This window comes from Mesorhizobium sp. BR1-1-13, assembly GCF_020165515.1.
GTDB lineage: Bacteria > Pseudomonadota > Alphaproteobacteria > Rhizobiales > Rhizobiaceae > Mesorhizobium.
The window spans coordinates 108,185-164,354 of record NZ_JAIUIH010000013.1; the positions used below are offsets into that span (position 1 = coordinate 108,185).

General features: G+C 62.9%; 55 protein-coding genes and 1 riboswitch (2 of these 56 cut by a window edge). Of the genes, 41 read left to right on the forward strand and 14 right to left on the reverse strand.

Annotation, left to right across the window (positions count from 1 at the left end; all coding sequences use genetic code 11):
• The 4 genes from LB533_RS25270 to LB533_RS25285 form a co-directional block, all read left to right on the forward strand.
• Nucleotides 1-206 carry the 3' portion of a hypothetical protein gene (locus LB533_RS25270; protein WP_224678439.1) on the forward strand. It extends 97 nt beyond the left edge of the window, so 206 of the gene's 303 nt are visible here — the last part of the coding sequence; its start codon lies off the left edge, out of view; it ends in the stop codon at nucleotides 204-206.
• A 294-nt stretch (nucleotides 207-500) separates the two neighbouring features.
• Nucleotides 501-890 (forward strand): hypothetical protein, encoded by a 390-nt coding sequence (locus LB533_RS25275; protein ID WP_224678440.1) that lies wholly within the window; start codon nucleotides 501-503, stop codon nucleotides 888-890.
• 1,135 nt (nucleotides 891-2,025) lie between these two features.
• Nucleotides 2,026-2,643 (forward strand): T6SS immunity protein Tdi1 domain-containing protein, encoded by a 618-nt coding sequence (locus LB533_RS25280; RefSeq protein WP_224678441.1) that lies wholly within the window; start codon nucleotides 2,026-2,028, stop codon nucleotides 2,641-2,643.
• A gap of 330 nt (nucleotides 2,644-2,973) precedes the next feature.
• Entirely contained in the window at nucleotides 2,974-3,507 is a 534-nt protein-coding gene (locus LB533_RS25285) for a hypothetical protein (RefSeq protein WP_224678442.1), read from the forward strand.
• 817 nt (nucleotides 3,508-4,324) lie between these two features.
• On the opposite strand, the gene LB533_RS25290 is transcribed toward LB533_RS25285, so the two are convergent.
• A complete protein-coding gene (locus tag LB533_RS25290; RefSeq protein WP_224678443.1) occupies nucleotides 4,325-4,513 on the reverse strand; it encodes a hypothetical protein in 189 nt (62 codons plus the stop codon).
• 334 nt (nucleotides 4,514-4,847) lie between these two features.
• Between LB533_RS25290 and LB533_RS25295 the strand changes: the two genes are divergently transcribed.
• Complete coding sequence (locus LB533_RS25295) at nucleotides 4,848-7,421, forward strand: hypothetical protein (protein ID WP_224678444.1); 2,574 nt, start codon at nucleotides 4,848-4,850, stop codon at nucleotides 7,419-7,421.
• Here LB533_RS25295 and LB533_RS25300 read toward each other — a convergent pair.
• Both LB533_RS25300 and LB533_RS25305 read right to left on the reverse strand, forming a co-directional pair.
• The gene (locus LB533_RS25300) at nucleotides 7,418-8,020 is read right to left on the reverse strand and encodes a class I SAM-dependent methyltransferase (protein ID WP_224678445.1); all 603 of its coding nucleotides are present in this window, start codon (nucleotides 8,018-8,020) and stop codon (nucleotides 7,418-7,420) included. The genes LB533_RS25295 and LB533_RS25300 overlap by 4 nt on opposite strands.
• Nucleotides 8,021-8,121: 101 nt before the next feature.
• Nucleotides 8,122-8,949, reverse strand: a complete 828-nt coding sequence (locus LB533_RS25305; protein ID WP_224678446.1) for an O-methyltransferase — start codon at nucleotides 8,947-8,949, stop codon at nucleotides 8,122-8,124.
• 183 nt (nucleotides 8,950-9,132) lie between these two features.
• Between LB533_RS25305 and LB533_RS25310 the strand changes: the two genes are divergently transcribed.
• From LB533_RS25310 to msrA, 6 genes are all read left to right on the forward strand, one after another.
• The gene (locus LB533_RS25310) at nucleotides 9,133-9,870 is read left to right on the forward strand and encodes a glycoside hydrolase family 108 protein (protein WP_224678447.1); all 738 of its coding nucleotides are present in this window, start codon (nucleotides 9,133-9,135) and stop codon (nucleotides 9,868-9,870) included.
• Between the two features lie 2 nt (nucleotides 9,871-9,872).
• Entirely contained in the window at nucleotides 9,873-10,073 is a 201-nt protein-coding gene (locus tag LB533_RS25315) for a hypothetical protein (protein WP_224678448.1), read from the forward strand.
• Complete coding sequence (locus LB533_RS25320; RefSeq protein ID WP_224678449.1) at nucleotides 10,070-10,309, forward strand: ABC transporter permease; 240 nt, start codon at nucleotides 10,070-10,072, stop codon at nucleotides 10,307-10,309. The genes LB533_RS25315 and LB533_RS25320 overlap by 4 nt, the downstream gene beginning before the upstream one ends.
• A complete protein-coding gene (locus LB533_RS25325; protein WP_224678450.1) occupies nucleotides 10,294-10,494 on the forward strand; it encodes a hypothetical protein in 201 nt (66 codons plus the stop codon). The genes LB533_RS25320 and LB533_RS25325 overlap by 16 nt, the downstream gene beginning before the upstream one ends.
• Nucleotides 10,495-10,593: 99 nt before the next feature.
• Complete coding sequence (locus LB533_RS25330; protein ID WP_140516297.1) at nucleotides 10,594-10,905, forward strand: hypothetical protein; 312 nt, start codon at nucleotides 10,594-10,596, stop codon at nucleotides 10,903-10,905.
• Nucleotides 10,906-11,088: 183 nt separating this feature from the next.
• On the forward strand, nucleotides 11,089-11,607 hold the full coding sequence (msrA, locus tag LB533_RS25335; protein ID WP_140644372.1) for a peptide-methionine (S)-S-oxide reductase MsrA: 519 nt from the start codon (nucleotides 11,089-11,091) through the stop codon (nucleotides 11,605-11,607).
• 154 nt (nucleotides 11,608-11,761) lie between these two features.
• On the opposite strand, the gene LB533_RS25340 is transcribed toward msrA, so the two are convergent.
• The gene (locus LB533_RS25340; protein ID WP_140644370.1) at nucleotides 11,762-12,079 is read right to left on the reverse strand and encodes a hypothetical protein; all 318 of its coding nucleotides are present in this window, start codon (nucleotides 12,077-12,079) and stop codon (nucleotides 11,762-11,764) included.
• Between the two features lie 218 nt (nucleotides 12,080-12,297).
• Nucleotides 12,298-12,411, forward strand: a riboswitch (TPP riboswitch).
• Here LB533_RS25340 and LB533_RS25345 point away from each other — a divergent pair.
• From LB533_RS25345 to LB533_RS25360, 4 genes are all read left to right on the forward strand, one after another.
• Entirely contained in the window at nucleotides 12,402-13,010 is a 609-nt protein-coding gene (locus LB533_RS25345) for a YkoF family thiamine/hydroxymethylpyrimidine-binding protein (protein ID WP_140630751.1), read from the forward strand. It overlaps the preceding riboswitch by 10 nt.
• A 98-nt stretch (nucleotides 13,011-13,108) precedes the next feature.
• A complete protein-coding gene (locus LB533_RS25350; protein WP_140644391.1) occupies nucleotides 13,109-13,864 on the forward strand; it encodes an ABC transporter permease in 756 nt (251 codons plus the stop codon).
• Complete coding sequence (locus LB533_RS25355) at nucleotides 13,861-14,628, forward strand: ABC transporter ATP-binding protein (RefSeq protein ID WP_140644368.1); 768 nt, start codon at nucleotides 13,861-13,863, stop codon at nucleotides 14,626-14,628. The genes LB533_RS25350 and LB533_RS25355 overlap by 4 nt, the downstream gene beginning before the upstream one ends.
• Nucleotides 14,621-15,649, forward strand: coding sequence for an ABC transporter substrate-binding protein (locus LB533_RS25360; RefSeq protein WP_140644366.1), 1,029 nt, complete (start codon nucleotides 14,621-14,623; stop codon nucleotides 15,647-15,649). Before LB533_RS25355 ends, LB533_RS25360 begins: the two co-directional genes overlap by 8 nt.
• Nucleotides 15,650-15,794: 145 nt before the next feature.
• On the opposite strand, the gene LB533_RS25365 is transcribed toward LB533_RS25360, so the two are convergent.
• Nucleotides 15,795-19,241, reverse strand: coding sequence for a tetratricopeptide repeat protein (locus LB533_RS25365; RefSeq protein WP_224678451.1), 3,447 nt, complete (start codon nucleotides 19,239-19,241; stop codon nucleotides 15,795-15,797).
• Between the two features lie 421 nt (nucleotides 19,242-19,662).
• Between LB533_RS25365 and LB533_RS25370 the strand changes: the two genes are divergently transcribed.
• The 10 genes from LB533_RS25370 (at nucleotide 19,663) to LB533_RS25415 (ending at nucleotide 28,670) form a co-directional block, all read left to right on the forward strand.
• Complete coding sequence (locus tag LB533_RS25370) at nucleotides 19,663-19,827, forward strand: DUF3309 family protein (RefSeq protein ID WP_023757858.1); 165 nt, start codon at nucleotides 19,663-19,665, stop codon at nucleotides 19,825-19,827.
• 434 nt (nucleotides 19,828-20,261) lie between these two features.
• A complete protein-coding gene (locus LB533_RS25375) occupies nucleotides 20,262-20,987 on the forward strand; it encodes a GntR family transcriptional regulator (protein WP_140644362.1) in 726 nt (241 codons plus the stop codon).
• 3 nt (nucleotides 20,988-20,990) lie between these two features.
• Entirely contained in the window at nucleotides 20,991-22,043 is a 1,053-nt protein-coding gene (locus LB533_RS25380; RefSeq protein WP_140644360.1) for an ADP-ribosylglycohydrolase family protein, read from the forward strand.
• Nucleotides 22,040-23,023, forward strand: a complete 984-nt coding sequence (locus tag LB533_RS25385) for a PfkB family carbohydrate kinase (protein WP_140644358.1) — start codon at nucleotides 22,040-22,042, stop codon at nucleotides 23,021-23,023. Before LB533_RS25380 ends, LB533_RS25385 begins: the two co-directional genes overlap by 4 nt.
• Before the next feature lie 39 nt (nucleotides 23,024-23,062).
• The gene (locus LB533_RS25390; protein WP_318012506.1) at nucleotides 23,063-24,124 is read left to right on the forward strand and encodes an ABC transporter substrate-binding protein; all 1,062 of its coding nucleotides are present in this window, start codon (nucleotides 23,063-23,065) and stop codon (nucleotides 24,122-24,124) included.
• A 64-nt stretch (nucleotides 24,125-24,188) separates the two neighbouring features.
• Nucleotides 24,189-25,058 (forward strand): ABC transporter permease, encoded by an 870-nt coding sequence (locus tag LB533_RS25395; protein WP_140644354.1) that lies wholly within the window; start codon nucleotides 24,189-24,191, stop codon nucleotides 25,056-25,058.
• Nucleotides 25,058-25,846, forward strand: a complete 789-nt coding sequence (locus LB533_RS25400; RefSeq protein ID WP_140644352.1) for an ABC transporter permease — start codon at nucleotides 25,058-25,060, stop codon at nucleotides 25,844-25,846. Before LB533_RS25395 ends, LB533_RS25400 begins: the two co-directional genes overlap by 1 nt.
• Nucleotides 25,846-26,910 carry an ABC transporter ATP-binding protein gene (locus LB533_RS25405; protein WP_140644350.1) on the forward strand — a complete coding sequence of 355 codons (1,065 nt, stop codon included), beginning with the start codon at nucleotides 25,846-25,848 and terminating at the stop codon, nucleotides 26,908-26,910. The genes LB533_RS25400 and LB533_RS25405 overlap by 1 nt, the downstream gene beginning before the upstream one ends.
• Before the next feature lie 57 nt (nucleotides 26,911-26,967).
• Nucleotides 26,968-28,218, forward strand: a complete 1,251-nt coding sequence (locus LB533_RS25410; RefSeq protein ID WP_140644348.1) for an aconitase X — start codon at nucleotides 26,968-26,970, stop codon at nucleotides 28,216-28,218.
• A complete protein-coding gene (locus tag LB533_RS25415) occupies nucleotides 28,215-28,670 on the forward strand; it encodes an aconitase X swivel domain-containing protein (protein ID WP_140644346.1) in 456 nt (151 codons plus the stop codon). Before LB533_RS25410 ends, LB533_RS25415 begins: the two co-directional genes overlap by 4 nt.
• A gap of 113 nt (nucleotides 28,671-28,783) precedes the next feature.
• Here the strand turns inward: LB533_RS25415 and LB533_RS25420 are convergent, their stop codons facing one another.
• Nucleotides 28,784-29,806, reverse strand: a complete 1,023-nt coding sequence (locus LB533_RS25420) for a LacI family DNA-binding transcriptional regulator (RefSeq protein WP_140644344.1) — start codon at nucleotides 29,804-29,806, stop codon at nucleotides 28,784-28,786.
• Between the two features lie 457 nt (nucleotides 29,807-30,263).
• Here LB533_RS25420 and LB533_RS25425 point away from each other — a divergent pair, with 457 nt between their 5' ends.
• The 9 genes from LB533_RS25425 to LB533_RS25465 all read left to right on the forward strand — a co-directional run bounded on the left by LB533_RS25425 (nucleotide 30,264) and on the right by LB533_RS25465 (nucleotide 38,700).
• Nucleotides 30,264-31,361: a Gfo/Idh/MocA family protein gene (locus LB533_RS25425; protein WP_140644342.1), complete on the forward strand. Its 1,098-nt coding sequence runs from the start codon at nucleotides 30,264-30,266 to the stop codon at nucleotides 31,359-31,361.
• A gap of 42 nt (nucleotides 31,362-31,403) precedes the next feature.
• Entirely contained in the window at nucleotides 31,404-32,318 is a 915-nt protein-coding gene (locus tag LB533_RS25430) for a sugar phosphate isomerase/epimerase family protein (protein WP_140644340.1), read from the forward strand.
• Nucleotides 32,319-32,368: 50 nt separating this feature from the next.
• Nucleotides 32,369-33,313, forward strand: a complete 945-nt coding sequence (locus LB533_RS25435) for a substrate-binding domain-containing protein (protein WP_140644338.1) — start codon at nucleotides 32,369-32,371, stop codon at nucleotides 33,311-33,313.
• 44 nt (nucleotides 33,314-33,357) lie between these two features.
• A complete protein-coding gene (locus tag LB533_RS25440) occupies nucleotides 33,358-34,377 on the forward strand; it encodes an ABC transporter permease (protein ID WP_181169617.1) in 1,020 nt (339 codons plus the stop codon).
• 2 nt (nucleotides 34,378-34,379) lie between these two features.
• Nucleotides 34,380-35,156 carry an ATP-binding cassette domain-containing protein gene (locus tag LB533_RS25445; RefSeq protein WP_140644336.1) on the forward strand — a complete coding sequence of 259 codons (777 nt, stop codon included), beginning with the start codon at nucleotides 34,380-34,382 and terminating at the stop codon, nucleotides 35,154-35,156.
• 4 nt (nucleotides 35,157-35,160) lie between these two features.
• Nucleotides 35,161-36,342, forward strand: coding sequence for an aldose 1-epimerase family protein (locus tag LB533_RS25450; protein WP_140644334.1), 1,182 nt, complete (start codon nucleotides 35,161-35,163; stop codon nucleotides 36,340-36,342).
• 85 nt (nucleotides 36,343-36,427) lie between these two features.
• Nucleotides 36,428-37,510, forward strand: coding sequence for a fatty acid desaturase family protein (locus tag LB533_RS25455; protein ID WP_140644332.1), 1,083 nt, complete (start codon nucleotides 36,428-36,430; stop codon nucleotides 37,508-37,510).
• 28 nt (nucleotides 37,511-37,538) lie between these two features.
• A complete protein-coding gene (locus LB533_RS25460) occupies nucleotides 37,539-37,850 on the forward strand; it encodes a MocE family 2Fe-2S type ferredoxin (RefSeq protein WP_140557934.1) in 312 nt (103 codons plus the stop codon).
• Between the two features lie 49 nt (nucleotides 37,851-37,899).
• On the forward strand, nucleotides 37,900-38,700 hold the full coding sequence (locus tag LB533_RS25465) for a 3-methyl-2-oxobutanoate hydroxymethyltransferase (RefSeq protein ID WP_140644330.1): 801 nt from the start codon (nucleotides 37,900-37,902) through the stop codon (nucleotides 38,698-38,700).
• Here the strand turns inward: LB533_RS25465 and hutH are convergent.
• Together hutH and LB533_RS25475 are read right to left on the reverse strand one after the other, a co-directional pair.
• Nucleotides 38,665-40,182 carry a histidine ammonia-lyase gene (gene hutH / locus LB533_RS25470; RefSeq protein WP_140644328.1) on the reverse strand — a complete coding sequence of 506 codons (1,518 nt, stop codon included), beginning with the start codon at nucleotides 40,180-40,182 and terminating at the stop codon, nucleotides 38,665-38,667. The genes LB533_RS25465 and hutH overlap by 36 nt on opposite strands.
• Nucleotides 40,179-41,180, reverse strand: coding sequence for an ornithine cyclodeaminase family protein (locus LB533_RS25475; protein ID WP_140644326.1), 1,002 nt, complete (start codon nucleotides 41,178-41,180; stop codon nucleotides 40,179-40,181). The genes hutH and LB533_RS25475 overlap by 4 nt, the downstream gene beginning before the upstream one ends.
• A 114-nt stretch (nucleotides 41,181-41,294) precedes the next feature.
• On the opposite strand from LB533_RS25475, the gene LB533_RS25480 reads away from it, so the two are divergent.
• The 7 genes from LB533_RS25480 (at nucleotide 41,295) to LB533_RS25510 (ending at nucleotide 50,534) form a co-directional block, all read left to right on the forward strand.
• On the forward strand, nucleotides 41,295-42,728 hold the full coding sequence (locus LB533_RS25480) for a DHA2 family efflux MFS transporter permease subunit (protein ID WP_140644324.1): 1,434 nt from the start codon (nucleotides 41,295-41,297) through the stop codon (nucleotides 42,726-42,728).
• 273 nt (nucleotides 42,729-43,001) lie between these two features.
• A complete protein-coding gene (locus LB533_RS25485) occupies nucleotides 43,002-43,988 on the forward strand; it encodes an ABC transporter permease (RefSeq protein WP_140644322.1) in 987 nt (328 codons plus the stop codon).
• Nucleotides 43,989-44,110: 122 nt separating this feature from the next.
• Nucleotides 44,111-45,136 (forward strand): sugar ABC transporter substrate-binding protein, encoded by a 1,026-nt coding sequence (locus LB533_RS25490; RefSeq protein WP_140644320.1) that lies wholly within the window; start codon nucleotides 44,111-44,113, stop codon nucleotides 45,134-45,136.
• A gap of 97 nt (nucleotides 45,137-45,233) precedes the next feature.
• On the forward strand, nucleotides 45,234-47,354 hold the full coding sequence (locus LB533_RS25495) for an ABC transporter permease (RefSeq protein WP_224678453.1): 2,121 nt from the start codon (nucleotides 45,234-45,236) through the stop codon (nucleotides 47,352-47,354).
• Nucleotides 47,354-48,403 carry a hypothetical protein gene (locus LB533_RS25500; RefSeq protein WP_140644316.1) on the forward strand — a complete coding sequence of 350 codons (1,050 nt, stop codon included), beginning with the start codon at nucleotides 47,354-47,356 and terminating at the stop codon, nucleotides 48,401-48,403. The genes LB533_RS25495 and LB533_RS25500 overlap by 1 nt, the downstream gene beginning before the upstream one ends.
• Entirely contained in the window at nucleotides 48,403-49,899 is a 1,497-nt protein-coding gene (locus LB533_RS25505; protein ID WP_140644314.1) for a sugar ABC transporter ATP-binding protein, read from the forward strand. Before LB533_RS25500 ends, LB533_RS25505 begins: the two co-directional genes overlap by 1 nt.
• Before the next feature lie 227 nt (nucleotides 49,900-50,126).
• Nucleotides 50,127-50,534: a carboxymuconolactone decarboxylase family protein gene (locus LB533_RS25510; RefSeq protein ID WP_095770195.1), complete on the forward strand. Its 408-nt coding sequence runs from the start codon at nucleotides 50,127-50,129 to the stop codon at nucleotides 50,532-50,534.
• 16 nt (nucleotides 50,535-50,550) lie between these two features.
• On the opposite strand, the gene LB533_RS25515 is transcribed toward LB533_RS25510, so the two are convergent.
• The 6 genes from LB533_RS25515 to LB533_RS25535 all read right to left on the reverse strand — a co-directional run.
• Nucleotides 50,551-51,438 (reverse strand): amidohydrolase family protein, encoded by an 888-nt coding sequence (locus LB533_RS25515; protein ID WP_181169619.1) that lies wholly within the window; start codon nucleotides 51,436-51,438, stop codon nucleotides 50,551-50,553.
• Entirely contained in the window at nucleotides 51,438-52,514 is a 1,077-nt protein-coding gene (locus LB533_RS25520) for a vWA domain-containing protein (protein WP_224678460.1), read from the reverse strand. The genes LB533_RS25515 and LB533_RS25520 overlap by 1 nt, the downstream gene beginning before the upstream one ends.
• Before the next feature lie 101 nt (nucleotides 52,515-52,615).
• Nucleotides 52,616-53,497: an AAA family ATPase gene (locus tag LB533_RS25525; RefSeq protein ID WP_140644310.1), complete on the reverse strand. Its 882-nt coding sequence runs from the start codon at nucleotides 53,495-53,497 to the stop codon at nucleotides 52,616-52,618.
• 8 nt (nucleotides 53,498-53,505) lie between these two features.
• Nucleotides 53,506-54,510, reverse strand: a complete 1,005-nt coding sequence (locus LB533_RS29930) for a xanthine dehydrogenase family protein molybdopterin-binding subunit (protein ID WP_140553823.1) — start codon at nucleotides 54,508-54,510, stop codon at nucleotides 53,506-53,508.
• A 1-nt stretch (nucleotide 54,511) separates the two neighbouring features.
• Entirely contained in the window at nucleotides 54,512-55,879 is a 1,368-nt protein-coding gene (locus tag LB533_RS29935; protein ID WP_140644308.1) for a xanthine dehydrogenase family protein molybdopterin-binding subunit, read from the reverse strand.
• Between the two features lie 10 nt (nucleotides 55,880-55,889).
• On the reverse strand, nucleotides 55,890-56,170 hold the 3' portion of the coding sequence (locus LB533_RS25535) for a (2Fe-2S)-binding protein (protein WP_140644306.1). Its footprint extends 202 nt past the window's final position; only the last 281 of its 483 coding nucleotides appear in the window; its start codon lies beyond the right edge, outside the window; the stop codon is at nucleotides 55,890-55,892.

Sequence of the window (56,170 nt, forward strand, 5' to 3'; positions counted from 1 at the left end):
CCATATCCGAGGATTTTCACCTGGTGCAGCCCGACGTCGTGCTCCCTCCGTTTGTCTGGCTCAAGGTGGACGGCAAGGCAGGTCACGACGACTTTGGGATTAATCAGAAACTGTACCTCGTTATATCGGAGCGGGCCCTCGATGTACTTGATGAACTAGGGCTACCCTCCGCATCCATCGAACCGTTCCACGTCGGCAACAAATAGTGTGGCACCCGCGTCGTAGCAGACGTTAAAACGCCCCGGATCAGGGTGGAGTTCAGAAGCGGCGTTATTGCCCGGCTAGAAGTCCGAAGCCGCTCACTTGAAAGCGGTCGCTTTCGTCAACTTCTTTCGCCATGTTGATCGTGGAGAATAACGCCAAAGCTCATCTGGGCAGCGTCACATGCTAGTTTTCGGTCAATGTCAGCACCGGGCTGGACGAGAAGATCTTCCCGTTGCCTCGCCACCGGTCGCGACTAGCCGCTGCTTCAAGAGTGACGTGTAGGCAATGAGGCGCTTTTGACCCGGATTGCCGAACAACGGCAAAGCTGTCAAACCGGGGAAGCGAGGCAGGCGAGAAAGGAGATTGTAGGTGGCAATATGGATGGATGGAAGTTCGAAGATCCAAGAAATTTAGCTGTCATTTCGACCCGAAAAATATTTCATGGCGGCGGCTGGATTGGATACGCTTCACATGATGCCGATGATGAGTCGTGGCAATTTTATGGAAATGAAGCTGAAATTGATCAAGATGACCTAATTCTAGTAGGCTTGGTCGAGATAGTGGAGCTTGACGAAACTGTTGCGCAATTGGCAGACTTGCCGTTGGGCTGGCACGCTCGGCGCGATACAAAAAGCTCGCCATGGAGGCGAAGCAAAAAGCCTCTCGAACCTCCAGAAGGGAGCTGAGTTAGGCTTGTCGTCCAATGCTGTAGCGGTTCCCTTGTTCCAAGCCTCGCTTTCGCGGGGCTTTGTTCATGGAGCAAGCCCTATGGCTCATGGGCATTGAGGACTGGGCGCCGCACCGTGGAGGCCATCGGTCGCGACCAGTCGCTGCTTCAAGAGTGATGTGTCGGCACTTGTGTAGGCAACGAGGCATCTTTGACTCCGATTGCCAAGCAAATCGGCAAAGCTGCGAAGCGAGGCAGGCGAAGAAGGAAATCAGTGCGCTGTTACCGTAATCCCACCCGCTTCCAGCGGAGAGCGAAGGCGCTGGCGCCGTTACAGATGAAGCCTCGTAGAATATTTTTGGCTGCTGGTAACCGTGTGCCCGCCGGCAGCCATGTCGATCATAGAATTGATTTGCAGCTAGGCGGAGGCGACATACTGGAGAATATGGCGGCCGTCGATGCAAGCGTTAACACCAGTCTTGGTTCTGCGCAGTGACCCTCTCGAGGCCATTGCCGCACTGTCGAATTCTTTCCCCAGTTCATCCGGAGCGCCTTCTGAAAGCATTGCCGCTCTAAGGGCGCTAGGCCAAGCTTTTACTAAAGGGCTCACGGCAATTCGCAGCGGTGGCGCGGCTAAGCTCGCCAAGCCGTTCGAAGAAGACTTTCTCGGAGGGGGTGGACCATGGTTCTGTCGCTGCAAGAGATTCTGCTGAACTGGCAACTTCGGAACGGACTTCGCTGCCTCAAAAAGCAGAGGACAGCCCAATTCCGCCCGCTGAAAGCGCTGTCCCAACCAGCACGACTTCCGTCCGCCAAAACCTCCATTTAACCTACATGTCTCATTGGAATGCCGCACAGCGAGCGGCGGCAGACCTCAAGGTGATGATGTTGACCGGAAGGCATCACCGTGGTTAGCCACGCGGTCCGCAAAGTGAGATCCGCGAGGAAAATTTTCAAAGCCGCGGGATTCTAATTCCATTTGGCAGCGATATTGATCATATAATCGATCTGCAATTGGGAGGACTCCACCAATTGTCCAATTTTGCCAGGTTGGATGCCAGTGTTAATCGAAGTCTGGGTACGCAAATTCATAATTTAATCAAAGATCTACCTATTGGAACTATCATAGATAAAGTCACGATTGGAGAGCGGTAATGTTCGAGGCATTCCGGCAAAGTTTCCCGATTGAAAGCAGGGTGGCGGCGGACCCGGCTAAGTCTGGCGTGGACAGCAAAATTCGTGGCCTGAATGAGTTGCTGAGTAGTTTCGGAGGCGCTTCTTTCAAGCAGGGCTTGTACCGGATTATCCACGCTCAGGATTTGCCAGCTTGGAACGCAAGGATCAACCTTGGCTTCCCGGAAACCAACGGGCGGATCACTTGCTTCGGCTATGATTGGCAAGGCTCGACGTTCGCAGTCGACAATCAGCGGCTTGAGCACGGGCAGCCTGGTGTGGTCCTGTTTGAACTTGGTACCGGGCAAGCCCTTGAAATACCGGCTAATATAGAGACTTTCCATGACGCTCTGATTGTAGACAACCCGGACGCTGCATTGGCCGTTAACATCTATGTGGAGGACTGGTTGGCGGCTGGCGGAGCGCAGCCAGCCTATGACCAGTGCATAGGCTACAAGCAGCCGCTTTTCCTGGGTGGAGAAGATGACATCTCAAATCAGGAGCTGTCGGACCTCGAGGTTTATTGGCACATTATGGGCCAGGTCATAGCGAAGGTGAAGGGATTGCCTCCGGGGACCCCAATAAACCTCAAATCGTAAATTGGAATGGCGGCCTCTAAATTGTTGCATTTGGCTCTAATCCGTATGGGGCGGCGCTGGTCGCGGTGCCGAATCCTGACGATCGAACCAATTAACTAAACCGGGGGAGAGACCAACCGCGGAAGAGCACATTCTGCCCGAGCTCGGAGAGACGGCTACATTTTTCTGATGAAGCCACCTGAGCGGGAGGCCGGAGGCGCCGGCTTCGAGAGGAAAGGGATTCCGATCGTTTCGATCCTATGCGGTGACAGGTGTTGGCTCTCGAGCTCGGCAGCGACAAGGTGGAGATGACCGAGGCGGATCTCTCCAAAGACCTGAAAGGGGAATGCGGTGGTCGCAAGAATATGGCGCAGCCTTGTTGCGTTTGGCCAGATGATGGCTGGGGCGGAAGAACTTCGGCCCGTTGCCGTAACGGCCGAGAATTCGGTAATGAGATACTATGAAGTAAAGCCTCTAGTAGCCGGTGAGCTAGGCGATGACACTGTCGAGGATGCCAGCGTTCATCCGCCCATTGTGAGCAAGCTCCACTATCATTTCGCGGGCTGGCTGGGAGATGCACTCGTGACCTCGTTTCCTTGTTTTCTTGTGACCGAAGAAGCCAAACGTGGGTTACTCGCTATCGGCATCTCTGGCGCCACATTCGCCGATGCGCAGGTGACCGTTTCCGAGGATTTTCATCTAGTGCAGCCCGACGTTGTGCTCCCTCCGTTTGTCTGGCTCAAGGTGGACGGCAAAGCAGGTCTCGACGACTTCGGAATTAATCAGAAACTGTACCTCGTGATGTCGGAGCGCGCCTTAGATGTGCTTGATGAACTGGGGCTTCCTTCCGCATCCATCCAACTGTTCGACGTCGGCAATGCGTAGTGGATCACCCGCGTCGTGGCCGACGGCGTCAAAGCGCCTCGGATCAGCGTGGAGTTCAGGAGAGCGTTATTGCCCGACTAGAGTCCAGAGCCGCTTACTTGTCGCTCCATCGCGCGGCTACTCGGCCGCCAACGCGATGGCCGGCCGGCGGACGGGAGGCAACGCCAAGATCCGCGGGATGAGCGAATCCGGCCTGCTATAGCGCGTTCCCGTCAGCTGTTCCTCGCCTGGCTGCCGCAGTGCCCCCACGGGCCGCCCGGCCTTCCGACGCGTGTAGTGGCCCCGCTCACCGAAGTCTGGCACGCCGTCGTCCAACTTCTTGGTTTGGGTGAATTGCTGGCCCAGTGGCGCCGATGGCTGAAGAATACAATTTTATGCAAATGTTTCCGGATTGGTCTATTCTGTTACCTGGGGGCAGTTCAGGTGCAATACAGCGGAAACACCCACGGAACACCTTAGCTTTAGGGCTGCCAGTGCACTTCGATGGCGCAGCTGGCAGCTCTGCGATGCATAATATTAGCTAGGCGTAAACTTTGGCATGTTCGTTGCACCTTACCCCTCGAGGGGGCCACAGGGGTTGGAACCGATGTATCGAAATGACGCAGATCTGTTCGCGCGGGCGAGCGAGCGGGGCATTACGATCTATCAACGCTCGAAAACGGTGTGGATTGCGGCCGGAAGCTACCGGGACCGCGAATATGTGGTGAAGGGGCGGACACCCGCCCTTGCGCTCGCCCTGTGGAAGGAGGCCACCAGATACAGCGGGTCGGGACTGTAGAGCCTGTCCTTGCCGTCTGGATGAAGCCTCAAAGGCGATCTAGACGCCCGCCACGCGACAGAACATCTGCAACGCCGTCAGGGTCCGGGCTTCGGTCGGCTCCTCGCTTCCTGCCTGTAAATCCGCCGGCGCCGCCACCGCTCCGACGGATTTGTACCGGGAAGCGAACGGCCTTTCTTCTGCCGTGCGGTTGTCGTTTGCAGCGACGACAATCGCGGATTTTTTCATCGGAAATCACACCTTGTGGAAGCGCTGCGACATTGACGCTCCCATAGCGCAAGCCACCGCAGTGCGCGGGTGTTAACACGGCAGCCAGTCCGGGTGCAAGCCGGCATTGCTGCTTGTTCAGGAAGTGCGTGCCCAAGGACAGAAAACCGACCGCTGAATTGTCTCTCGCCTGGCCGAGCGAACGTGACCAAACTTCTCAAGGAAGACCCTGAATGACCGTGGCGCCGTGGCCGCACGGGCCAGCGCTTATCCCATCCGAACCCGTCGCCACGCCGCCAACCAACCCGAATTCCAAGCCTTGCTTTCGCGAGGCTTTTTTTATGGAGCAAGCCTCATGGCCCGACCCGCAACTGCCGCCGTTCGCCTGCTGACGGGCGAGCGAGAACCCGTGCGCCTGGCGACGACGGCAAATCTGGAGACGGTCATCGTCGACGGCGTTGCCTGGATCCTCGGCCTGAAGACGATCGACGGGGTTTTGACCGCCGTCGGCGACCGGGTATTGGTCAAGAACCAGTCAGACGCCCGGCTGAACGGCATCTATACGGCGAGCGAGGGCTACTGGTACCGCGCGGCGGACGCCCGCACCGCGCGCACGGTGCAGAAGGGAACGACCGTTCACGTGCAGGAGGGGGTTGTTTCGGGTGGCCTGGTCTACGCTTTCCAAACCCTCAACCCGGTGATCGGCACGAGCGACATCGTGATCTCCTACTATCTGTCGGATGATCCGCTCGGGGATATCGGCGGAGCGCTGGCGGCAGTCATCCACATCGCGGAACTCGCGCGCGACCTGGCCCAGCAATATGCCGCCGACGCCGCGCAGGTTTCCGGCGTCAACGTGCCGATCTACGCTTCCGTGGCGACGGCATCGGGCTCGACGATCGCTGCCGGCGTCAAGAGCATCAGGACCCAGTTCTACGCCCCGGTTTTCACGACCCCGGCAACCCTGGTGGGCGGCGCCAACTATGCCCGCATGTCGCGCGCGGCGATCACCGCCGGCGGCTACCCGGCGCTGGCCTATTTCCGCTCCGCCGACCGTTTCATGCCGGACGGGACAACCGATGCGGTCAATGGCGGCTTTTGGGTGTTGAATGAAAGCGTCGCCACCGCCACGATGTTTGGCGCCCGTGAAGGGCTTGCCGACAACGCGCTTGCGTTAAACGCGCTCGGCTCCTATTGCCGGATTACCAAGGCCGTGCTCGTCCTGCCTGCCGTAGCAACATACTACGCGGTTGGCTCTTCTATCGACTGGCGCGACATCAGCGAGATCAGTGGCAAGGGGGCGCTGATACGCGGTGCTTTCGACGGCCTTTCTGCGGTCCGCATCGGTGGGACCGGAACCAATGTTTTGCGCGGCGCAAAGATTTGGTTGGAAGTCCAGAATACACCAGACAAATCTGTTGTCGCCAACACGCGAGGCATTCACTTCGGCGGCATGGCCGAGAGCAAGCTCTGGCTTGCTGCCCGTGGTTATGACGAAGGGCTCTATTTCGACGGCCTGGCGGCAAATACAAATTGGGTCAGCAACGAATTCAACATCATCACTCTCTACAACAACGGCTCCCATGTGCATTGCGATCTGGCTGGCGCGAGCTATTTCGTAAACAACCAGTTCCGCGGTGGAACCTGGTACATCGGCACCAACCAGAAGGCGGCGGGTCGCGGCACCTTCAAGCTGACGCTCGCCGGGACCGCTGCCGTTGAAGAGGTGTTGATCGACAGCCCCCAAATCGGCATTGATGGCGGCTCGGCCGGCGTCGGCCATGCAGCTTTCATCTACGCCGCGCTCGGCAGCACCAGCAACCTGACCACCGTGTTTTTCAAGAATGCGCGCATCGAAACTTACAGCGCCTTCACCAACACACTTGCCCTCGTCAACGTGCCATCCGCGATCGGCTTCGCCTCCTTCAACATTGATCTTTTGAGTGCGTCAGGCATCGATGACGCGAACATTCTTTCGCCTGATCTGAAGCGCCTGTTTGTCTCGCTGCGAGATATGTCGAATAGGCCGACTGGCGGGGCCAACTTGGTGAGGCGGTTTCAGGGCGAGCGGTTCTTTCCGGTGCAGGCCGAAGGCCGCATCACAGTACCCGGCGTCGTTTTGTACGACAGCGCGACCGGCGGTTATGCAGCTCCATCGCCCTTCCTGACCAATGGTGTCACGGCGCGCACGTCGCGGGCCAACGGCGACGGCCAACTTGTGGTGTCAAGCTCGGGCCAGGCTGTCGGCCATATCTACAAAAAAGCCAACACCACACAGCACGCGTTCCTCAACTTCCTTAACGGTTCGCGCGCCATTACGGTCATCTGTTTCGACGCGTCTGGCACCGTGTTGTCAGGCAATGCCCCGTACTATGCAAAAGGCAGCAACGGCCAGTCAATCGCTCGGACCGGTGCATCGGTTTATGAATTCTCGACCAACTGGCTGTGGATACACCCATCTGTTGCCTCATTCTTCGTTGGGGCGTCCGGATGGATTGGCGCAACGATCATTGAAAGTATCGATTTTGAACAAGGCTTCGCCGCGCCCATACTGCGATTGCGTGACCAAGAGACCGACATCAGCCGGCTTTGCTATAGCTTCCTTATGGAAAGCTATCTTCCCGTTGGAGCGACCATCGAGCGGGCGCAATTTGGTGGATATCGAAATACATTCCTACTGAAGACCACCGTCTCCACCGCCGCCATTTCCGGTGCCACCACGATTGGCTTAGCAAGCGTCGCGGGAATCACCGCTGGCGACCGTATTGGAATCGAACTTGACACTGTGATTACCGGAGCAGAGCTCCAATGGCACCACACAACTGTGAACGGCGCACCTTCGGGTAACACGGTGACACTGACCAATGCCTTGCCGGCAGCAGCCGCTGCCGGCCGCGCGGTCAGGTTGAATCGCTGGGTGGTGCGCTAGTTCGGTTTCTTGCGCAGGATCAGCAGCGCTTCGTCGCCGTCGGGAATTATCACGCGTGTCTCGGCGGAGCGGGCGATCTTCAGGATGTCGATCCGCTGGCCGGCCGCATCCAGCGCAAGCTGCTTCAAAAGCCGCAGATTGGGAACGGCCACCGTGTGCTTGCCCCGCGCATTGCGCTCGATCGGCAGGGTGATGAAGATGATGCCGTCCGGTTCACAGACCCGCACCAGCTCCCGCATGGCTTTCTTTGGATCCATGGTGTGTTCCAGCGTGTGCCGGCAAAAAACCAGGCCGAAAGAGCCGTCGGCGAACGGTAGTTCGTGCAAGTCGCCCTGAACGACATTGCGTCCGTTGGCCCTGGCGTGCGCCACCAGCGGTTCGATCAGTTCGACGCCGGTGACGTTGTCCAGTCCGAGCTGGTTGAAGAGGCTGACGGTCCAGCCGTCGCGCGCCCCGGCATCCAGGATCGACGACGGCGGGCGGCGCCCTTCGAGGAACCGGATCAGGTACTGGACCGTCGAGATGATCTTTACGCGAGGCAGAACATATTCCAGCTTGTCGCCCCTGTACTGCACCTTCAGGTAGTCATCGGCCGCCATGGGGCTAATATCGATGTTCCGGCGGGTGCCGAGATAAAGCCTCCGGGCGATATTTCTGAGCAAAGTCTCGCCTCCGATGGTTTATCCGGGCTGCCGTCTCGTCACCGCCTGATGCCCCAGGCATAGGTTCTTTGCTTGGACGCGTTCAGACGGCGCACCTCGTACCGGCCCTGCCGCTCGATCTCGGCGACCGCTTCGACCACGCCATCGAAGGACCCCGGCGTGACGTCGTCGAATACGACCATGTCGCCCTCGCGCTGAACGCCCGAAACGCAGCGATGCTCGCCCAGCACGTTCTTCCTGGTGTGCTGCGCGTCGATGAAGGCGAAGTGGATCCGGTTCAGGCCGACCCTGGGCAATTGAAAGAGTGAATCGCCCTGCAGGAAAATGATCCGGTCGGCCAGCGGCTGCCACGGCCGAAGCAGTTCGGCGCGCGACTTCCTGCCGTCATGGTCGTCGATGCAATTCCAGTAGAAGCGGTGATGGTGCGGCAGGACGTCGAGCGTGACGACATGCCCGCCGGCACCGGCATCGGCGAGCGCCTTGGCCATGCAGATTGCTGAGAAACCACGCGCGGTGCCGGTCTCGACGACGGTGGTGAACGGCCTTGGGCTGTCGGCCAGCTGGCGGCGAAGAAGACTGTACAGCACCCGCCCGTGCGGGTAGGCGAGCGCGCTGGTCTTGATGGTGATCTGGGTGTGGAGGGCCAGTTCGTCGAGCCAGTCGCGATCGACGGCAAAGCCTGTTTCGGTTTCGAGCCTGTCGATCTCAGGGAATGAGACGCGCCGGGTGGCTTCGAACAGCCTCAGATATTCCTCTTTCGGGGCACGCGGCGCCGAGCCCAGCGGGTCGACGTTCCAGCGGCGATCGATGGCGGCCGACAGGCTGTTGAAGGCCAGGCGCCGCGCGGCGCCAACAAAGTCTCTCATCCCAGACCTGTTCGTCCTAAAATTGTATTTTTTCTAACCATGCGCCGGCCGGCGCGCAAGGCGACCTTCGGTTTTGATGCATTGCAAGTAGGTACCGAGGCGCGCGCAACGGCGACTATTCGCACCCCTGTGCTGCCGGCGATCACCCACGCACCCCATCCACCAGAAATCGAAAGGGATATCATGGACCGCAATTTTACGCGGGCGCTTGCGCTCGTCCTCAAATCCGAAGGCGGCTGGTGGGACAATCCCGCCGATCCGGGCGGCGCCACCATGAAGGGCGTCACGCTCGCCAATTTCCGCCGCTACGTGAAGGCGGATGCCGCCAAGGCGGATCTCAGGAAGATCAGCGATGCCCAGCTCGCTACGGTGTACCGCCGCTTCTACTGGGATGCGGTGGCTGGCGCCGAGTTGCCCGACGGTGTGGATTACGCAGTGTTCGACTTTGCCGTGAACAGCGGGCCGGGCAGGGCGGCGAAATATCTTCAAGCAGTGGTCGGCACCGTCCAGGACGGCCGCATCGGGCCCGAGACGCTCGCTGCCGTCGGTTCCAGACCGGCCGCTGTCGTCATCGACAATCTCTGCGATGCCCGCCTCGCTTTCCTGAAGCGGCTTCCGACCTGGCCGACTTTCGGCAAAGGCTGGTCGAGCCGGGTCGGATCCGTCCGCGCACAGGCGCTGCTGCTGACGGCTGCCGGGGCAGGCGAGGCATCGGCCACGCGGCCAGATCCTGCACCGACCGCTGCTGCGGCGGCGCCGGGCGGCGCTGCTGCCGTAGATGCCGTCGAACCGCTCGCGGCGGCGCCTGCCGACGCCAACATCCCAGCCGCCGCCAAGGCGGGCGGCATCATTGCCGCGTGCCTGCTCGTCGCCTACGCCGCCTGGCATCACATCGCCGCCGCCTTGCAAGGAATGTTCTGATCATGGTCACCATAACCCAGCCGACCATCCGCCCGACCAACAAGCTGACGGCCGCGACCATCGCCGCCGCCGCCGTTTCGATTTCGGGCGTCTTCGTGCGCAATGTCTGGCCATCCTGGTACGATGCCGAGACATGGGCCACGCTGCTGCCGCTAGCCGTGTTTGCCGTCGGCTATCTCGTCAAGGACGCGCCAAATCAATGAGCGCGCTCCTCTCCTTCCTGCTCAGCAATTCGACCGTTCTCGGCATCGGCGCGGCCATCGTCGCTGCGTTTGGCTGGGGTGTTCGCCAGCGGCTTGCCGGCGAGCGCGCCGAACGCAGCCGGCAGGCCGCGGCCGAGGCGGCGGCGCGCGACGTCGCCGACCAGGTTGACAACGAAATCGGCGCGCTGCCTGCCGCCACTGCCCGAAAGGAGCTCAGGTCATGGGCAAGGGATTGATTGTCGCAGCGGCCGTAGCACTTGTCGCGGTAGCCGGCTGCACCACCGTCACCGGCGGATTCTGCGCGGTCTCGAGCCCGCTGCGCTTGTCCGCATCCGCCGTCGCAGCGCTGTCGGATGCGGAAGTCCGGACGCTGCTGGCGCACAACCGCAAGGGCGAGAAACTGTGCGGGTGGAAACCATGACGATCGTATTGCCGCTCGATTCGGGTCCTGCTGCTCGGGGACTGCTCATCTTCGGTGCCGGATCGGTCATCTGTTGCCTGATCGCGAGACAATGAAATGATGCATGATATTTTCGACCTGCTCGGCATCAAGGTGCCAGTGGTGGTCGCCGGCCTGTCCGGCGGCATATTGCGCGCGCTGTCGCGCCACCGCTACAAGCCGCGCGAGATGGTGGCCTCGCCGATCTGCGGCGCGCTAGCCGCCGCCTATCTGACGCTGCCCGTCGTCCAGTATTCCCGCGCCATGGGCCTGCCGATGGCCAATGACGACACCACGACGCTGGCGGCCGCATTCCTCATCGGCGTCTGCGCGATGTGGATCTCGGATATCGTATTCGAGGTCGTGGTGCGCAGGTTCAGGCCTGGGGAGTGACGCCGCGCGCCCGTGGTGATCGGCAGCAGGACGCGCCCGTCGACTGGACGAAGCCGACGGCAATGCCCATCTATGGGAAATCCTGGAGCGGCTGTCATAGCGCCGGGCCTCCAGTTTTATCGTGCGCAATTCCGGACGGAAACGGCTACAACCTTTCCCGGAGCTGCTTTGGGGAGATTTGATATGGCGACTTCAAGCGAACGCGCGGTGCTTGCCGGCGGCTGTTTCTGGGGCATGCAGGATCTGATCCGACGCATCCCGGGCGTCCTGTCCACGCGCGTCGGCTACAGCGGCGGCGACGTGCCTGATGCCACCTACCGAAACCACGGCACCCATGCCGAAGCCATCGAGATCAATTTCGATCCCGCCAGGGTGAGCTACCGTACGCTGCTGGAGTTCTTCTTCCAGATTCATGATCCGACGACACGCAACCGCCAGGGCAACGATGTGGGGATGAGCTACCGTTCGGCGATCTACTACACCAGCGATGAGCAGAAGCGCGTCGCCGAAGACACCATCGCCGACGTCGACGCCTCAGGCCTGTGGCCCGGCAAGGTGGTCACCGAGGTGGCTCCGGCCGGCGCGTTCTGGGAAGCCGAACCCGAGCATCAGGACTATCTGGAGAAATACCCGAACGGCTATACCTGTCATTTCGTCAGGCCGGGCTGGAAGCTGCCGGTTCGCGAAAAGGCTGTTTCGTAGGCGCCGGATCGAACAAAGCCCGGTTCCTGCCAGGCTCGGCCGATGACGGGTTGCATTTCAGGCGCCAGCCTGTTCGGCGAGGGTGATACATCCAGAGACGGAAACGCCACGGAACAGGCGCCCCGTGGCGTTCTCCAGCAGTTCCGGCCAATGGCTACTTGCCGCAATGCTTGTCATTGACGGTCGGCGAAGCCGTGCCCGGAGCGGTGTGGCTGGCATCCGGCTGAGCACCTTGTGGGCTGGCCGGACAGTTCCGGTCCGCGTTCGAATTCATGCCGTCGGGCATGACGGTCGTGCTGCCGGTCGTGCCAGGATCCACCGTGTTCGGCGATGCCGGCGTGTTCGGGTCGACTGTGACCGACTGGCCGCTGCCGGGCCCATTATTGGCGCCGTTTCCGCCAGCACTTTGCGCCATCGCCGAAGTCGCGAGACCAATTGTAAGAGCCGAAGCTGCGAGGATTTTCATGAACATGGTTTGTCTCCATTTCTGTGAAGTCTTCGCTCGTTTCTACGAAGTTCGTCGCGTCTGCGACTATAGGGACAACCCCTCGTAGTGGCGAAGGTTCCGGACAAATTTTGCCCTTATGGCCGGGCCCGACGGAACCGCCACAATCAGCCCTGGCGCAATGCATTTCCGGCGATGGTCCTGAAAAAACAGCTTTCATAGCTACCCGATTGGTGCTTTAACGCGCCCATCCACAGGGGTGCTCCGTACGGTCGGGGCTGAGACGGGGGCGGCAAGCCCACAGACCCTAGAAGCTGATCTGGGTAATACCAGCGGAGCGAGGCGGGCGATGTTTTCAGGCGCACAGATTTCCCTATATCCGATGTCCGGCGATTTTGTCGGCGTCATCCTTGGCGCGCTCGGGGCACTGGACCCCTATCGTGATCGACTGCGGATCGAGACCGACGATATCTCGACCTTGCTGGTCGGGCCGCCCGAGGTGCTGTTTCCTGCCATGCGCGACCTGTTCGTGGCGGCAGCGCGCAGCGGCAAGCATTGCGTGCTTTCGGCCGCCATCTCGCGCGGCTGCCCGGGCGAGCCGGACGATCCGATCTGCCGCTCCGACGCGTTTGGCGGACCTGCCGGGCCGCTCGGCCCGCGCAAGGAAGCCGCTATCGCCGCCGTGCGCGGCGTAGCCGCCACCGGCCAGCCGGCGGCGGCGCAGTTCTCGCTTTATGTCATGGGCACCGACGACCACATGGACGAGATCTATGGCTGCATCGACTTCCTGAAGCAGTCGGGCGTATATGAGCGCTCCAAGCATTTCTGCACAAAGTTGCGCGGCGACGCAGGCGCCATTTTTACCGCACTCAACGAGGCCTTTTGCCGCTTCGGGCCGGGTGCCGGCCACGTAACGCTCGACGTCACCGTCTCGGCCAACAGCCCCACCGCCGTCTGACGGCGCGCCCCGCGCCATCCGCTCCAGGTACCTGCGTGTCCTCCCCGTCCGCCCCTTCGCGTCCGATCGTGGACCTCATCGCCAGAACCGCTCCGGCGATGCTTTCGGTGGGGCTGCTGCTGGCCGCGTGGGAACTCTATGCGCGCTTTGGTGGCATCAAGCCGACAATCCTCCCGGCGCCATCGCGCGTCTTCGCTCAGGCAATGCTCAACCGGCACGCGCTGGCCGATAACGCCGTGCCAACCCTCCGTGCCACGCTCGCCGGCTTTGCCTGTTCGCTCGGCGCTGCCTTTGTGCTGTCGATATTGATCGACTTCTTCCAGCCATTGCGGCGCGCCCTTTTTCCGGTCTTCGTGGTCAGTCAGACCTTGCCGCTGGTGGCGATTGCACCGCTGGTGGTGCTGTGGTTCGGCTTTGGGCTGATGCCCAAGATCTTGCTGGTGGCGCTGGTCACCTTCTTTCCGATGTTGGTGGCTTTGGCCGAAGGCTATGAGGCGACGGAGGCTGAGATCGGCCAAATGCTGCGCGCCCTTGGGGCAGGGCGCTGGCGTGTCTTCGTCCTGGCGCGGCTGCCCTCGGCGCTGCCCTACTTCTTCGCCGGTGTCAGGATCTCGATCACCTATGCCGTCGTTGGCGCCATCTTCGCCGAATATGCGGGCGCGGCGAAGGGCCTCGGCATCTACATGCTCAACGCTAAGAACAACTTCCGCCCGGACCTGGTGCTGGCCGCCGTCGCCGTCAGCGCCGTGCTGACGCTCATCCTGTTCGGGCTGACGGTGCTGGTCCAGCGCCTTGCCATGCCATGGGAACGGGCCGCCGGCGGGCGGGCCGCAGGAAGGGAGCCTTGGCGATGAACCGGCTCGAACTGCGGCATGTGCGCAAGGCCTTCCAGGGGCTCGACGTGCTTGCCGACATTTCGCTCAGCGTCGGCGCCGGCGAATTCGTCTCCATTCTGGGCCCCTCCGGCGCCGGCAAGTCGACGCTGTTCCAGCTTCTGATCGGCGCGCTTCACGGCGAGGGCGAGATATTCTTCGACGGCAAGCCGCTCGACGACCACGGCCGGCATTTCGCTTTCATGCCGCAGCGAGACGCGTTGATGCCTTGGCGGCGCATTCTCGACAACGCCACGCTCGGGCTTGAGGTGCAAGGCGTCCGGCGCAAGGCTGCCCGCGCTCGCGTTGCGCCGCTGTTCGACAAATTCGGGCTTGCCGGTTTCGAACGGCATTTTCCGGCGCAGCTTTCCGGCGGCATGCGCCAGCGCGCGGCCTTGCTGCGCACCGTGGTGCAGGAACGCGATATGCTGCTGCTCGACGAGCCGTTCGGCGCGCTCGATGCGCTGACCCGCGCCGCCATGCAGCGCTGGTTGGAACAGATGTGGCGGCGCCACTGCTGGACGGCGCTGCTGATCACCCACGACGTGCGCGAAGCTGTGTTCCTGTCCGACCGCATCTATGTGCTGTCGGCGCGGCCGGCGCGCGTCGTCGCTGAGATCAACGTGCCGCTGCCGCGTCCACGCGAACTGGCCGGCGGCGCTGCACGGCAGGCCGGCACCCTCGAAGCCGAGATCCTCGACATCCTCCTCAACCCGAGCCACCACAAGGACATGGACCATGACTGACCTGACGCGCCGGCAAGCCTTGCTGCTCACTGCCGCTGCTGGCCTTCCCCTTGTAGCCCGGCCAGGCCGATCTCTTGCCCAGGCGGCCGCCCGGAAAGTAACGGTGGCGCTGGACTGGACGGTCAACACCAACCATATCGGCCTGTTCGTCGCCCGCGACAAAGGGTTTTACAGCGAGGCCGGCCTAGAGGTCGACATCCTGCCCTACAGCGATACCGGTGCAGGCACGCTGGTTGCCAACCGCGTTGCCGATTTCGGCATCAACGGCTCCATTGGCCTCTTCACCCAGAAAACCGCCGGCGCCGATCTCAAGGCGGTCTATGCCGTGGTGCAGTCCGAGACCGGGCGGCTGGTGTTCAATGCAGCGCGCGACGAGATCAAAAGCCCCAGGGATCTTGACGGCCTGACCTATGGCGGTTTCGGCAGTGCCTGGGAAAACGCGCTGATCTCGACCATCATCCGTCACGACGGCGGCAAGGGGGCTTTCGAAACGGTGACGCTCGGCACGTCCGCCTATGAGGCGCTGGCCAACGGTTCGGTCGACTTCACGTTGGAGGTCTCGACCTGGGAAGGCGTCGAGGCAGAACTGAAAGGCATAAAGCAGCGCAGCTTCGTCTATGCCGATTACGGCGTGCCCGACGAGCATACGACGCTGATCTCGTCGAGCGAAGCCTATCTGTCGGCAAACCCGGAACTGGCGTCGGCCTTCATCCAGGCGACGCGGCGCGGCTATCAATTCGCCGTCGATCGTCCCGAAGAAGCCGCCATGCTGCTCATCGCCGCCAACAAGGATGCCCTGACCAGTCCGGCATTAATCCACGCCTCGCTGAAAGCGCTGATCGACGGGCACTATCTGCGCGGGCAAAACGGCGCCATCGGCAGCATGGACCCGGCCAAGATGGAAGCGATCGGTTCCTATCTCGTGGCGGCCGGCATTCTGCGCGATGGCGATGGTAAGATTCTGACGCAAAGCCCGAATTTCGCTGAATATTTCAGCAACGCGCATCTGGGAGGAAGCTAATCTCTTCGTTTTGACGGGGACAGCTTTCGCGATCTGATAGAGCAGGGCGGTTTTGATATGCCGCCCCGGCTCGCTTTGCAGCGACAAAGCGGCCGCGTAGAGTTTCGCCACGGCCGGACAGAGGCCCTCGAATTCCCGGCTGACATTAGTTTGCCCCGAGGCTCAGCGCCTTCTTGCGGTCGGCCCGAGCACGCTTGTGGTTGCCCTTGGCTTCCCACGCCCGGCTCCGCGCCTCGTAGAGGCCGGCAAAGTTGGGGTCGAGCTTGATGGCCCTGTTGAGATCGGCGATGGCCCCGTCGTAGTTCGCCTTGGTCGTCCGGATCACGCCTCGGCCATAGTATCCGCGGACGTTGTTGCGATCGAGGCTTAGCGCCTTTTCGAAATCACTATAGGCGCCGGCGCTATCGTGATTTGCCATCCGCACCATCCCTCGATCGGCGTAGACCTTTGCTTCGGTGGGGGCGAAGCTGATGGCCTTGTCGTAGTCCGCGAGTGCGCGGCCGTAATCTTGTTTCAAGGTATAATTCTGTGCGCGGCCGTAGTAGGTCGGGGCATAGTTCGGATCGAGCGCTATCGCCTTGCCGTAATCCGCGATGGAGCGATCGTATTCGTGCTTGGCATTCCAGGCCAAGGCGCGGGCGAAATAGGCGTCGCGGGATGCCGGGGCAATCGCAATCGCCTTATCCAACTGAGCGATGGCGCCGTCGTAGTCGCCCTTTTCATGCAACGTGTGAGCTTCGGTGAAAAACGCCTTGGCGGCCGGACGGGTATCGCCCGGTGCGGCCGAACCGGCGGTTGAACTAGCCGCGGTCGCCGCATCACGCTCTTTGCGGGCATCGGCATAGTTTGAATCGAGGCGTAGGGCTTCGTCGAGATCGGCGATGGCGCGGTCGTATTTCCCCTTCTTGTTCCAGCAGAAACCACGATTGTACCATGCCTCTGCGTCGGTCGGACGCAGACCAATCGCCTTTGTGGAATCGGCAATGATGCGATCGCAATCATGTTTGGCGGCCCAGCCGCGGCTGCGTAATATATAGGCGTCCGCATTGTCGGGTTGTAATGAAATGATCGCGCTCAGATCCGCGATGGCGCGGTCGATGTTGCCCTTCTGCTGCCAAAGCAAGGCACGATAGAAATAGCTGTCGATGAAATTCGGGTCGAGTTCTATTGCTTTAGTATGATCCGCCATCGCCCGGTTCGGATCGCCCTTCAGCGCGAAGGTGAAGCCGCGCAAACTATAGGCGCGGGCATTGGATGGGTCGGCGGCAACGGCGATGTCGTATTGCTCGATGGCGCGGTCGAACTGATTTTGAGAGCGCCAGATCGTGCCCAGGTCGATGGCATCTTCAGCCACCTTGTTTCGAACCCGACCGGTCGGCGCGGAGACGGGCGTTTTCGCCCTTGCCGCAACCGCCTGCTTGCGGCCTTTGCGGGCGATGGCCAGCTTTGGATCGAGCTTGAGCGCTTGGTCGTAGTCGGCAATGGCTCTGTTATAGTCGCCCTTGGCGAACCAGGCGCTGCCGCGCCCGAAATAGACAGGCGCGTAGGCGGGCTCTATTTCGGCAGCGCGATCGTAGTCGGCGATGGCGCGATCCAATTGGTCTTTCTTGCCCAAGGCAATGGCGCGGCCGAGGTAAGCGTCGAAATAAGCCGGATAGAGCTCGATCACCTTGCTGTAGTCCTCGATGGCTCCATCATAATCACCCCTCTCGGTGCGCGACACGCCCCGCCCGACATAGGCGGACGCCTTCCTTGGGTCGAGCGCGATCGCGCGGCTGTACTCGGCAATGGCGCGATCGTATTTGCGCTTGCTGTGGAATGCCTCGCCGCGATCCAGGAGCGCCTTGAGGTTCTTCGGATCCGAGCCGATGGCACCGAGCGTAGCGGCCGCCATATCGCCCTGTCCCTTCGCAGCCACAGCCGCCTTACGGGCGACCGCGTAATCGCGATTGTCGGGATCGAGCTTGATCGCCTGGCCGAAGTCGACGATTGCCTTGTCATAGTCCTTCCTGTCAGCACGCGCCATGCCGCGCCCGTAATGGCTGGCGTCGTCTTTCGGATCGATCTCGATGGCTACCGAATAGGCGGCAATCGCGCGCCCCGCGTCGCCCTTGGCGTGCCAGGCCATGCCCATGCAGAAGTAGGCGTCGCGCGCTTTTGGATCGAGTGTTGAAGCCCGGCTGCAATCGGCAAGAGCGCCTTCGGCATCGCCTGACGTGATCTTGGCGAGGCCCCGGCGAGAATGAGCCGCAGCAAAATTGGGGGCAAGCTGGATGACCGTGTCGTAATCGGCGATCGCTTGCTCGTAAACGCGTTTGGCGGCCTGGGCCTTGCCGCGGCCGTAATAGGCGAACCGGTTGTTCGGATCGAGCGCAATCGCTTTGTTGTAGGCGCCGATCGCCTGATCGTACTTGCCCATGTCCAGGAAAGCATCGCCGCCAAGGATCGCTTCGAGGGCGCGCGGGTCGGTCGCTTCCAGAGCCCTTGCGGTCAGCGTGTCTTGGGTGGCAGTGATATCCGGAACGACGGCTCGCTGCTTTTGCTGTTGGGTGTCCGGCAACAGCGCCGGCTTGCTTTGGTCGGCGGCAAGCTGAGCGCCGCAGCTTCCTGCCCGCGTCGGGTCAAGCTCGATGGCGCGCAGGCAATCCGCCGCCGCTCCGGCGCTGTCTCCCTTGAGTGTCCTTGCGCGGCTGCGCCCGAGATAGGCGTCCGCATTGTCGGGATCGAGGCTAATCGCCTTGTCGAAATCGAGAAGCGCGCCCTCGAGGCCATATTTCGACAGCCGCATCCCGGCGCGCTCGATCAGGGTCTTTGCGGCTGTGCGATCCCTGGTCGTATCCTTGGCGGCGGATAAATCCTCGCCGGGCGCCTGTTCAGCATCGTCACCGGTGACAGTGGGATCGAACTCACTCTCGGCGGCGCGGGCGATGCCGCGTTTGACATTGGCCAATATGTTGTTGGGATCGATACGGACCGCCTCGTCATACTCGGCCAGGGCCTGCTTCGAGTAGCCCTTCCTGTCCCAGGCGATGCCCAGGCCCGCATGCGCCTTGCCATTCTGAGGGTCCGCCTCGATTGCCTGTTGGAAATCGATGATGGCCGCGTCGGTCTTGCCCTTGTGCAGGAAGGCGAGGCCACGGTTGCTGTAGGCATCGCTGGAGGACGGCTCCAGACTGATGGCGATGTTGAAGTCCGTGATCGCGCGGTCGTCGTCTCCATTGCTGAACCAGTCGGCGCCGCGGTTGAGATATGCGGAAGCGTCGTTCGGATCGAGCGCGATCGCCTCGCTGTAGTCGGCGATCGATCGGTCGTATTGCTTCTGGTCGCCGAGAGCGACGCCCCGTTGGAAATAGGCTGTGGCGCGGCTGCGTGCCGGCTCTGCGGCGTCCTCCGCAATCGCGGAGCAGGCAACAATGCGCTTGTCCGGCTCGATGTCCTCGCCGAAGCAGGTTGCATAATCCTTCTCGGCTGCGAGCGCAGGCATGATCCGGGCGAGAGCGGCACCAAGCCCGGCTGAGGGCCACCAGTCGGGCGCAAGGCTCGTCAGCGCAATCGCGGCGGCGAGGAGCCCCGCATCCTTCCACCTCATCATATCGCTGGTCCCCCCAAAACTTTAATCCGCCTTGGCAGCTCGGTTCTCTACTGTTCCTTATTTGTTCCAGAAATGCAAGCATGAATTGCAAATCCGCTTTCACAGATCTGACAACGCAAGATCGAAGATAAGTCGAAGTCGATCCGATCTTGACGGTTACCCCCGTTTTTGCTGTCGGCTTTTTCCTTAGAATCTCCCCGTTTACGCCGCAATCACGTTCCTTCAGCTTTATCGTATCCTGCGCGTCGGCCGGTCGGAAAGCCCCGCCGTTGCGGCAAGACTGCTGCAGAAATTGCGCCGTCGCCTTCTCGACGTCCTGCATTAGGTGGAACGCGAACGCGTTCAAAGCGTTGTCTGTGAGCAACATTCTCAACCCAGAAGTGCCGGAACCGGCGCGCAAGTGCCTGCGGGAGTGGAAGCCATGAGTCTTGGAACCATCCTTATCATCATCCTTATCCTCGCCCTGCTCGGCGGCTTCAGCGGCCTGGGCGGCGGTCCGTTCTACGGAACCGGTTATTATGGCGGCGGCGGGCTGGGGCTCGTGCTGCTGATCGTCATTATTCTGGTCGTGCTCGGACGCATTTAAGCGCGTCGTGCACGTCGTTCTCACAAGGCGAGATCCGCTTCGGGCGACATGCACTGGCCGCTGCTCGCGATCCCGTGACCATGTCGATGCCGGTCCGCACCGGATCGTGATGCAGGCAAACAGGCTTGTGATCGGGTCTCCGACGAAACTCCCGTAAGGTGATTTCGGTCCACACCCCCCGTGGAAAGCAAGAGGAGAGGTCCCACCCCTTGTCCTCCTCCAAGGCCCGCCCCGGTTCCCGGAGCGGGCTTTCTTTCTTCTGCCGATAGGATCACCACCGCAAGACGTCCAGAGTGGCGAATCCTTCTTCGTCGCCTGCAGCCAGCTGATCTTGGAAAGCAGTGCACCGCGCACATCCCGTCCTGCCATTGACAAGCTCGAGACATCAAGAGATCCTAAACAGGATTAGACAGGTTCACTATACAGGTACTTATATGAAGCGGAGCGCGATCAAACTGTCTCCCGGCACGGGCAAGCCCGAGCAGATCGCCACCGTCCTCGAACACGAGATCCGTTCCGGCGTGCTGGGTTTCGGCGACCGTCTGCAAAGCGAAAATGAACTCGTCCAGCGCTTTTCCGTCAGCCGCAACACGGTGCGCAAGGGGCTGGAGGAACTGTCCAGCCGCGGGCTGATCACCACAAAGGTCGGCATCGGGTCCTTCGTCACCTTTGACGGCAAGCCGGTCGATGATGCGATCGGATGGTCGCGCGCGCTGGCCAATGCCGGCGCCAACGCCGATACACGGACGCTGCGACTGGAGGTGATCGAGGACGCCGACCTTGCCGTGCTGCTAGGCATCGAAAGCCCGCTCTTCATCGCCGTCGACCGGGTCCGCACCAATGCCAGCGACGGCCATGCCATCTCCATCGAACGCAGCCGCCTGCCGCTGTCGCCCGAGCTGGAGGACGTGCCGCTGCGGGGTCTGCGCGAAGGCTCGCTGCACCAGACGCTGCGCGAAGCGGGGCTTGTACCCGACCATGGCGAGGAGTGGGTCGACATCGAGATGTTGAACGCCCATGACGCCGCTATCCTAGGCTGCCCGCAAGGCACACCCTTCCTGCGTGGCCGTCGCCTGACGCGCGCGGCCGATGAGCGGCCGGTCGAATATGTCACCAGCCTGCTCAATCCCGCCCATTTCGCGCTGCATATGAGGTTCTGAGCGATGCCGGACAACGAGCTTGAGATGGACCGCGCCATGGGTGCGCTCGTCGGCGGGGCGCTGGGCGACGCGCTCGGCATGCCGACGCAGCTTCTGTCGCCTCAGCGCATCGCCGAACTCTACGGCCATGTTGCGGATTTCGTCGCACCCTTCGCCGATCATCCGGTGTCGAAGGGGCTGCCGGCCGGGACTATCACCGACGATACCGAACAGGCGCTGCTGCTCGGCCGCATCCTGGTTGCTTCAGGCGACCGCTTCGAGCATGCGCGCTGGGTCAACGCGCTGCTCGGCTGGGAGCGCGAGGTCAAGGCGCGCGGCAGCTACGACCTTTTGGGACCGTCGACCAAGCGCGCCATCGACGCCATCAACAAGGGCGTGCCAGCCGAGGAGGCTGGGCGCGGCGGCGACACCAATGGCGCGGCCATGCGCATCGCACCGGTCGGCATCATGATGCAGCCGGAGCCGCTGGATGCGTTAGTCGACAAGGTGGCCGAGACCTGCCGGGCGACGCACAACACCTCGATCGCCATTGCTTCCGCCGCAGCGGTCGCGGCCGCCGTCAGCCGCGGCATCGCCGGCGGCGACTGGCGCGCCGCGTCCGACAGTGCCGTCGTAGCGGCGAGGCGAGGGGCGACGCACGGCCATTGGGTGACCGGCGGCGATATCGCCGCGCGCGTCGCCTGGGCGCAGGATCTGGTTCGCGGCAAGACCCCGCGAGATGCGGTCCGGCTGATCACCGATCTGGTCGGCACCGGCGTCGCCAGCCAGGAGTCCGTTCCGGCCGCCTTTGCGGTGCTGGAGGTCGCCAGCGGCGATCCCTGGCAAGCGGCGGTCATCAGCGCCAATCTCGGCGGCGACACCGACACGATCGGCGCCATCGCCGCCGGCATGGCCGGTGCCTGCACAGGTTTTGCGCGCCTGCCTCAGGAGCGCATCGCGAGCCTCAAGGGCATCGACATGTCGCAAGTGCGGGCGCTCGCCGCCGACCTCGTGGCGGCGCGGATGTCGAAGGGCCGCCCGGAGCGGACCGGACCCGGCAAGGACGCCGCAGCATGAGCGCGCGTCTCGTCCATATCGGCAGCGCGGTGGTCGATTATGTCTACCGCATCGATGCCTTGCCGGCGCCGGGCACGGAGAAGACGGCGTCGAGCTATGCGCAGGTCGCCGGTGGCGGTTTCAACATGATGGTCGCGGCAATCCGCACCGGCATGAAGGTGGTATTCGCAGGCCAGCTCGGCAGCGGACCCAATGGCGACTTCCTGCGCGCCGCCTTCGCCGCCGAAGATATCAACATTCTGACGCAGCCTTCTCCTCTGATGGACAGCGGCAACTGCGTCGCCATGATCTCCAGCGATGCCGAACGCACCTTCGTGTCGTGGCCGGGAGCGGAGAGCGTGCTCAGCCTCGACATGATGGCGCCGGTGCTGGTCTCGACCGAGGATTGGGTGTTCACGTCAGGCTATACGCTGAGCTATCCCGGCAGCCGCGACGCGCTCACCGACTGGATCGAGACGCTGCCGGCGGACATTCCACTTGTCCTCGACCCGACGCCGGTCGTTTCGGACATTTCGCGCGCCACCCTATCGCGGGTGCTCGCCCGCACGACCTGGCTGAGCTGCAACGCGACGGAAGCCACCGACATTGCGGGCCCGGGCGATGCCGACGCCCTTGCGGCGCGATTGCTTGCCGATCATTGTCCCAACGCCGACGGCGTCGTCATCCGCTGCGGCGCCAAGGGCTGCCATATCCGACTGGCGGGCGGCTCCGCCCGGACCATTCCCGCTTTCAAGGTGGCGGCGATCGACACCAACGGCGCCGGCGACACTCATATTGGCGCCTTCGTAAGTGCGCTCGCGCGCGGCATGCCGCCTTTCGAGGCGGCGCGCTACGCCAATGCGGCGGCGGCCATTTCGGTCACCCGCCATGGCGGTTCATCCGCGCCCACCGACGCGGAAATCCAGACTTTCCTGAGCCATGCCGACGGTCACTCGACCGGCGCGCGAGGCCAGGACCGGAAGGCCCATCAGACAGCCTGACAAAGCCCGGGAAGCGGGCAAACAAAGAGAGGAACGAACATGCGCATGCCTGACCTGACTGCTCTTTTGACGGCGACGGCCGTCTTCACCTCCGCACTTCCCTTTGCCGCCAAGGCCGATGAAGTGCACGTGCTCAACTGGAAAGGCTACGGCGCCGACGAGCCATGGGCGGTTGCAGCCTTCGAGAAAGCGACCGGCCACAAGGTGGTCAACGACTTCTTCAACTCCGAACAGGAAATGCTGACCAAGATCCGGACCAACCCGGGCCTCTACGACGTCGTCATGATCAACGCCGCCTTCAACGACCAGGCGATGGCGGAAAAGCTGATCCAGCCCATCGACGTCTCAAAGCTTTCCAACTATGCCGACATCAGCAAGGACAAGGCGAGCTCGCCGATGCTCAACCATGACGGCAAGGTCTATGGCGTGCCGTGGGTGTGGGGGCTGACGGCGCTCGCCATCAACGAGAAATCCTTCGACAAGCCGCCGACATCGATCGCGGAAATGTGGGATCCCGCCCATAAGGGCCGCGTCGTCATCCGCGACGATGCCGTTGAGGCCGTGCAGTTCGGCGCCATCGCCACAGGCCAGAACATCAACGACATCAAGGATATGGATGCGGTCAAGACGAAGCTCACCTCGCTGATGCCGCATATCAAGACCTTCTGGAGCTCGGAGAACGACTGGAACCAAATGGTGGCTTCCAATCAGATCGACATCGGCACCTATTGGAGCGGTTCGGCCGACCGCGCCAAGACCCATTTCAAGCTGCCGGTCTCGCTCGTGATCCCGGAGGAAGGCGCCGTCGCCTGGCTGGACGCCTTCTCCATCCCGGTCGGCTCCAAGAATGTCGCGGGCGCCGAAGCCTTCATCAACTACATGATCGACCCGAAATTCTATGTGGAATGGGTCACCAAGGTCGGTGCACCGGTGTCGGCCAACGCCAAGGCGGTGGAAGCGCTGCCCGAGGATGCCTTCAACCGCAAGGTGATGGGTGATCCCGCAGTCGCCAAGCGCATCCAGTTCCAGGCGCCGATCACCGATGCCCAGCGCGAAGCTTATCTTACGCTCTGGCAGCAGCTGAAGGTCGACGTGAAATAAAACGCGTGTCGGGGCTCCGGTGTTCGCGCCGGTTGGTCCTTCCAATCCGGGGGAGGAGGATAGCATGGCAGCAGAGGGCGCGGTCGCAGCGCGCGGCGGGCTGAGATCGGCGCTGCCGCTGCTGGCGCCCGCCTATCTCTGGCTGACGGTGGCGATCTTCCTGCCATTGTCGGCCATGGTGTTCTTCTCGTTCATGACCGACCTGCCGCTGACGGGAAAGCCGTGGGCGTTCACGCTTGGCAACTACGCCGCCTTCTTCTCGCAAAGCCTCTACCTGACACTGCTGCTTGCCTCGCTGCGCCTCGGCCTCGAGGTGACCTTGTGGTGCATCGTCATCGGCTATCCCGCGGCTTACGTGCTGGCCAAGGTGCTGAAGGGGCGCAGCCGCGAGGCGATCTTCCTGCTCGTCATCCTGCCGTTCTGGTCGAACGGGCTGGTGCGCATCTTCTCCTGGGCGATGGTTTTGCGCGAGGGCGGCATTCTTGACACCGCGCTCAACGCCGTGCTGCCGTTCAAGATCAACATCGATCTCATGTATTCCTATCCGGCGATCATCATCGGACTGGTGCACTCCTATGTACCGTATATGGTGCTGACCTGTTATCTCACTTTGCAGGCGATCGACGATTCCTTGATCGAGGCCGGACGCTCGCTCGGCGCCTCGCGGTTGCAGGTGCTGAAGCGCGTCATCATCCCGCTGTCCATGCCGGGCCTGGTGGCGGGAGCTGCCCTCATCTTCGTGCCGGTTGTCGGCTCCTTCATGGAGCCGCGCATCCTCGGTGGCCGCAGCGGCACCTTTTACGGCACGGTGATCGAGGACCAGTTCGTGGCCGTGTTCAACTGGCCGCTTGGGGCGGCACTCTCCTTCATCCTGCTGGCAGTGGTGCTGGTCATTCTGGCGCTGGCCGCACCGGTGCTGCGGAGGGCCGCGTGATGGCGACGACGCGTATCCTGGAGTGGCTCGGCCGCCTCTATATCGCGGTGCTGCTCGCCTTCCTGTACTTGCCCATCCTCATCATGGCGCTGATGTCGTTCAACGTCTCGCCCTTCTACCAGCTGCCGTTCGAGTGGACGACGGAATGGTACGCCTCGCTGTGGCAGAACGACCAGCTCATCGCCGCCACCTGGAACAGCATCGAGATCGCCATGATTACGACCGTCATCTCGACCGTGCTCGGCTCGGCGGCGTCCCTGGCGCTCTACCGCAATGAGTTCCGCGGCAAGAAATTCCTGCAAGCGCTGCTGTTCCCACCGATCGCCATTCCATGGCTGATCACCGGCACGGCGATGCTGATCTTTTTCTTTGGCATCGGCATTGGACGCGGGCTGTTCGCCATCCTGCTCGGCCATGTCGCGCTGGCATTGCCCTATGTCATCGTCGTGGTCTCGGCCCGGCTGCAAACTTTCGCACCGGAGCTGGAAGAGGCGGCGCGCTCGCTCGGGGCCAACCAGTGGCAGGTGACGAACCGCGTTACGCTGCCCTGGATCATGCCGGGTGTGATCGCCGGCGGGCTGTTTGCGTTCGCCGTCTCGTTTGACCAGTTCGTGGTGTCCTACTTCCTGGCGACGCCGGGACAGACGACGCTGCCGGTCGAGATCTACGCCGCGATCCGCAAGGGTTTCACGCCCGAGATCAACGCGGTCTCGACGATCATCATCGTGGTGTCGATGGCGCTGATGCTGCTCACGGCGCGCTTCTTCAAATTCGGCGGAGAGAAATAATGGCCGGCGTCCAGGTATCCAACGTCTCGCGCAGTTTCGGCGCGCACAAGGCGCTGGACGACGTCTCCATCGATTTCGCCGATGGCGGCTTTTACGCGCTGCTCGGGCCATCGGGCAGCGGCAAGACCACGCTGCTGCGCCAGATCGCCGGCTTCGATTTTCCCGACAGCGGCCGCATAGCCATCGGCGGCGAAAGCGTCGAGCGGGTGCCGGTCGAAAAGCGGCGCATCGGCATGGTGTTCCAGAACTACGCGCTGTTCCCCAATATGAGCGTCGCCGACAATGTCGCCTTCGGCCTGTCGGTGCGCGGCGAGGCCAAGGCGGCGATTGCCACCGAAGTGCAACGCGCGCTCCACCTCGTTCAGCTCAGCTCGCTCGGCGGTCGCAAGCCGCATCAGCTCTCCGGCGGCCAGCGCCAGCGGGTCGCGCTGGCGCGCGCCATCGTCACCAAGCCACGCGTGCTTTTGCTCGACGAGCCGCTCGGCGCCCTCGACAAGGCCCTGCGCGTCGACATGCAGATCGAGCTCAAGCGCATCCAGCGCGAGATCGGCATCACCACCATTTTCGTCACCCACGACCAGGAAGAGGCGCTGACGATGAGCGACCGCATCGGCATCTTGCGCGACGGCCGGCTGGTGCAGGAAGGGCCGCCGGAGGAGATCTACGACCGGCCGAAAAGCGAATTCGCCGCCACCTTCCTCGGGGATGCCAACATCTTTCGCGGCGATACCACCGGCAACGGCATCCGCTTGCCGGACGGCACGACGATCGCCGCCCAGGCCGGCGCCAGGCTTGCCGCCGGGGCCAAGGCAAGCTGCGCCGTACGCCCGGAGCGCATTCGGATTGCCCTTGATGCCGGGACTTCGGACGGTGATGCCAACATACTCAAGGGCCGGGTTTCCAAACGCATCTTCGCCGGCAACAACAGCACCTACTTTGTCGAGCGTGCCGGCCAGACGCTGAAGGTCATCGTCCAGAACACCGGCGCTGACAGGCTGGCGGAAGGTCAGCATGTCGTACTACGCTGGTCGCCGGAGAGCACGGTGTTGATCGCGGCGGGGTAGTTCACTGGACTGTTGGCGTTCCTGCGCGCCATAAGACGAGCACGGGCCGGAGCGCCAATGACGTTGGAATTGACTGCCGAGGACCAATCCATGCTCGATGGCGAGCAAGGGCCGTCGGCGGCCGCGGCCATGAAGATCCTTGTCGCCTTTTCCAAAGCCATCGGAGCAGAGAGCCTCCTCGACATTGCCGGCGCCCATATTGATGGCTGCCTCTATCACGGCAAGGCAGGGCTCGATTTCGTCGAACGGCTGGTCGAAGGCGGCGGCCGCGTTCAGGTGCCGACGACGCTCAATGTCGGTTCGTTCGATCTCATCCATCCCGGTCTGGTGAAGATGCCGGCGGCGGAGGAAGCGCCGGCGCGGCGGCTGATGAAGGCGCATATCGAGCTCGGCTGCCAGGCGACCTTTACCTGCGCGCCCTACCAGACGCAGTTCCGGCCCGGTTTCGGCCAGCAGATCGCCTGGGGCGAATCCAACGCCATCGTTTTTGCCAATTCGGTGATCGGCGCGCGCACCAACCGTTATGGCGATTTCATCGACCTGTGCTGCGCCATCACGGGCCGCGCGCCGGCCTGGGGCCTGCATCTGAGCGAGAACCGGCGCGGCCGCATCCTGTTCGATCTGGACTTTGCCGAGCCAGAGCCGAGCGACGCCCTGTTCGTCGGCGTCGGGCTGATCATCGGGCAAGCCAGCGGCGATCGCGTTCCGGTTATTACAGGCCTGCCGCGGCCGCGCGACGAGGACCAGCTGAAGGCGCTGGGCGCGGCAGCCGCGACTACCGGCGCCGTGGCGCTGTTCCATGCGGTCGGCATCACCCCGGAAGCGGGAACGCTTGACGAGGCGTTCCATGGTGAAGCGCCGGAAGAGACGATCCGCATCACGCGCGCCGATATCGATCATGCACTGGCCAGGCTGTCGCGCGTACCCGACGGGGCGCCGCTGGCGGCCGTGTCGCTGGGCACTCCGCATTTCTCGCATGCGGAATGGATGCGCCTGCTGCCGTTGCTGCGCGCCGTCGCGCCGGGCAGGGGAATCCCGATCTATGTCAACACCGGTCGCGCGACGCTGACGCGATTGCAGGAGGAGGGCGCGCTTGATGGCACACAGGCGTTCGGCCTGATCCCCGTCGCAGACACCTGCACCTATGTCACCGCGATTCTGGAACGGCTCGACGGCGTGGTGATGACCAATTCCGGCAAATGGGCGCATTACGCGCCGGGCAATATCGGCGTGACGGTTGCGTTCGCGGATATGACGGATTGCATCCGCTCCGCCGCGGTGGGGCATGTCGTGCGAGGCGCGTCATGACCGCGCCGGTCGAAACGGGCGTCGAGCGATCCGGCACCTTCCAACTGGCCGGCAGTGCCGAGGGCCGGGCGCTGGTGTTTTCGCAGCCGCTGAGCTTCTGGGGCGGCATTGACGCGGGGACCGGGGACATAACGGATCACTCGCATCCGGGTCTCGGCCAGAACGTCGCCGGGAAAATCCTGGTCATGCCGAGCGGGCGCGGCTCCTCGTCCTCATCCTCGGTGCTGGCCGAGGCGATCCGCAGGGGCACGGCGCCTGCCGGCATCCTGCTGGAACGGCCGGACCCGATCCTGGCGGTGGGCGCCATCGTCGCGGAATTTCTCTACGGGATCGGCATGCCGCTGGTGGTCTGCGACATTGGGGGCATTATCTCGGGAGAGCGGATTGCGATCGATGTTAGCGAGGATGGCGGGGCGGTTGTTCGCAACGTCCAGGGGACGAGCGCTCGCTGACAGCGTGAGCGCTGCATCCTGCTGGCCGACCAGGCGTGTCACTACCCAAGTGACTCAACTGACACGCCTGAATCTTTGTTTTTGTGCATACGGCGCCAACTGCCGCGCGCCCTTCAGATCTCCGGGATGTTCTCCTTGAAGATCACCTGCAGCCTCGGCTGGTGTAGTTCGTAGGGCAGTGCCCGGACCGCATGGGTCAAGGTGTTGAGCGTTTCGCGCGCCTCAACGCGCGGGTTCTGGTCGATGACCGCGTCAAGCGTGCCGTCGAGCAGAAGCTCCTTGGTACCCTCGGTTACCTCATGGCCGAGGAAAACCATCGACTGCGCGCGGCCGCGCTCCTTGAGCGCGCGGGCAATGCCGGTATTGCCCGCGCCTACATTGTAGATCGCGGCCAGATCGGGGTGTCGCTCCAGAAGGGCTGATGCCTCCGAATAGGCCTTCTCGCGGTCGTCAAGCATCTCGCGCATCTCGACGATCTCCAGATTGGGCGATTCCTCGGCCAATATGTGGCGAAATCCCATCTCGCGTTCCTCATGGCCGCGATAGGATAGCGAGCCGGCGAACAGCGCCACCTTGCCAGGACGTTCCGAGCCCATGAAACGGTTGAGCAGGTAGCCGGCCAGCCGCCCGGCGGCCCGGTTGTCGATGCCGATATACGCGACCCTTGGCACATGCAGGATGTCGGAGGCGATGGTCACCACCTTGACGTCGTTGGCCGATAGCGAGCGGATCGCCTCGCGCACCGTCGGATGGTCGAGCGCGATGACGCCGACGCCCTGCGTCTGGCCGCGCAGATCCTGCAAAAGGCGTGCGAGCCGGTCGGGATTGAAGCCCTCAATCGTGGCGATATGGACATCGAGATCCGGCCGCGCCAAGGCTTGGGCTTCGATGTGGCGATGCAGCATCTTGATGAAGGAATTGGTGCCGGCCGGCAGCGCGAAGTCGAGCCGGATGACATCGCCGGACAAGGGCTTGAGAGGCGCCCCGCCTTCGGCGATGTAGCCAAGACGCTGCGCCATTTCGAGCACGATTTCGCGCGTGCGCGCCCGCACACCCGGACGGTTGTTGAGAACACGGTCGACGGTGGCGGCGGAAACGCCGGCTTCCCGGGCTATGTCAGTCAGGGTGGAACGCACCGTCTTTCATCTCCTCAATGCATCAGGATCACGCAATGCCGACGGCCGGCCGGGTGGCGACTGCTCTTCGCCAACCGCGATTCTGATGGGAAATGATGTGTCCGGCCTTGGCCGATGCGCAAGCCGTCGGGCTAAATCAGATCGCCCGGCAGGATCGCATCGGCGTGGCAGGATAGATTTCCCATCAAATCGAGGCATCAGGAGCGGTGTATGGATTCCGGTATGGCGCATTCCTTCGCCTTTCTGCTAGATTATGAGGTGTTTTGATTATTCATGATGTTGACAGCCTTCCGTGACTGCCGTCAATATCCCTCATGGGCTCGTGGAGGAACATTGGCCCGAGGGAGGGAATTCCAATGCCTGATCCGATCCGCATGCCGCGGCTCCGGTTGCTAGCATCTGGAAGCGCGTTGGCGAGATGACGACGGCCGCGAAGACAGAATTCTGGGAGGAAGACATGGCAGGCAAAGGCTTCGAGCCGGACGTGAAGGTTCGCACCAGGGAATTCAGGATCGGCTGCGTCGGCGCCGGCATGATCATGGCCGAATGCCATCTCGCGGCCTATAAGGAAGCAGGCTTTCCTGTCGTGGCGATCGCTTCGCGTACGAAGGCGAATGCGCAGAAGGTCGCCACGCGCTGGGGCATTCCGACGGTCCACGACACGCCGGAACGACTGATCGAGGATCCGCAAGTCGAGATCATCGACCTGGCTTTCCCGCCGGACCAGCAGCCGACGCTGATCCGCCACGCGCTGAAACAGAAGCACATCAAGGCGATCCTGGCGCAGAAACCGCTGGCGCTGTCGGTCGAGGAAGCGGTGAAGCTGCGCGACGAGGCGGCGAAGGCGGGCAAGATCCTCTCGGTCAACCAGAACATGCGCTACGATCAGTCGATGCGCGTGCTGAAGCAGATCATCGACAGCGGCGCGCTCGGCGACGTCGTCTTCGCGCAGATCGACATGCATGCGATCCCGCACTGGCAAGGTTTCCTCGAGGAGTACGACCGGCTGACGCTTGCCAATATGAGCGTGCATCATCTCGACGTGCTGCGTTTCCTGTTCGGCGATCCCGATGAGATCACCACGCTGACGCGCAAGGATCCGCGCACGACTTTCGAACACACCGACGGCATCACCGTCTCGACGCTGCGCTTCCCGTCCGGCGTGCTCGCCGTGTCAGTGGAGGATGTCTGGTCCGGCCCACGCCAGGAAGGCTACAAGGACGACCAGCACATCAACTGGCGCGTCGACGGCACCAAAGGCGTCGCCAAGGGCACGATCGGCTGGCCGAGAGGTGCGGCCTCGACGCTGACCTATGCCTCGGCCGAGACGACGGGCGGCGAGTGGGTCAGCCCAAGCTGGGACACGATGTGGTTCCCGCATGCCTTCATCGGCGTGATGGAGCAGCTCCAGCATGCGGTGAAAACAGGCATGCCACCGGCGCTTTCCGTCGCCGACAACGTCAAGACCATGGCGCTGGTGGAAGCGGGCTACCGCTCGATCGCTTCCGGCCGCACGGTCAAGCTTTCCGAAATCTCGACAAACCCGATCAATTGAAATCGCTGGCAACTGAATCGCTTACAGGGAGGAATTCACACCATGATGCAGGCAGGTATTTTCACGGGCTATTTCCCGTACGGCCTTGAAGAGACAGCGAAGAAGATTCGTGGGCTCGGTTTCAACACGGTGCAGCTCGACCTGCATTTCAGGGATATCGACCTGTCGGCCGGGCAGATCACGAAAGATAAGGCCAAGACCGTGCGCGATGTCTTCCGCGACCACAACCTGCCGGTCTGCTGCGTGTCGGGCTACACCAACATCATCCATCCCGACAAGGCAGAGCGCGAGAAGCGCGTCGGCTACCTCAAGGAGATCATCCGCAACGCCCGCCATTTCGGCTCGCCTTACGTGATCTCGGAAACCGGCACTTACAACACCGAATCCGACTGGGTGCACCACCCCAAGAACAAGACCGAGGAGGGGTTCGAGGAATGCCGCAAGGTGATCGCTGACCTCGCCCAGACCGCCTATGACCATGGCGCGGTGTTCCTGCTTGAAACCTATGTCAACAACGTCGTCGGCTCGGTCGAGGAGACGGTCAAGATGTTCGCGCAGGTCGATCACCCCGGCCTTGGCCTGCTGATGGACCCGACCAACTATTTCGAGACGCACAACATCGATCGGATGGACCAGATCCTGAACCAGGTGTTCGACACGTTGACGGACAAGATCAGGATAGCGCATGCCAAGGACGTCAAGCGCTCGGGCAGCGACAAGTCGGAAAAGCACGCCGACATCGGCGATGAGGATGCCATGGAAAGCCACACCTTCCGCGGCGTCGGCGAGATCGAACTGCCGGCGCCCGGCCTCGGCTCGCTCAACTACGACCTTTATCTTCAGCGGCTTGCCGAGAAGCACCCGAACATTCCGGTCATCATCGAGCACCTGTCGGAAGACGACGTGCCGCGCGCCAAGACATTCCTCGACGGGAAGTTCCGCGCCAACGGCCTGTGACGGCCGGCCGCGCCGCCGGTGCATGGCGGCTTCAAACAAGGAGGAAAAGCATGTTGAAATTTGCATTGAAATTGGCGGCCGCCGCGACTGTTCTTGCCGGCGTCGCGTTCGGGTCGGCCGCACAGGCACAGGACGGCCAGAAGACCTTTTATCTGCTGTCGCATGGCGGTCCGTCGGACGCTTTCTGGATCGACTGGAACGCCGGCGCCACCAAGGCCTGCGACCAGCTCAAGGTGACCTGCAAGATCTCCTTCAGCGGCGGCGACATGGCGGCGCAGAAGGAAGCCTTTAATTCCGCGCTTGCCGCCAAGCCCGACGGCATCGCCACAACCTCGGCGCAGCCCGGCCTGTGGACCGAGGAGGTCAAGGCGGCGAAGGCCGCCGGTATCCCGATCGTGTTCTTCAACACCGACGACCCGGCGACGGGGCGGCAGGCCTATGTCGGCGCCGACCTGAAGGAGGCCGGCACCATCTGGGCAAAGTATCTTGTCGACCACAAAATGGTGAAGCAGGGTGACAAGGTCTTTCTGCCGGTCGAAGTCCCCGGCGCAAGCTACCAGCAGCTCGAGACCGAAGGCATCGCCAGCGTCTTCGATCCGCTCGGCATCAAATATGACGTGGTCGATTGCGGCACCGATCCGGCCGGCATCATCGCCAAGATGACCGACTATATGGTTGCCAACAATCCGCCGGCGATCATCGCGCTCGGCGATTCCGTGGCGGCCAGCGTCAAGCGGGTCTTCGACGGCGCCGGCGTGCCGGCAGGCAAAATCCCGGTCGTCGGCTGGGGCAATTCGAAGGAGACGGCGCAAGCCGTCAAGGACGGTTTCGTCAACGCGGCGGCCTGGCAGTACCCATCGGCGCAGGGCTTCATGCCGGTAGCACTGCTCGGGCTTGCCGCCTCGGGCGAGCCAATCGGCTACGACATCCACACTTTCGGTCTCTACGATGCTTCGAGCGTCGAGCCGATCCTCAAACTCTACGACAAGAAGTGAAGATGGACGCCCGCCGCGCCGGCGGCGGGCGCCTTGCAAGCAGCATGGTTCAGAACGTTATGGCAGTCACCGCGGAAGAAGGCGCAACAAGCGCCAGGAGCAGGTCGAGGCTGATGCGCTCGCCGCAATTTTCCTCATTCATCATCCTCGTCGTCCTTCTCGTGGTATTTGCGATCGCGGACGGCAATTTCCTGTCGCCGCTCAACATCTCCAACATGATGGCGTTCCTGCCCGAGCTCGGCATCATTGCCCTCGGCATGACGCTGCTTCTGACGGCCGGCGAGTTCGACCTGTCGGTCGGTGCCGTATTCGGCCTGGCGCCGGTGGTGGTGATGCTTCTGGTGCAGAACGGCGGGGTGGATATCGGCGTCGCCCTTCTGGCTGGACTTTTACTGTGCATCGCGATTGGGGCGATCAATGGGGTGATCGTCACCAAGATCGGCATCTCGTCGTTCCTGGTGACCCTGTCCATGCTGCTGATCGTGCGCGGCGCGGCCCTCTACATCACCCAGGGTTTCCCGCTGAAGTCGTGGGACCAGCCTGGCTTCTTCGTGACGCTGCTTGCCGGCAGCTTCAATATCGGCTCGTTCCGCTTCTACACCTCGCTGTGGTGGTTCGTCGGCCTGTCGCTGCTGGCAATCTACGTCCTGCGCTATGCCAAGCTCGGCAACTGGATCAGCGCCATTGGTTCCAACCGCAACGCGGCAGTAGCCCGCGGCGTGCCGGCGGACGCCGTCAAGATCTGGCTGTTCATCGCCACCTCGGTGCTGGCCGGGCTTGCCGGCATGATCAGCGCCTTTCGTATTTCGGCCGCTTCGCCGGTGGCCGGCACAGGCTATGAGCTCGAAGTGATCGCCATGGTGGTGGTCGGCGGCACGGCGCTGACCGGCGGACGCGGCACCATCCTGGGCACCATCGTCGGCGCGCTGATGCTGCGCGCCATCCGCAACGGCATCGTGCTCGTCGGCGTGCCCGGCCTCGCCTACAACATCTTCGTCGGCGTGATCATTCTCGCCATGCTCATCCTGCACGCTTTGCTGCAGAAAAACGCGGCAAGGAGCTGACGATGATGCAAGAAGTGCTTCGGCTGCAGAACCTGCAAAAATCCTTCGGCAGCGTGCGCGCGCTGAAGAATGCCTCGCTGACGCTGAGAGAAGGCGAGATAGTGGCCCTGCTCGGCGACAATGGCGCCGGCAAATCGACGCTGATCAAGGCGATCTCCGGCGTCTTCCCGGTCGATCGCGGTGACATCTATGTGCGCGGGCAGAAGGTTTCGATCCGCTCGACGCGCGACGCGATGGATCTCGGCATCGAGACCATCCACCAGGATACGTCGCTGGCGCCGGATCTCAGTATCGCGCGCAACCTCTTCCTCGGCCGCGAACCGGTCAATTTCAAATGGTTGGGCGTGTTTGCGCCGCTCGATCTCGCCAAGCTGCGCGATGCTGCCTCCTCCCTGCTGAAGCGCGTCGGCATCTCGAAGAAACTCGACGCCGACGCGCTGGTCTCGACGCTGTCGGGCGGCGAGCGCCAGTCGATCGCCATTTCGCGGGCCATGCAGTTCGCCGCCAAGGTGATCATCCTCGACGAGCCGACCAACAATCTCGGCGTCGAGGAAACCCACGGCGTGCTGCGCTTCGTCAGGGAGATGCGTCAGGCCGGCCATTCGGTGCTGCTCATCACCCACAACATCCATCACGTGTTCGAGGTTGCCGACCGCATCATCGTCATGCGCCGCGGCGAGATCGTTGCCGAGCAGACGGTCGCCGATACCGATCTGCTGACCGTGGAAAGCATCATCACCGGCGCCGACCTATCGGCCCTGATGAAGAGGGCGCAGTGACGGCATGGTAGAGCTTTACGGCAAGACGCTCTCGCGCCGGCAGGTCTCGGAACGCTCCGGCATGCTGTCGCAGTTCGCTGGCGTGCGGCTGATGACGCTCGGCGACGGGGTGGAGCGCGGTATCCGCATGCTGGAGTTCCGTACGGGCTCCGGCCTGCGCTTCACCGCACTCGTCGACCGCGCGCTCGATATCGCCGATTGCGACTTCAAGGGCCAGGCGATCGGCTGGCACTCGCCGGGCGGTTTTCGCCACCCCGGTCTTCACGACTATGAGGGGGAAGGGGGGCTGGCCTGGGCACGCTCCTTCTCCGGCTTGCTGGTCACCTGCGGCCTCGACCATATACTGGGCCGGGAAGAGGTGCCGGCCGAGAACTACAATTATCCCGGCAAGAAGACCGTGATCCATTCGCTGCATGGCCGTGTCGGCACCATCCCGGCGCGGCTGACAGGCTATGGTGAGGCGTGGGACGGCGACCGCTGCGTGCTGTGGGCCGAAGGCATCGTGCAGCAATCGGCGGTGTTCGGCGAGGATCTGCATCTGATCCGGCGGATCGAGGCGGATGTCGGCGGCAACGAGATCCGGCTGTCCGACCGCGTCGTGAACCATGGCTTCAATCGCACGCCGCATATGTATTTCTACCATGTGAATGTCAGTCATCCCCTGCTTGACGAGGGCTCGCGCTACCTCGCGCCAATCCGCGACGTGGTGTGGGCCGGCCATGCCGGCGAGCGCTATGAGGCGCAGAAGGTCGGCTACCGCACGGTGCCGGAACCGCGGATGGAGTTCAGCGAACAGGTCTGGCAGCATGAAATGGACGCCGATGGAAAGGGCGAGGTACCAGTCGCGGTGGTCAACGACCGGCTCGGCCTCGGCTTCGAAATGGTGACGCGGAAAGACCAGCTGCCTTGCGCCTATCAATGGCAGAATTTCCAGGCCGGACAGTATGCGCTGGGCATCGAGCCATCGACGCATCATGTGCTCGGCGATCTCGCCGCGCGCGAACGCGGCGAGATGATCTGGCTGGAGCATGACGAAGGCCGCGCCTACGACGCCGTGTTCCGGGTCCTGGACGGCAGGGAAGCGATCGCCGGCGCCGAAGCCAGGATTGCGGCGATCGCCCGCCAGCCCGAACAGGATTATCCTCGGCCTTCCGGCAATTTCCGGAGACTGGCGGGCCCGGCATGAGCGCGACATGTATTCAAAGCAAGCCCTCCGGCCGGCGGACCGGATTGCGAGCGGTGCGAGAAGTTTGGAGGCCCGTGTGAAGACGATGGCAAAAAAGCGGGATTACAGCCTGGTCGGTGAAAGCACCAGGGCCGCGATCGAGACCGGCCTGGCCTCCGCCGAATGGTATCACACCGATGTCCCCCGCAAGGTGATGAAGGAGCTGATGCAGCGTTCCGACGGGCCGGCGATCCGCGACACCATCATCTGGATTGTTGCGATCCTAGCCTCGGCCGCCGGCATCATCTGGTTCTGGGGCTCATGGTGGGTGGTGCCGTTCCTGTTCGTCTACGGCGTGCTCTACGGCTCGTCGAGTGACTCGCGCTGGCACGAATGCGGCCATGGCACGGCCTTCCGCACGCGCTGGATGAACGATGTCGTCTACCACATTGCTTCCTTCATGCTGATGCGCAATCCAGTGCAATGGCGCTGGAGCCATGCCCGCCACCACACCGATACCATCATCGTCGGCCGCGACGCCGAGATCGCCGTCATGCGGCCGCCGGACCTGTTGAAGGCGGCGCTGGCCTTCACCGGCATCCTCGATTTCCGCTATTCGCTGCCGACGCTGGTGCGCCAGGCTTTCGGCAAGCTGTCCGACGAGGAGAAGAGCTACGTTCCGGAAATGGAATGGGCAAAGGCGGTGACGGCCGCGCGGTGGCATGTTGCCGTGTATATTGCGACGATCGCTGTCGCGGTCGCGCTGAGGTCATGGATACCGGTTGTGCTGATTGGTTTGCCGCGCCTCTACGGCACCTGGCACATGGTGATGACCGGCCTGCTGCAGCATATCGGGCTGGCCGACAATGTCGTCGACCACCGGCTCAACACGCGCACCGTCTACATGAACCCGATCAGCCGGTTCATCTACTGGAACATGAACTACCATGTGGAGCACCACATGTTTCCGATGGTGCCCTATCATGCGCTGCCCAGGCTGCATGAGCTGATCAAGCACGACCTGCCCGTGCCGAACCCGTCGATGTGGCATGCCTATCGCGAGGTCTGGCCGGTCCTGCTCAGGCAGCTGAAATACGAGGACTACTACCTCAAGCGCGAGCTGCCGCCGACGGCCAGGCCCTATCGCGGCGAATTCCATGAGATCGACATGTCGGCGGCGGCTGAATAAGGATCGCGAGTGGTTGCGGGAGACAGAGATGGCCGATTGGATTGAAGCGTGTGCGGTGGACGATGTCGAGGAAGAGGATGTCATCCGCTTCGACCACGGTGGCCGAACCTTCGCGATCTATCGCTCCCCGGACAATGAATTCTTCGCCACCGACGGTTTCTGCACGCATGAGAAGGCACATCTCGCCGACGGGCTGGTGATGGACGACATCATCGAATGTCCCAAGCACAATGGCCGCTTCAACTATAAGACGGGCCAGGCCAAGGGCGCGCCGGTCTGCGTCAATCTTGCGACCTATCCGGTGAAGATCGAAGCTGGCAAGGTGATGATCGAGATCTGAAGCGCGGCAAACCGATCCGGCACCGCGGCAAGCAAAAGAGGGACGTTTAATGAGCCGAAAGAGACCGACCGTCGCCGACCTGCGCGCCATGAAAGGCAAGCGTCAGCTGACCATGCTGCGCGTGCTGACCCTGGACGAGGCGGAAGCTGCCGAGCGGGCAGGGGTCGATATCGTCTCCGTGCCGCCGGAACTCGTGCTCAACCCGCAATACCGCGATGCGGCACCGAGCCTGTTCACCATGCCGGGAGACAATTTCTACGAAATCGGCACATCGGATGATTTCCTGCGTTGGGCTTTCCGGCTCTACAAGGCCGGCGCCGACGCGGTCTATTGCAGCGCGGGCTACGCCACCATCAAGCGGATGGCGGACGATGCCATCCCCGTCATCGGCCATGTCGGCCTCATTCCCTCCCGCGCGACGTGGACCGGCGGCTTCAAGGCGGTCGGCAAGACCGCCGACACCGCCATGCAGGTGTTCGAAGCGGTGAAACAGCTCGAGGCCGCCGGCGCCATCGGCGCCGAAATCGAAGTGGTGCCGGTCGAGGTCGCCAAGGCAATCTCGGAGCGCACCTCGCTGATCATGCTGTCGATGGGCGCGGGCACCGGTTGCGACGCGCAATATCTGTTCGCCGAAGATATCCTTGGGCAGAATCGGGGCCACATGCCGCGCCATTCCAAGGTCTATCGCAATTTCGCCGCTGAATATGATCGGTTGCAGGTGGAGCGGGTGGCGGCGTTCTCCGAATATGTCGCCGACGTCAACAGCGGCGCCTATCCCGAGGACAGGCATGTGGTGCACATGGATCCGGCCGAGCTACACCTGTTCCTCGACAAAGTCGGCCGGGGCTAAGATCGGCTGCCATCTGTCGCTGGCGAGCGCGGCATGAAGCGCGTCGGCTTCGATGCCGAGCGGCCGATCCTCCCTAAGCGCCGGCACCAGCGCGCGTATCGCCGTATGGATAGCGGCTGTGCCCGGCGCCAGCGTCAGCCCGTCGCGCAGGTCAACGGCCTGGGCGGCCGCCATCAGTTCGAAAGCGATCAACCGTCGCCACAGCACAACCATAGCGGCGCATTTAGCGATCACTAGCGGCGTCTGCGTGGCATGGTCCTCGACGCCCTCGGAGACGGACAGGAAATCGAGCATCACGGGATTGGCCTTGTGGCGGATGGCGGCCAGGATCGATGTTACCGTCTTCTGCAGCGGGACGAAGCCGGCCGATGCGCCACCGACCGGCGACAGATATTTCGGCAGGCCGTTGCGGCCCGAGCCGGTGAGCTGGATGAAGCGCGCCGCGCTTGCCGCGGCGCATTGCGCGATTGCCAGGCCAAGCGTTTCGAAGACAAGCGACAGCGAGGCGGTGTGGAAATTGCCGGTCGACAGCACCAGCTCGTCCTCAGCCAGTACGAGCGGGTTGTCGGCGGCGGCGTTGAGCTCGATCTCGACGGCACGTCTCGCCTGATCGATCGCCTCGATCACCGCGCCATGGATCGATGGCATGCAGCGGATCGACAGCGGATCCTGCAAGGTGATCGGCGCCGGCGCCTCGTCACGGGCCAGCAGATCCTGCAGCGCCTTGGCGGCCTCGGCCTGACCTGCTGCCGGCCGCGCCAGATGCAGGCGGGGATCGAGAATGGTGCGGTTCGCGCCGATGCCTTCCATGGTCAGCGCGCCGGCCTGCTGCTGTTGGGCCAGGGCGGATAGCGCATCCGTCACCACAAGTGCGCCGCTGCCGGCGGAAACGGCGGACGCGTTGATCAGCGACAGCCCATCCTTCGGGGCCAGGCCGATGGGGGCCAGGCGGGCCATCATCAGCGCCTTGGCCGCGGACATGCGCCGGCCCTGATAGTCGGCCTCGCCTTCGCCGATCAGCACGCGGGCGATAGCGGTCATCAGCACGAGATCGCCGGCGCCGATCGAGCCCAGCGACGGCATCACCGGATGGATGCCGGCATTGAGCGTGTCGACCAAGGCGACGAACACTGCGGGCGAAAGGCCGGAGCCGCCGGCCGACAGCATCGTCAGGCGGGCAAGCATGGTCGCCCGCACGGTTTCCACCGGCAGCGCTTCTCCGACGGCGCCGCTGCGTCCTTCCAGCAATTGGCGCTGGAAGGCGCTGGCGTCGCCTCCGACCGTTGTGCCGAGATTGGCGCCGAGACCCGTATTGAGCCCGTAGATCTGCTGGCCGGACGCGGCGGCCTTGTCGAGCACTTTCCGCGCCTTCTCCAGCCTGCCGATAACATCGGGCCCGATTTCCACCTTGCGTGCCTCGCGGGCAACGACGGCGACATCGCCGACGCTGACGTCGGCTCCGGTGAGGATCAGAGCGCTCATGCGAAGCGCAGCCTTTGACCGATGCCTTGTGCCTGCGCCTTGGCCAGCATTGCCTTGCCGAGCGCGATATCGGACAGCGACAGACCGCGATGCCAGAACAGGATTGTTTCGTCATCGCTTTCGCGCCCTGTTTTCAAGCCGGCGGCGATCTGGCCGAGCTCGGCATGCAGCGTCTTTTCGCTCAGCCGACCGGTTTCGACATGAGCGCGCAGCGAACCGAACTTGCCGCCCTTGCACTGGCCCCAGTCGTCGACGACCATTTTCTGCATGATGTCGGTCAGCGAGAGCTCGACCGCGCTCATCGTGCCATAGGGCACGACCAGCGCACCACGCTTGATCCAATCGGTCTTCAGCAGCGGCTGCGGCTCCGGCAGCCGCGAGGCCTCGACGACGATGTCGGCGCCCTCGACGCAGCTTTGCCAGTTAGCCACAGGCTTGACCGGCTTGCCGAGGTCGGCGGAGAGCCTGGCGGCAAAGCCGTCGCGGCTTTCCGGCCGGCGCGAATGGACGCGGATCTCGTCGAAGTCGAAGAGGTGGTCGAGCAGCCGCACGTTCCAGTAGGCCGTGCCGCGCGCGCCGATATGGGCAAGCACCTTCGAATTCCTGCGCGCCAGATGCCTGGCGCCGATCGCAGTGACGGCGCCGGTGCGCATGTCGGTGATGACGGTGGCGTCGAGGATGGCGCGCGGCGCGCCGGTGCGCGGATCGAACAGATTGAGGATGCCGAATTCGGAGGGCAGGCCGTGCAGGTAGTTATCGACATAGTCGCCAACGATTTTCACGCCCGCCGCATCGAGCGGCGCCACGTAGCCGCGCAAAACATTGAAATGGCCGTGGAAGGCGGGATCTGGCTCGAGATGAACGCGCGGCTCGATCACCGTCTGGCCGTCGCCTTGTGCGACCAGGCCGGCCTCCACGGCGTCGAGGATTTCGGCGTCGGTCATGGCAAGGGCATCGATGTCGAGGGCGTTGAGATAGTCGATATAGATAGGCTTCATGCGTGCGCGTTCCTCGGCCGCCCCGTTCATCCATAACAGGCCACGCCGCGACACGAAAGTTTGTTGGCCCTTGCCTGGACGTCGCCGGCCAAATGCTGTTCAAAGCGGTCCGTCATGACTGCCATCCCCGAGACTGAAGTTTTAGCCGACCCAGCCAGCAATTCGCGGCGTGTGGCGCTGATCGTCGCCATTGCCTTCTTCATGCAGCTCTTGGATTCGACGATCATCTCGACGTCGCTGCCGCAGATGGGTGCCTCCTTCGGCGTGCCGGCGGTGGCGATGAGCATCGGCATCACCATCTATATGCTGACCATGGCGGTGTTCGTGCCGCTGTCGGGCTGGCTCGCCGACCGGTTCGGCGCGCGCAACATCTTCCTGGTGGCGATCGCACTGTTCACGCTGGCTTCGCTCGCCTGCGGCTTCTCCGAGAATCTCACCGAGTTCGTCGCGGCGCGCGCCGCGCAAGGGCTGGGCAGCGCATTGATGACGCCGATCGGCCGCATCCTGGTGCTGCGCAACGCGTCAAAATCGGAACTGCTCAACGCAACCGCGCTCATCACCTGGCCGGCGCTGTTCGCGCCTGTCGTTGGTCCGGTGCTTGGCGGTTTCATCACCACCTATCTCTCCTGGCACTGGAATTTCTTCATCAACATCCCGCTTGGGCTGATCGGGCTGGCGCTGGTCGCCCGCTTCATCCCCGGTGACCGTGAAGCCGATCCCAAGCCACTCGACTGGCCGGGTTTCTTTCTGACATCGGCGGGACTTGCTTGCCTTCTCTGCGGCCTCGAGCGTATCGCGCATCCCGACGACGGCGTGCTGCCGACGGTGCTGCTGGTCGCGGCAGGGATCGTCATCGGCTGGTTGGCGGTGCGGCATCTCCGGCGCGCGCCCCATCCGCTGCTCGACCTGTCCTCGTTCAAGGTGCTGACCTTCGCCATCTCGACACTTGCGGCCGGCACCATATTCCGCGTCGCGATCAACGCCACGCCGTTCCTGCTGCCGCTTTTGTTCCAGGTCGGCTTTGGCATGAGCCCGGTCGATGCCGGCATGATGATCCTGGCCTATTTCCTCGGCAATCTCGGGATGAAGACGGTGACGACGCCGATGCTGCGCCACTTCGGCTTTCGTTCGGTGATGGTCGTCAACGGCGTCATTGCATCCGCATCGATCATGGCCTGCGCGGCGATCTCGCCGCAGACGCCGCAGGCGCTCGTGGCGGGGCTGATGCTGATCGCCGGCCTGTCGCGTTCCATGCAGTTCACGGCGCTGAACACTCTGGCCTTCGCCGATATCGCCGCGGCGCAGCGCAGCTCGGCGGCGACGCTGTCCTCGATGCTGCAGCAGGTGGCAATGCTGTTCGGTGTGGCGATAGCGGCGGCGATCCTCAACCTGTCGCAGATCGCCAGGGCCCAACCGGCCCTGGACCTCGTCGATTTTCGAGTCACCTTCCTGGTGATCGGCGTCATCGGGCTGGTGGCGTCGTTCCGTTTCCTGGTGTTGCCGAGGACCGCCGGCGCCGAGGTTTCCGGCCACATGGCCGGGAACTGAAATCGAATTTTCCCATCCACCGCAGGGTTAAATTCCATCTTCGCCTTGCGCCTTGGTGTTGTGCTTGCGCAAGACGCAGGGGATGGCGCAAACAATTGCCAAAAGTGCTGGAGTTTCCGGGCATTGCGCCAGCTTCAGCAATCAATGCGTCCACATCGCGAGTCTCGTCGGCAGTCCGTGTTTTGAACGCGGATTCATTTGACGAACCGACGTTGAGCCGATTAGCTTTCTTTCCCAGGGGCGGCAGCGCTGCCGCCGGGGTGAAGACAGACAATGAACGCGATGGGTCGGCCGAGTTTCAAGAGCCTGAACCAGGAAGGCATTGTCTTTGCCATAGCGGTGATGCTGTTCATTGCCGCGGCCATAGGCCTGCCGGGCTTCATCGCTCCGAACAATCTCGTTGCCATCGTTCGTTCGGTCTCGGTACTGGGCATATTGGCGTTGGGCATGGCGGTCGTGATCATCGGCCGCGGCATCGACCTGTCGGCGGTGGCGATCATGGCGATGTCGGTCGCCTGGTATCTGCAGTTGATGAATTCAGGAACGCCTGACGGGCTCGCCTTCGCCTATGTGCTGGCCGGCGTGCTCGCAATCGGCCTGCTCAATGGTTTTCTTGTTGCCTATGCCGACGTCCCGGCGATCTTCGTGACGCTGGCGACCGGCTCCTTCGTCTTCGGCTATGTGCGCTCGCAACTGATCACGCAGGATGCCGTTCCGGTGCCGCAGGGCCATTGGGTGGAACTGCTCGGCGGCATGCGCTTCCTCGACATTCCCATCGAGGTGTTCGTCTTCGCCGCACTCGCTTTCCTGTTCTTCCTGTTCCTGCGCTACACCAAATGGGGCCGTTACATCTATTTCGCCGGCGACAATCCGGTAGCGGCCCGCAACATCGGCATTCCGGTGCGGCCGATGCTGGTGCTGCGCTATGTGCTTTCCGCCTGCGTCGCGCTGATTGCCGGCCTGCTGACGGCGGCCAGCCTGCATTCGATCAACACCCGCGTCGTCAACTCGACGCTGCTCTACGACATCGTGCTGGTGGCGGTGATCGGCGGCATCGGGCTTTCGGGCGGGCGAGGCGGGGTGCGAAACGTGCTGGTCGGTGCAGCGCTGATCGGCATTCTCTTGAACGCCATGACCATCATCGACATTCCGCTGCTTTACCAGAACCTGATCAAGGCGGCGATCCTGCTCGGCGCCATCATCGTCGACGGCATCATCAATCCGCGTGACGAACAGACGGCGCAGCAGGGCGACATCTAGAGCATGATCCCGAAAAGTGGGAACCGGTTTTCGGAAAAGATCATGCTCAAACAGGAAGACTAAACCAAAGCGGACGGTTTGGGGCCGGCCGCAGATAACCATGACCAACCAGAGGATGTGACATGAAACTGATCAGAACATTGATGGCCGCGGCGACAGCGCTTGCGGTCACCGCCTTCGCGGCGCCGAGCTTCGCTGCCGACGATCCGGGACCTGCCGCCTATGCACAGGCGCTGAAAGGCAAGCGTGTCATGCTGGTGCCGCTGGCGATGGGCTTCGATCTGGCGCAGGGCTGGGCGCATTACCTGAAAAAGGAAGTCGAGGCGTGGGGCGGCACTTTCGAGACGCGCGATCCCAACTGGGTGGTCGACGCCGGCGCGCAGGCGATTACCGACGCCATCTCGTCAGACACCAGGCCTGATGTGCTGATCATCCACGCCCCGGATCTCAACTCCTACTCCAAGCTGATGAAGAAGGCGCAGGCAGCCGGCACCTATGTGATCCTGGTCGACAATCCCGCCAATTTCCCGGCCGATGCCTTTGTCGGCAGCGATTGGGACCGGCTCGGCCAACTCGAGGCGGAAGCCGCGATCAAGGGCTGCGGCGAGAACTCGTCCAAAAAGATCGGGCTGGTGCAGGGCGACCAGGCGAACTCCTCCAGCCTCTACCAGTACGCCGGCATCATGAAGGTGCTGGAGAAGCATCCCGACTTCCAGGTCGTCGCCAAGCCGGACTCCAACTGGGACGCCACCACCTCGCGCAATGTGACCACAACGATGCTGCAGCAGCATCCCGACATCTGCTCCATCATCGACTTCTGGGACGGCGACGCCACCGGCGCGTCCGCTGCGATCCGCGACGCCAAGCTCGACGGGAAGGTTTTTCTCGTCACCACTGGCGGCGGCGAAAAGGCGGCCGACTGCGACAAGCTGCAGGACGGCACCTATGGCGCGGTTGTCATGACCGACCTTGCCCGGCAGTCGGGGGACATGAACGCCATCATAAAGTTCCTGCTGCAGAGCGGCCAGCCGGCCGGCACGTCGCACACCTACATCTACACGCTGGAGAAGGCGACGACCAAGGCCGACCTCAAGCCCGACAGCTGCTGGGACCTGAAGGCGCTCCAGGCCGAAGCGGCGGCGAAGTAACCGGTTCTCGTGAAACCGATAGCTGTGGGGTGGCCGGACCGTCCGGCCACCTCTTTCTCTTTCCTTTTGCTTTTTCTCTCGCGGCAGCAGTGAGCCGATGTCCTTTCGCGAACGCCTCCAGTCCTGGCGCTACAATCTCGTTCCTGACCATCTGGTCGGCGAAATCCTGACCAAGCGCTGGACCGACAACGCCATTCCCTTCCTGGCGCTGGTGGCGACACTCAGCGTGTTCGGTTCGATCATTCCGGGCTTCTTCAAACTGACCTCGCTGCAGGAATCGACCCGCCAGCTCGGCGAATTCTCGATGGTCGTCACCGGCATGACGGTGGTGATGCTGGGCGGCGGCATCGACCTGTCGGTCGGCTCGATCTTTGCGCTGTCCTGCTTTTCCGCCGTCTATGTCTTCTTCATCCTCGAACAGTCGATCTGGCTGGCGCTGGCCGCTTCGCTCGCCGCCGGCCTCGTCTTCGGCGCCGTCAACGGCTATCTCGTCGGTTATCTCAGGCTGCGCGCCTTCCTCACCACGCTGGTCACCTTCATCTTCGGGCGGGCGCTGTTCGACATTCTCGTCACTACCTATGCCGCGGACGTGCAGCTTTCCCAGGCCACGTCCGATGTGCTCGACTTCATCGGCGACGGCACCTTCTGGGGCCTGTCGGTCTCGGTGTGGCTGGCCATTATCCTCGCCATCGTCACTCATATTGCGCTGACGCGCTCGCGGCCCGGCTGGCATGTGCTGGCGGTCGGCGGCTCCAGGCGGTCGGCCCACAATGCCGGCATTCGCGTGCGCCGCACGGTGTTCATGACCTATGTCTTTTCCGGCTTCTGCGCCTCGATCGGCGGCTTTCTCATCGCCTGCCGGCTGAGCGGCGCAGGGCCGGGCACCGGCCTCAACCTCGAGATCATGGCGCTGACCGCGGCGGTGGTCGGCGGCGTCAGCCTGGGCGGCGGGCGCGGCTCGGTGATCAAGGGACTGATGGGCGCGATCATCGTTTTGACCATGACCAATGGCCTGATCCGACTGGGCTACGGCACCGGCACTAACCAGATGGTGCTGGGCATCATGCTGGCGGTGGCGGTGACGATCGACATCCGCTGGTTGAAGAATCGCCACAAGGTGCTGAACGAGATCTATGTCGCGCCGGTCTATCTCAGGATGGGCGAGACGCAGTCGGCGGCGCCCGGCTCCGGCACATCCTACGAACTCGACAATCGGCTGTCGGGTGCAGACCATATCGGGCTCGGCGAACTGGAAGGACCGGAAGATGTCATTCTCGACCGTGACGACCACCTCTATTGCGGCACTCGCCATGGCGAGATCGTCCGCTTCTTCGCGCCGGACTATGTGAAGTCGGAAGTGTTCGCTCATATCGGCGGCTTTCCGCTTGGCCTTGCCTTCGACAAATCAGGCAATCTGATCAGTTGTGTCGGCGCCATGGGGCTCTATTCCGTCTCGCCCGATCGCGAGGTGAAACGGCTGTCGGCGGAGACTGCGCGCTCCTGGACATCGGTTGTCGACGACGCACGGCTGCGCGATCCCAACGACTGCGACATAGCGCCGGACGGCCGCATCTATTTCACCGACTCGACCAAGCGCTACGACGCGCATGACTGGGCGCTGGATTCGATCGAGAATCGCGCCACCGGCCGCCTGCTGGTCTACGACCCGAAGGACGGATCGACCAGGACGCTGCTCGACGGCTACCGCTACACCAACGGCGTGTGCATGGCGCATGACGGCAAGTCGCTGTTCTTCGCCGAGAGCTGGGCCTGCCGTGTGCATCGCTACTGGCTGGAAGGGCCGAAGGCCGGCACCGCCGAATGCGTTATCCGCGACATGCCGGGCTATCCTGATAACATCAACCGCGCTTCCGACGGCAACTACTGGATGGCGTGGCTCGGCATGCGCACGCCGAGCTTCGACCTGTCGCTGCGCCATCCCGACATGCGCAAGCGCATGACCCGCCGGCTGCCGCAGGACGAGTGGCTGTTCCCCAACATCAACACCGGGGGCGTGGTGAAATTCACGGAGGAGGGCGACATCGTCGAAGCGATGGGCGACCTCTCGGGCGGCGCGCATCCGATGGTAACCTCAATGCGCGAGCATAAGGGATATCTTTTCGTCGGCGGCATCCTCAACAACCGCATCGGCCGCTACAAGATTGCTGGCGCCGACCCGAATTGGACCAGCCCGGCTTCCTATTGGGGAGCAAAGTAATGATCCTCGATCCCATCCTGGATTTATTTCGCGGCAAGGCGGTGACGATCCCGCCGCTGGATGGCGCTTTCCGACCCAACACCCAGCTTGACGATGCGCCGGCGTTTGCCGAACTGACCGAGCCGGACAATCTGCTGGTGGCTGGCGACAAGCTGCTCGTTTCCAGCGGCAACGCCGTCTATTCGATCGCTGCCGGAACCGCGCCTAAGCTGGTCGAGACCTTTTCGTCCACCGTTTCCGCGCTGGCGCTCTCGCCATCGGGCGAGCTGACGGTCGGATTGGAAAGCGGCAAGCTGCTGGTCGGCGGCAGGGATGTTTCGCTGCCGGCCGGTGTCAGCTGCATCACCGCGCTCGCCTATGCCGATGACGGCGCGCTGTGGCTGGCCAATGGTTCGGCCGAATTCGCACCATCACAATGGGCGGCCGACCTGATGAGGAAAGGTGCGTCCGGATCGCTTTGGAAGCAGGATGCGGCAGGCGGGGACTTCCGCAAGCTGGCCGGCGCCATCGCCTTTCCGTATGGGCTCCATCCCGTCCGTGGGGATGTCCTGGTCAGCGAGAGCTGGCGCCATCAGCTCATCCGCTTCCATGGGGCAAGCGGCAGCCGCTCGACGGTTCTGACGCATCTCCCCGGCCATCCCGCGCGGCTGTCGCCATCCGCCGATGGCGGCGCCTGGCTGACCCTGTTTGCGCCGCGCAACCGGCTGATCGAATTCGTGCTGCAGGAGACGCATTACCGTCAGGACATGATCGAGCAGGTGCCGCCGGCCTACTGGATCGCACCGGCGCTGGCCTCAAGCCGCAGCTTCCTCGAACCGCTGCAATGCGGCGGCATCCGCACCATGGGCATCCACAAGCCCTGGTCGCCGAGCCGCTCCTACGGTCTGGTGGTCAGGCTCGACCAGAACATGCAGCCTCGGTTCAGCCTGCACAGCCGCGCCAGCGGCATACGTCACGGCATTTGCAGCGTGGTTGAAAAAGATGGCGAACTGTTCGTCGCCTCGAAGGGCGGCGACTGCATGTTGGCTGTCGCTTCGGGAGGCTTTTGATGGAACCGATCGTGCGCCTGGAGAACGTCACCAAAAATTATCGCGGCGTGCCCGCGGTCAGACAAGTCAGCTTCGAATTGCGCAAGGGCGAGATCCATGCGCTGCTCGGCGAAAACGGCGCGGGGAAATCGACGCTGACCAAGATCATCGCCGGAGTGGTCGACGCCAGTTCGGGCAAGATGTTCCACAAGGGACGCGAGATCGCTTACGCCTCTCCGCATGCGGCGCTCGAGGCGGGCATCGCAATGGTGTTCCAGGAGACCAGCCTGGTGCCGTCGATGACGGTGGCGCAGAACCTCTATCTCGGCACCGAGAAATTCCTCAACCGGCTGCGCGGCACCTACATTTCGGCGCAGCAGTTCCTGCAGTCGCTGAATTTTCCGGTCGACCCGAACGCGATGGTGGCGACGCTTGGCGCGGCCAAGCGCCAGATGGTCGAGATCGCGCGCGCCGTGCACCACAATGCCGAGATCATCATCTTCGACGAGCCGACCGCGACGTTGACGCCGGAGGAGAAGCGGCACTTCTTCGCGCTGATCCGGCGGCTCCAGGCGCGCGGCGTCTCCATCGTCTTCATCAGCCATGCGCTGGAAGAGGCACTGCTGATTGCCGACCGCATCACCATCCTGCGCGATGGCGAGTTGGTCATCACCGACGATACGTCGGCCTTCGATCGCGACCGGATCGTTGCCGCCATGGTCGGGCGCACGCTATCGGGGCAGATCTATCGCCAGCGCGACGAGGCCAAGCTGCGCAAGGCGGGCAAGAAAGTTCTGTCGGTGCAGGACATCTCAATGAGCAATGTCGTGCGCAACAATTCGTTCTCGATCTTCGAAGGCCAGATCACCGGCGTGTTCGGGCTGATCGGCTCCGGCCGCACCGAGACGTTCAAAATCGTGTCAGGGATCTACAAACGCGATTTCCTGCGCGGAGGGGCGATCGAGCTGGACGACAGGCCGGTGCGCTACCTCGTCCCGAGCGAAGCGGTGGCGGACGGCATCGTCTACGTCACGGAGGACCGCAAGAGCGAAGGCATTTTCGAGACGATGGGCATTGCCGAGAACCTGTTCGGCGGGCTGCTGGCGGCCGGCCGCGAAAAAGGCTGGGTGATCAATCAGCAGGAGATGCGCGCGCTCTCCGCAGAATGGACCAAGACGCTGAACATCAGGGCGATCAACGACAATGCGCGCGTGGTCGAGCTTTCGGGCGGCAACCAGCAGAAGGTGGTGATCGGCAAGGGGTTGGTGCAGAAGCCGCGCGTCGTCATCTTCGACGAGCCGACGCGCGGCGTCGATGTCGGCGCCATCGCCGAGATCCACCAGATCATCAACCGGCTGGCCGACGAGGGGCTCGCCGTCGTGGTCATCTCGTCTTACCTGCCGGAAATCCTGAACCTGTCCGACCGGATCCTGGTCTGCCGCCAAGGCCGCATCGTCGAGGAGTTTTCGCCGGCGGAGGCGACGGAGGAGAAGATCATGTATGCGGCGGTGCATTAGGTTTATGGCCAGTGCGGACTTCGACAACTAGCTGGGATGCTGCTCCATTCGTCATCCTAGGGTCACCGCGGCGGAGCTTCGCTCCTGCTTCGCCCTAGAATGACGAAGTCGTAGGCCACACGCCAAGGTTCTACGTTACATCGGAAACTGAATCATCCGAAGTAATTAGCTGCATTTGCTCTTTACCCGATTCAATTCACGCCACGATTCAAACGAAAGGAAACACCATGGCCACGACAAAACTCCTGAGCGATGCCGAGGTGGAGAAAATCCCGGCGGTGAAGGCGGTGTTCGACGACATCAGGGCAACGCGAAAATCGGATTTTGTCAACAATTTCTGGCGCGGGCTGGCCAATGATCCTGCCGCCCTGAAGCGCGTCTGGGAGCAACTCAAGGCGGTGATGGTCGCCGACAGCGCCATCGATCCGCTGACCAAGGAGATGATCTACATCGCGGTGTCGACCGCCAATGGTTGCTCCTACTGCGTCCATTCGCACACGGCGGCGGCGCGTGCCAAGGGCATGACCGATGCACAGCATGGCGAGCTGGTGTCGATCATCGGTCTCGCAGGCCAGACCAACCATCTGGTGACGGCGATGCAGATCCCGGTCGATCCACAATTTGAGGTGAAGTGAGGAGAAAAGATACGGGCTATACCGGCCTGTAGACCCGCTCCGCCGTGTTCCAGAAAATGTCGGCTTCGGCCGCCGCGCCATGCTTTTCCGCTGCATGGCGGTGCGCCTTCATCAGTTCGGCGTGGCTGGTCCAGAGCTTCTCGATCGGAAAGTTCGAGCCGAACATCAGATGATCGCTGCCCAGAATGTCGATCGCATTGTCGATGATGTAGGCGATCAGCGCCGGGTCGTTGCGGTGAACGAAGGTGCCGAGGCCGGAAAGCTTGGCGTAGAGGTTGGGCGCGGCCGACAGCGTGCGCAGGCCGGCCTTCCAGGTTTCGGTGGTTTCCGGTTCCATGCCGGTCAGCATGCCGGCATGGGTTAGGATGAAATTCGTCTCCGGGTTTTCGCCGACCAGCGTCAGCCCATCCTTCATCTGGGCGGGGAAAAGCTGCAGGTCGAAGGACAGGCCATAATCCTTCAGCCGTGCGACGTTGGCGCGGACCTTGGAGTCGATCACCTGATCGGCCGAGGCGGCGAAGCGAAAGGCCGGGGTTTCGTGCCAGTGCAGCTGCATGCGCACGCCGCGCAGCAGCCTGTATTTCATCAACCGGTCGATCTGCGGCCTGACATCGTCCACCGTCATGTCGGCATAGCCGACGATGGCGTGCGGCCAGCCGGTCTCGTCAGCGGTCTTCTGCAGGAAAGCGACCTCGTTCTCGAAATCTTCCTTGGCCCAGTTGGTCTGGACATAGACAGCTTTTTCGACGCCCGACCCTTTTTGGTCGGCCAGAAATTCACCGATCGGATAGTCGCGGCGGATCGGTTCGTAGGGGCCGAAGATGCGCGGCACCATCGGGCCGACCAGCCATGGTTGGTCCTTCTGGCGCCAGATGTGGAAATGCGCGTCGATGGCTTTCTGCATCACGATACCCTTTTCCAGATGGTCGCGGCCGCCGGGGCGGGGCGTGCGAGCGACAGGATGAAATCGGTGAGGCCGGCCAGCGACGAGCCGTCGACCAGGTCGTCGAGGTCGGGCAGGATGGCGCGCAGCGCCGCTGTCGCCGGGCGGAAGCGCGGATCGCCGGCCAGCGGGGTCGCCAGGGATAGCCGGAAGGCGCGGGCGCTAAGCCTGCGCATTGCCGTCCCCAATTCGGCATGAACGCCGCGTTCCAGGGCGTCCGACAGGATGACAACTGCCGCTCCGCGTGCGAAGGCGGAAAAACGTGGCACCGAGAGGAAGGCGAGCAGTGCTGGCCCCATGCGGGTGCCGCCATCCCAATCGTCGACCTGGCTTGCTGCCCGCGCCAGCGCCTGGTCGCGGTCGCGGATGCGCAATGCGGTAGTGATACGGGTGAGCCGCGTGCCAAAGGTGAAGATCTCGGCGCGGTCCGCACCCTGCACGGCGGCATGCGCCAGCTTGAGATAGTCGGCGGTGTGCAGCTTCATCGAGCCGGAGACATCGATCAAGAGCAGCAGTTTGCGGGGCACGATCTGGCGGCGACGCAGCAGCGGCGAGGGGACATCGCCATCGGCGCCGACAATTTCCCTGAGCGAGCGGCGCAGGTCGAGCTTGCCGCGCGAGTGGGTGCGCACGGTGCGGAAGGAACGTCGGGCGGGCAGGGCCGATGACAGCTTTCGGCGAAAGGCGGTCAGTCGGTCGTGGTCGCGCTTGAAGTCGCGCGAGCTCAACTGCTCCAGGGCCGAAAACAACTCGCCGCCTTCCTGTCTCTGCTCGGCCTCGATCCGTTCGTCGTCGGCACCGCCATCATCCTTGATGCGCGTTTCCTCGTCGGCGTCGCCTTCGACCATGGCTGACGCGTTGCCATAGAAATGGCTCTGGAAATGCGCCTCGAATTCGTCCCGGCGGTCAGGCGGCGGCCCTAGTGTGGCGAGTGCGGCCTCACGGATGTCCGCCATCGAGCGTGGGCCCAGCAGGGTCACGGCCTGCATGAAGCCGGAGACTTGTTCCGGGGCAATAGCGAAGCCGTAGCGGCGCAGCAGGCGAGCGAAGCTGAGCAAGGGCGTTGCGGCGCGGGGGAGATGCCCGGCAGGACAGAGGGGGGCGCTGTTCCGCCAGCGTTGCTGAATGACGTCTCGGCTCACGCCAGCGCCTCGTCCACGATACGGCCAAGCTCGGGCGCGATGTAGGACAGATCCTCCTCGTCCTTGATCAGCACGCCGATGGCGCGGCGGAACGCCTCCGGCCATGGACTGCCACCTTTTTCGAGAATGGTCGCGGCATTGGCCCATTCGACCGCCTCGGCGATGCCGGGCGGTTTGGCGAGTGGACGCGCGCGGATGGTCTGCACGGCTGTGGCCACGGCGCGTGCCGTTGCCTGTGCGACATCGCCGGCGCGCAGCATGATGATGGACGCCTCGCGCTCGGCATCGGGATAGCCAATCCAGTGATAGACGCAACGCCGCCGGAGAGCTTCGGCGAGTTCGCGGGTGCGGTTGGAGGTCAGGATGACGATCGGCTGTGCGGTGGCGCGGATGGTGCCGCGCTCGGGAATGCTGATCTGGAAGTCGGAAAGAAACTCCAACAGCAGCGCCTCGAATTCGTGGTCGGAACGGTCGATCTCGTCGACCAGCAGGATACGCTGCTCCGGCGCCTTCAGGACCTGCAGCAGCGGGCGGGCGATCAGAAAGCGGTCGTCGTAGATATCGACTTCTTGCTCGCCGGCATGGCGGATGGCGAGCAGCTGGCGCTGGTAGTTCCACTCATAGAGCGCATGCGCGGCGTCTATGCCTTCATAGCATTGCAACCGCACCAGATCGCGGCCGAGCAGCTCGGCGATTGCCTTGGCCGCTTCCGTCTTGCCGACGCCGGGAGCGCCTTCGAGCAGCAGCGGCTTGCCCAGCCGGATCGCCAGGAAGATGGCCGTCGCCAGGCTTTCATCAGCCAGATAATGCGAGACAGCGAGGCGCTCGGCGACCGCTTCTGGCGAGGTCGCGATCGTTTCGGCGTTTACCTCGGGCATGTCGGTCCTCAGGTCGTCGCTTGCGCCTTGAGCGCGCGCAAAATGCGTTCCGGCGTGATCGGCAACGTGTCGATGCGCACGCCGACAGCGTCGAAGACGGCATTAGCGACCGCCGGAATCTGTGGATTGGCGCACATTTCGCCGGGCCCCTTGGCGCCGTAAGGACCATCTGCCGAGGGCCGCTCCAGCACAATGATCTCGGTTTCGGCCAGGTCGCCGGGACCTGGCATCAGATACTGGTTGAAGTCGGTGCCGCCGTGGTCACGGTTGGGATAATAGGGCTCGGTCGTTTCGTAGAGCGCGTGGCTGATGCCCATCCAGGAGCCGCCGACCAGCTGCTGCTCGACCATTTTGGGATTCAGCGCACGGCCGATCTCGAACACGTTCTTCACTGTCAGCACCGTCACCTCGCCGGTCTCGTCATCGACCTCGACCTCGGCCACCGTGCAGGCATGCGCGTAGCAGGTCGACGGCTTCATCGCGCCGGTCTCCTTCTCCGGATAGGAGCGCGGGATCAGGAACATGCCGCGTCCCGAGATCGAGCGGCCGCGCTTGAAATGCGCCGACAGCGCGACGTCGAAGATCGAGATCGATTTCTGCGGCGCGCCTTTCACCAATATGTTGCCTTGGCCGTCGGTCTCGAGGTCCGACGCGTTCACCTCCAGTTCCTCCGCCGCCACTTCGAGCATAACCTGGCGGGCTTCCTTGGCCGCCTGGATGACGGCGTTGCCGGCGCGGTGTGTGCCGCGCGAGGCGAAAGTGCCCATGCAGTGCGGGCCGGTGTCGGTATCGGCGGTGTCGACGACGACGCGGTCGGTCGGCACGCCGATCGTCTCGGCGCAGATCTGCGCCATGATCTGCTTCATGCCTTGGCCGAGATCGACCGATGATAGGGTCACCATGAAATTGCCGGTCGGTGTCGAATGCACCAGCGCCTGGGTGGGGTCGCCGCCGAGGTTCATGCCCGTGGGATAATTGATCGCGGCAACGCCGCGTCCCCGCCTGATCGCCATCTCAAGCTCCCTTCGCGTAGGAGGACATCGCCATGAACTTCTCCGCCACGGGCCAGTTGGCGGCGCGCGAGGCTTCCTGCATGCACTCGATAAGGGCCGCCCCTTCGGTCGGCTGGCGATGCGCCTTCATATCGCCGTCGCGATAGGCATTGATGAAACGGAATTCGAGCGGATCCATGCCGATCAGCCGTGCCAGCTTGTCCATCTGCACCTCCAGTGCGAAGTCGCCGATGGTGACGCCGAAGCCGCGCATGGCCGATGACGGGGTGCGGTTGGTGTAGACGCAGTACGTATCGATCCAGACATTGGGGATGGTGTAGGGGCCGGGATAGTGCCCCGCGCCCTTCTGGGCGCCATAGGGCGAATGGCGGGAGTAGGCGCCGGCGTCCGTGTAGCCGGTAACTTTGCGCGCGACGATGCGGCCATCCTTCATCACGCCGTCCTTGATGACGACCTTTTCGGCCGCGCGAGGTGACGAGATCTGCATCTCCTCCTCGCGGCTGTAGGTAAAACAGACCGGTCGCCCTGTTAGCTTGGCGCCGAGGATCGCGATCGGTTCGACGATGACATCGACCTTGCCGCCGAAACCACCGCCGACCGTGCCGCCGACGAAATGCAGCTTACTGCCCGGCATCTGCAAAATGATCGACGTGTTGTCGAGGGTGAAGAACATTGCCTGCGTGTTGGTATAGCAGGTGAAGCGGTCATTGCCCTCCGGTGCCACGATACAGCCGGTCGTCTCGGTCGGCGCATGCTCGATCGGCGAGGACTGGTAGCTTTGTTCGAGGACATAGTCGGCCTCGGCAAAGCCCGCCTCGACATCGCCGAAGCGCACCTTGCGGCACTCGCCGCTGTCATAGAGATAGTAGTTCTGGCCGTGATACTCGTTGACGAGGGGCGCGCCGGCCTTCAGCGCTTCCTCCATGTCGAAGACGGCCGGCAGCACCTCGTAGTCGACCTTGACCTTGGCCGCGGCCTCCTGTGCGGCGCGTTCGGTCTCGGCCAGCACCGCCACCACGGCCTCGCCCTTCCAGCGCACCTTGCCGTCGGCCAGAACCGTCTCGTCCTCCGGCCCGATCTGGATCAGGATCAGGATGGTGTAGACATTGTGCGGGACGTCCCTGGCGGTGAGAATTTTCACCACGCCCGGATGTTTTTCCGCTTCGGACGTATCGATGGACCGGATGCGGGCATGGTGGTGCGGGCTGCGCACCATCTTCAGATGCAGCATGCCGGGAAAGTTGCGGTCGGCGAAATAGGCTGTCTTGCCGGTGACATGGCCGGGCGAATCCGAGCGGGGCCTGGGCTGGCCGATCTCGTTGAGGTCATCCTTGCGGACGTCCGAAAAATAGCTTTTGCGCAATTCCATCTTGCTTCCCTCAGGCCGCGTTCTGCGAGTTGGCGCGAGCGGCGGTGAGCACCGCCTGGATGATAGGCTCGTAGCCCGTGCAGCGGCATATGTTGCCCGACAGCGCTTCGACGACGTCGTCGCGGCTGGGATCGGGCGTGTGGTCGAGCAACACCTTGGCCGCCATGAGCATGCCCGGCGTGCAGAAGCCGCATTGCGTGGCGAAGGCGTCGAGGAAGGCGCGCTGCAGCGGATGCAGCACGCCGCCTTCGGCAAGACCCGACGTGGTGGTGATGGCAGCGCCATTGCAGG

Coding starts and splice junctions, on each gene's coding strand:
- LB533_RS25405 (WP_140644350.1), top strand. CDS start 25,846: ATGGCCGGCGTCCAGGTATCCAACGTCTCGCGCAGTTTCGGCGCGCAC.
- LB533_RS25325 (WP_224678450.1), top strand. CDS start 10,294: ATGGGCAAGGGATTGATTGTCGCAGCGGCCGTAGCACTTGTCGCGGTA.
- LB533_RS25330 (WP_140516297.1), top strand. CDS start 10,594: ATGCATGATATTTTCGACCTGCTCGGCATCAAGGTGCCAGTGGTGGTC.
- LB533_RS25455 (WP_140644332.1), top strand. CDS start 36,428: ATGGCAAAAAAGCGGGATTACAGCCTGGTCGGTGAAAGCACCAGGGCC.
- LB533_RS25480 (WP_140644324.1), top strand. CDS start 41,295: ATGACTGCCATCCCCGAGACTGAAGTTTTAGCCGACCCAGCCAGCAAT.
- LB533_RS25290 (WP_224678443.1), bottom strand. CDS start 4,513: ATGAAAAAATCCGCGATTGTCGTCGCTGCAAACGACAACCGCACGGCA.
- LB533_RS25305 (WP_224678446.1), bottom strand. CDS start 8,949: ATGAGAGACTTTGTTGGCGCCGCGCGGCGCCTGGCCTTCAACAGCCTG.
- LB533_RS25395 (WP_140644354.1), top strand. CDS start 24,189: ATGGCAGCAGAGGGCGCGGTCGCAGCGCGCGGCGGGCTGAGATCGGCG.
- LB533_RS25410 (WP_140644348.1), top strand. CDS start 26,968: ATGACGTTGGAATTGACTGCCGAGGACCAATCCATGCTCGATGGCGAG.
- LB533_RS25340 (WP_140644370.1), bottom strand. CDS start 12,079: ATGTTCATGAAAATCCTCGCAGCTTCGGCTCTTACAATTGGTCTCGCG.
- LB533_RS25515 (WP_181169619.1), bottom strand. CDS start 51,438: ATGCAGAAAGCCATCGACGCGCATTTCCACATCTGGCGCCAGAAGGAC.
- LB533_RS25310 (WP_224678447.1), top strand. CDS start 9,133: ATGGACCGCAATTTTACGCGGGCGCTTGCGCTCGTCCTCAAATCCGAA.
- LB533_RS25475 (WP_140644326.1), bottom strand. CDS start 41,180: ATGAAGCCTATCTATATCGACTATCTCAACGCCCTCGACATCGATGCC.
- LB533_RS25415 (WP_140644346.1), top strand. CDS start 28,215: ATGACCGCGCCGGTCGAAACGGGCGTCGAGCGATCCGGCACCTTCCAA.
- LB533_RS25505 (WP_140644314.1), top strand. CDS start 48,403: ATGGAACCGATCGTGCGCCTGGAGAACGTCACCAAAAATTATCGCGGC.
- msrA (WP_140644372.1), top strand. CDS start 11,089: ATGGCGACTTCAAGCGAACGCGCGGTGCTTGCCGGCGGCTGTTTCTGG.
- LB533_RS25465 (WP_140644330.1), top strand. CDS start 37,900: ATGAGCCGAAAGAGACCGACCGTCGCCGACCTGCGCGCCATGAAAGGC.
- LB533_RS25390 (WP_318012506.1), top strand. CDS start 23,063: ATGCGCATGCCTGACCTGACTGCTCTTTTGACGGCGACGGCCGTCTTC.
- LB533_RS25510 (WP_095770195.1), top strand. CDS start 50,127: ATGGCCACGACAAAACTCCTGAGCGATGCCGAGGTGGAGAAAATCCCG.
- LB533_RS25400 (WP_140644352.1), top strand. CDS start 25,058: ATGGCGACGACGCGTATCCTGGAGTGGCTCGGCCGCCTCTATATCGCG.
- LB533_RS25280 (WP_224678441.1), top strand. CDS start 2,026: ATGTTCGAGGCATTCCGGCAAAGTTTCCCGATTGAAAGCAGGGTGGCG.
- LB533_RS25295 (WP_224678444.1), top strand. CDS start 4,848: ATGGCCCGACCCGCAACTGCCGCCGTTCGCCTGCTGACGGGCGAGCGA.
- LB533_RS25525 (WP_140644310.1), bottom strand. CDS start 53,497: ATGCCCGAGGTAAACGCCGAAACGATCGCGACCTCGCCAGAAGCGGTC.
- LB533_RS25350 (WP_140644391.1), top strand. CDS start 13,109: ATGCTTTCGGTGGGGCTGCTGCTGGCCGCGTGGGAACTCTATGCGCGC.
- LB533_RS25365 (WP_224678451.1), bottom strand. CDS start 19,241: ATGATGAGGTGGAAGGATGCGGGGCTCCTCGCCGCCGCGATTGCGCTG.
- LB533_RS25450 (WP_140644334.1), top strand. CDS start 35,161: ATGGTAGAGCTTTACGGCAAGACGCTCTCGCGCCGGCAGGTCTCGGAA.
- LB533_RS25320 (WP_224678449.1), top strand. CDS start 10,070: ATGAGCGCGCTCCTCTCCTTCCTGCTCAGCAATTCGACCGTTCTCGGC.
- LB533_RS25345 (WP_140630751.1), top strand. CDS start 12,402: ATGTTTTCAGGCGCACAGATTTCCCTATATCCGATGTCCGGCGATTTT.
- LB533_RS25360 (WP_140644366.1), top strand. CDS start 14,621: ATGACTGACCTGACGCGCCGGCAAGCCTTGCTGCTCACTGCCGCTGCT.
- LB533_RS25315 (WP_224678448.1), top strand. CDS start 9,873: ATGGTCACCATAACCCAGCCGACCATCCGCCCGACCAACAAGCTGACG.
- LB533_RS29935 (WP_140644308.1), bottom strand. CDS start 55,879: ATGGAATTGCGCAAAAGCTATTTTTCGGACGTCCGCAAGGATGACCTC.
- LB533_RS25370 (WP_023757858.1), top strand. CDS start 19,663: ATGAGTCTTGGAACCATCCTTATCATCATCCTTATCCTCGCCCTGCTC.
- LB533_RS25380 (WP_140644360.1), top strand. CDS start 20,991: ATGCCGGACAACGAGCTTGAGATGGACCGCGCCATGGGTGCGCTCGTC.
- LB533_RS25495 (WP_224678453.1), top strand. CDS start 45,234: ATGTCCTTTCGCGAACGCCTCCAGTCCTGGCGCTACAATCTCGTTCCT.
- LB533_RS25490 (WP_140644320.1), top strand. CDS start 44,111: ATGAAACTGATCAGAACATTGATGGCCGCGGCGACAGCGCTTGCGGTC.
- LB533_RS25445 (WP_140644336.1), top strand. CDS start 34,380: ATGATGCAAGAAGTGCTTCGGCTGCAGAACCTGCAAAAATCCTTCGGC.
- LB533_RS25300 (WP_224678445.1), bottom strand. CDS start 8,020: ATGGCGGCCGATGACTACCTGAAGGTGCAGTACAGGGGCGACAAGCTG.
- LB533_RS25385 (WP_140644358.1), top strand. CDS start 22,040: ATGAGCGCGCGTCTCGTCCATATCGGCAGCGCGGTGGTCGATTATGTC.
- LB533_RS25485 (WP_140644322.1), top strand. CDS start 43,002: ATGAACGCGATGGGTCGGCCGAGTTTCAAGAGCCTGAACCAGGAAGGC.
- LB533_RS29930 (WP_140553823.1), bottom strand. CDS start 54,510: ATGGCGATCAGGCGGGGACGCGGCGTTGCCGCGATCAATTATCCCACG.
- LB533_RS25430 (WP_140644340.1), top strand. CDS start 31,404: ATGATGCAGGCAGGTATTTTCACGGGCTATTTCCCGTACGGCCTTGAA.
- LB533_RS25355 (WP_140644368.1), top strand. CDS start 13,861: ATGAACCGGCTCGAACTGCGGCATGTGCGCAAGGCCTTCCAGGGGCTC.
- hutH (WP_140644328.1), bottom strand. CDS start 40,182: ATGAGCGCTCTGATCCTCACCGGAGCCGACGTCAGCGTCGGCGATGTC.
- LB533_RS25425 (WP_140644342.1), top strand. CDS start 30,264: ATGGCAGGCAAAGGCTTCGAGCCGGACGTGAAGGTTCGCACCAGGGAA.
- LB533_RS25500 (WP_140644316.1), top strand. CDS start 47,354: ATGATCCTCGATCCCATCCTGGATTTATTTCGCGGCAAGGCGGTGACG.
- LB533_RS25440 (WP_181169617.1), top strand. CDS start 33,358: ATGGTTCAGAACGTTATGGCAGTCACCGCGGAAGAAGGCGCAACAAGC.
- LB533_RS25460 (WP_140557934.1), top strand. CDS start 37,539: ATGGCCGATTGGATTGAAGCGTGTGCGGTGGACGATGTCGAGGAAGAG.
- LB533_RS25435 (WP_140644338.1), top strand. CDS start 32,369: ATGTTGAAATTTGCATTGAAATTGGCGGCCGCCGCGACTGTTCTTGCC.
- LB533_RS25375 (WP_140644362.1), top strand. CDS start 20,262: ATGAAGCGGAGCGCGATCAAACTGTCTCCCGGCACGGGCAAGCCCGAG.